At 50.8% G+C, this 57,671-nt stretch carries 52 protein-coding genes, 1 tRNA gene and 1 CRISPR repeat array (2 of these 54 only partly in view); of the genes, 32 read left to right on the top strand and 21 right to left on the bottom strand.

The window, feature by feature from the left end:
* Positions 1–6 carry the 5' portion of a DUF6760 family protein gene (locus VB712_RS15135; RefSeq protein WP_323256167.1) on the bottom strand. The gene continues 123 nt to the left of window position 1, outside the view, so 6 of the gene's 129 nt are visible here — the first part of the coding sequence; its start codon is at positions 4–6; its stop codon lies beyond the left edge, outside the window.
* A protein-coding gene (locus VB712_RS15130; protein ID WP_323256165.1) for a hypothetical protein crosses the window boundary here: on the bottom strand, positions 1–332 show its 5' portion. 19 nt of this gene lie to the left of the window's left edge; 332 of the gene's 351 nt are visible here — the first part of the coding sequence; its start codon is at positions 330–332; its stop codon lies beyond the left edge, outside the window. The genes VB712_RS15135 and VB712_RS15130 overlap by 25 nt, the downstream gene beginning before the upstream one ends.
* A gap of 5 nt (positions 333–337) precedes the next feature.
* A complete protein-coding gene (locus VB712_RS15125) occupies positions 338–637 on the bottom strand; it encodes a phage tail assembly protein (RefSeq protein ID WP_323256163.1) in 300 nt (99 codons plus the stop codon).
* A gap of 15 nt (positions 638–652) precedes the next feature.
* Positions 653–1,162: a phage tail protein gene (locus tag VB712_RS15120; protein WP_323256161.1), complete on the bottom strand. Its 510-nt coding sequence runs from the start codon at positions 1,160–1,162 to the stop codon at positions 653–655.
* 137 nt (positions 1,163–1,299) lie between these two features.
* Positions 1,300–1,773, bottom strand: coding sequence for a phage tail protein (locus VB712_RS15115; protein ID WP_323256159.1), 474 nt, complete (start codon positions 1,771–1,773; stop codon positions 1,300–1,302).
* Between the two features lie 215 nt (positions 1,774–1,988).
* Entirely contained in the window at positions 1,989–2,462 is a 474-nt protein-coding gene (locus VB712_RS15110) for a phage tail protein (protein WP_323256157.1), read from the bottom strand.
* A gap of 230 nt (positions 2,463–2,692) precedes the next feature.
* Complete coding sequence (locus VB712_RS15105) at positions 2,693–4,420, bottom strand: phage tail sheath family protein (protein WP_323256155.1); 1,728 nt, start codon at positions 4,418–4,420, stop codon at positions 2,693–2,695.
* A gap of 598 nt (positions 4,421–5,018) precedes the next feature.
* Between VB712_RS15105 and amt the strand changes: the two genes are divergently transcribed.
* From amt to VB712_RS15085, 4 genes are all read left to right on the top strand, one after another.
* On the top strand, positions 5,019–7,634 hold the full coding sequence (amt, locus tag VB712_RS15100; protein WP_323256153.1) for an ammonium transporter: 2,616 nt from the start codon (positions 5,019–5,021) through the stop codon (positions 7,632–7,634).
* Between the two features lie 113 nt (positions 7,635–7,747).
* The gene (gene ribE / locus VB712_RS15095; RefSeq protein WP_323256151.1) at positions 7,748–8,416 is read left to right on the top strand and encodes a riboflavin synthase; all 669 of its coding nucleotides are present in this window, start codon (positions 7,748–7,750) and stop codon (positions 8,414–8,416) included.
* 12 nt (positions 8,417–8,428) lie between these two features.
* Positions 8,429–8,767 carry a DUF565 domain-containing protein gene (locus VB712_RS15090; RefSeq protein ID WP_323256149.1) on the top strand — a complete coding sequence of 113 codons (339 nt, stop codon included), beginning with the start codon at positions 8,429–8,431 and terminating at the stop codon, positions 8,765–8,767.
* Positions 8,730–10,919: a recombinase family protein gene (locus tag VB712_RS15085; protein ID WP_323256148.1), complete on the top strand. Its 2,190-nt coding sequence runs from the start codon at positions 8,730–8,732 to the stop codon at positions 10,917–10,919. Before VB712_RS15090 ends, VB712_RS15085 begins: the two co-directional genes overlap by 38 nt.
* Positions 10,920–10,977: 58 nt before the next feature.
* On the opposite strand, the gene bchM is transcribed toward VB712_RS15085, so the two are convergent.
* A complete protein-coding gene (gene bchM / locus VB712_RS15080; RefSeq protein WP_323256146.1) occupies positions 10,978–11,664 on the bottom strand; it encodes a magnesium protoporphyrin IX methyltransferase in 687 nt (228 codons plus the stop codon).
* Positions 11,665–11,841: 177 nt separating this feature from the next.
* Here bchM and VB712_RS15075 point away from each other — a divergent pair, with 177 nt between their 5' ends.
* A complete protein-coding gene (locus VB712_RS15075) occupies positions 11,842–13,188 on the top strand; it encodes a sensor histidine kinase (RefSeq protein ID WP_323256144.1) in 1,347 nt (448 codons plus the stop codon).
* On the opposite strand, the gene cutA is transcribed toward VB712_RS15075, so the two are convergent.
* Positions 13,148–13,471, bottom strand: a complete 324-nt coding sequence (gene cutA / locus VB712_RS15070) for a divalent-cation tolerance protein CutA (RefSeq protein ID WP_323256142.1) — start codon at positions 13,469–13,471, stop codon at positions 13,148–13,150. The genes VB712_RS15075 and cutA overlap by 41 nt on opposite strands.
* 110 nt (positions 13,472–13,581) lie before the next feature.
* The gene (locus tag VB712_RS15065) at positions 13,582–14,985 is read right to left on the bottom strand and encodes a protein adenylyltransferase SelO (protein ID WP_323256140.1); all 1,404 of its coding nucleotides are present in this window, start codon (positions 14,983–14,985) and stop codon (positions 13,582–13,584) included.
* Positions 14,986–15,054: 69 nt separating this feature from the next.
* Between VB712_RS15065 and VB712_RS15060 the strand changes: the two genes are divergently transcribed.
* Positions 15,055–15,312: a chlororespiratory reduction protein 7 gene (locus tag VB712_RS15060; RefSeq protein WP_323256138.1), complete on the top strand. Its 258-nt coding sequence runs from the start codon at positions 15,055–15,057 to the stop codon at positions 15,310–15,312.
* A gap of 191 nt (positions 15,313–15,503) precedes the next feature.
* Here the strand turns inward: VB712_RS15060 and cobA are convergent, their stop codons facing one another.
* A complete protein-coding gene (gene cobA, locus VB712_RS15055) occupies positions 15,504–16,994 on the bottom strand; it encodes a uroporphyrinogen-III C-methyltransferase (RefSeq protein ID WP_323256137.1) in 1,491 nt (496 codons plus the stop codon).
* A 96-nt stretch (positions 16,995–17,090) separates the two neighbouring features.
* On the opposite strand from cobA, the gene VB712_RS15050 reads away from it, so the two are divergent.
* From VB712_RS15050 to folB, 5 genes are all read left to right on the top strand, one after another.
* Positions 17,091–17,164 (top strand) — tRNA-Val (locus VB712_RS15050).
* Positions 17,165–17,311: 147 nt separating this feature from the next.
* A complete protein-coding gene (locus VB712_RS15045) occupies positions 17,312–17,944 on the top strand; it encodes a Crp/Fnr family transcriptional regulator (RefSeq protein ID WP_323256135.1) in 633 nt (210 codons plus the stop codon).
* 5 nt (positions 17,945–17,949) lie between these two features.
* The gene (locus VB712_RS15040) at positions 17,950–18,585 is read left to right on the top strand and encodes a transaldolase family protein (protein WP_323256133.1); all 636 of its coding nucleotides are present in this window, start codon (positions 17,950–17,952) and stop codon (positions 18,583–18,585) included.
* A 92-nt stretch (positions 18,586–18,677) separates the two neighbouring features.
* Positions 18,678–19,982 (top strand): glutamate-5-semialdehyde dehydrogenase, encoded by a 1,305-nt coding sequence (locus VB712_RS15035; RefSeq protein ID WP_323256131.1) that lies wholly within the window; start codon positions 18,678–18,680, stop codon positions 19,980–19,982.
* A complete protein-coding gene (gene folB, locus VB712_RS15030; protein ID WP_323256129.1) occupies positions 19,982–20,356 on the top strand; it encodes a dihydroneopterin aldolase in 375 nt (124 codons plus the stop codon). Before VB712_RS15035 ends, folB begins: the two co-directional genes overlap by 1 nt.
* 53 nt (positions 20,357–20,409) lie before the next feature.
* Here the strand turns inward: folB and VB712_RS15025 are convergent, their stop codons facing one another.
* Positions 20,410–20,934, bottom strand: a complete 525-nt coding sequence (locus VB712_RS15025) for a universal stress protein (protein WP_323256127.1) — start codon at positions 20,932–20,934, stop codon at positions 20,410–20,412.
* Positions 20,935–21,641: 707 nt separating this feature from the next.
* On the opposite strand from VB712_RS15025, the gene VB712_RS15020 reads away from it, so the two are divergent.
* A complete protein-coding gene (locus tag VB712_RS15020) occupies positions 21,642–22,346 on the top strand; it encodes a phospholipase D family protein (RefSeq protein ID WP_323256125.1) in 705 nt (234 codons plus the stop codon).
* Between the two features lie 562 nt (positions 22,347–22,908).
* Here VB712_RS15020 and VB712_RS15015 read toward each other — a convergent pair.
* The 3 genes from VB712_RS15015 to fusA form a co-directional block, all read right to left on the bottom strand.
* A complete protein-coding gene (locus tag VB712_RS15015; RefSeq protein WP_323256124.1) occupies positions 22,909–24,891 on the bottom strand; it encodes an AAA family ATPase in 1,983 nt (660 codons plus the stop codon).
* Between the two features lie 141 nt (positions 24,892–25,032).
* Positions 25,033–27,639, bottom strand: coding sequence for a bifunctional aconitate hydratase 2/2-methylisocitrate dehydratase (gene acnB, locus VB712_RS15010; RefSeq protein ID WP_323256122.1), 2,607 nt, complete (start codon positions 27,637–27,639; stop codon positions 25,033–25,035).
* A 260-nt stretch (positions 27,640–27,899) separates the two neighbouring features.
* Positions 27,900–29,990 (bottom strand): elongation factor G, encoded by a 2,091-nt coding sequence (gene fusA / locus VB712_RS15005; RefSeq protein ID WP_323256120.1) that lies wholly within the window; start codon positions 29,988–29,990, stop codon positions 27,900–27,902.
* A gap of 1,345 nt (positions 29,991–31,335) precedes the next feature.
* Between fusA and VB712_RS15000 the strand changes: the two genes are divergently transcribed.
* The 7 genes from VB712_RS15000 to VB712_RS14970 all read left to right on the top strand — a co-directional run bounded on the left by VB712_RS15000 (position 31,336) and on the right by VB712_RS14970 (position 37,067).
* A complete protein-coding gene (locus VB712_RS15000; RefSeq protein WP_323256118.1) occupies positions 31,336–31,659 on the top strand; it encodes a hypothetical protein in 324 nt (107 codons plus the stop codon).
* Positions 31,660–31,697: 38 nt separating this feature from the next.
* Positions 31,698–31,835 (top strand): hypothetical protein, encoded by a 138-nt coding sequence (locus VB712_RS14995; protein WP_323256116.1) that lies wholly within the window; start codon positions 31,698–31,700, stop codon positions 31,833–31,835.
* Between the two features lie 268 nt (positions 31,836–32,103).
* Positions 32,104–32,535: a GNAT family N-acetyltransferase gene (locus tag VB712_RS14990; RefSeq protein ID WP_323256114.1), complete on the top strand. Its 432-nt coding sequence runs from the start codon at positions 32,104–32,106 to the stop codon at positions 32,533–32,535.
* A gap of 252 nt (positions 32,536–32,787) precedes the next feature.
* A CRISPR array of direct repeats spans positions 32,788–34,376; the repeat unit is 36 nt; unit sequence GTTTCCAATCAATTAGGGTCTCCAGCGAGTGGAGAC.
* A 225-nt stretch (positions 34,377–34,601) separates the two neighbouring features.
* Positions 34,602–34,796 (top strand): hypothetical protein, encoded by a 195-nt coding sequence (locus VB712_RS14985; RefSeq protein WP_323256112.1) that lies wholly within the window; start codon positions 34,602–34,604, stop codon positions 34,794–34,796.
* 320 nt (positions 34,797–35,116) lie between these two features.
* Positions 35,117–35,596: a hypothetical protein gene (locus VB712_RS14980; RefSeq protein WP_323256110.1), complete on the top strand. Its 480-nt coding sequence runs from the start codon at positions 35,117–35,119 to the stop codon at positions 35,594–35,596.
* 386 nt (positions 35,597–35,982) lie between these two features.
* Positions 35,983–36,543, top strand: coding sequence for a DUF488 domain-containing protein (locus tag VB712_RS14975; RefSeq protein WP_323256109.1), 561 nt, complete (start codon positions 35,983–35,985; stop codon positions 36,541–36,543).
* Between the two features lie 38 nt (positions 36,544–36,581).
* Complete coding sequence (locus VB712_RS14970) at positions 36,582–37,067, top strand: thioesterase family protein (protein WP_323256107.1); 486 nt, start codon at positions 36,582–36,584, stop codon at positions 37,065–37,067.
* Positions 37,068–37,232: 165 nt separating this feature from the next.
* On the opposite strand, the gene lysS is transcribed toward VB712_RS14970, so the two are convergent.
* On the bottom strand, positions 37,233–38,942 hold the full coding sequence (gene lysS, locus VB712_RS14965; protein WP_323256105.1) for a lysine--tRNA ligase: 1,710 nt from the start codon (positions 38,940–38,942) through the stop codon (positions 37,233–37,235).
* A gap of 305 nt (positions 38,943–39,247) precedes the next feature.
* On the opposite strand from lysS, the gene VB712_RS14960 reads away from it, so the two are divergent.
* Together VB712_RS14960 and menD are read left to right on the top strand one after the other, a co-directional pair.
* Positions 39,248–40,093 carry a tetratricopeptide repeat protein gene (locus tag VB712_RS14960; RefSeq protein ID WP_323256103.1) on the top strand — a complete coding sequence of 282 codons (846 nt, stop codon included), beginning with the start codon at positions 39,248–39,250 and terminating at the stop codon, positions 40,091–40,093.
* A gap of 3 nt (positions 40,094–40,096) precedes the next feature.
* Positions 40,097–41,896: a 2-succinyl-5-enolpyruvyl-6-hydroxy-3-cyclohexene-1-carboxylic-acid synthase gene (menD, locus tag VB712_RS14955; RefSeq protein WP_323256101.1), complete on the top strand. Its 1,800-nt coding sequence runs from the start codon at positions 40,097–40,099 to the stop codon at positions 41,894–41,896.
* Here the strand turns inward: menD and VB712_RS14950 are convergent.
* Together VB712_RS14950 and VB712_RS14945 are read right to left on the bottom strand one after the other, a co-directional pair.
* A complete protein-coding gene (locus VB712_RS14950; protein ID WP_323256099.1) occupies positions 41,829–42,299 on the bottom strand; it encodes a M67 family metallopeptidase in 471 nt (156 codons plus the stop codon). The genes menD and VB712_RS14950 overlap by 68 nt on opposite strands.
* A gap of 11 nt (positions 42,300–42,310) precedes the next feature.
* Positions 42,311–42,874 (bottom strand): PPC domain-containing protein, encoded by a 564-nt coding sequence (locus VB712_RS14945; protein ID WP_323256097.1) that lies wholly within the window; start codon positions 42,872–42,874, stop codon positions 42,311–42,313.
* 121 nt (positions 42,875–42,995) lie between these two features.
* Between VB712_RS14945 and VB712_RS14940 the strand changes: the two genes are divergently transcribed.
* The 10 genes from VB712_RS14940 to VB712_RS14895 all read left to right on the top strand — a co-directional run bounded on the left by VB712_RS14940 (position 42,996) and on the right by VB712_RS14895 (position 54,619).
* On the top strand, positions 42,996–43,784 hold the full coding sequence (locus VB712_RS14940; RefSeq protein WP_323256095.1) for a hypothetical protein: 789 nt from the start codon (positions 42,996–42,998) through the stop codon (positions 43,782–43,784).
* A gap of 121 nt (positions 43,785–43,905) precedes the next feature.
* Complete coding sequence (locus tag VB712_RS14935; RefSeq protein ID WP_323256093.1) at positions 43,906–44,841, top strand: NAD(+) kinase; 936 nt, start codon at positions 43,906–43,908, stop codon at positions 44,839–44,841.
* Positions 44,842–44,950: 109 nt separating this feature from the next.
* Positions 44,951–45,262, top strand: coding sequence for a helix-turn-helix domain-containing protein (locus tag VB712_RS14930; RefSeq protein WP_323256090.1), 312 nt, complete (start codon positions 44,951–44,953; stop codon positions 45,260–45,262).
* 6 nt (positions 45,263–45,268) lie between these two features.
* Entirely contained in the window at positions 45,269–46,081 is an 813-nt protein-coding gene (locus VB712_RS14925) for a HEAT repeat domain-containing protein (protein ID WP_323256088.1), read from the top strand.
* Between the two features lie 41 nt (positions 46,082–46,122).
* Positions 46,123–46,563 (top strand): SufE family protein, encoded by a 441-nt coding sequence (locus VB712_RS14920; RefSeq protein WP_323256086.1) that lies wholly within the window; start codon positions 46,123–46,125, stop codon positions 46,561–46,563.
* Positions 46,564–46,640: 77 nt separating this feature from the next.
* A complete protein-coding gene (locus VB712_RS14915; protein WP_323256084.1) occupies positions 46,641–47,093 on the top strand; it encodes a hypothetical protein in 453 nt (150 codons plus the stop codon).
* 56 nt (positions 47,094–47,149) lie between these two features.
* A complete protein-coding gene (locus tag VB712_RS14910; protein WP_323256082.1) occupies positions 47,150–47,650 on the top strand; it encodes a tetratricopeptide repeat protein in 501 nt (166 codons plus the stop codon).
* Complete coding sequence (locus tag VB712_RS14905; RefSeq protein ID WP_323256081.1) at positions 47,643–48,368, top strand: glycosyltransferase; 726 nt, start codon at positions 47,643–47,645, stop codon at positions 48,366–48,368. The genes VB712_RS14910 and VB712_RS14905 overlap by 8 nt, the downstream gene beginning before the upstream one ends.
* Before the next feature lie 39 nt (positions 48,369–48,407).
* On the top strand, positions 48,408–52,097 hold the full coding sequence (locus tag VB712_RS14900) for a CmcI family methyltransferase (RefSeq protein ID WP_323256079.1): 3,690 nt from the start codon (positions 48,408–48,410) through the stop codon (positions 52,095–52,097).
* Between the two features lie 41 nt (positions 52,098–52,138).
* A complete protein-coding gene (locus VB712_RS14895) occupies positions 52,139–54,619 on the top strand; it encodes a glycosyl transferase family 1 (protein ID WP_323256077.1) in 2,481 nt (826 codons plus the stop codon).
* Positions 54,620–54,687: 68 nt separating this feature from the next.
* On the opposite strand, the gene rdgB is transcribed toward VB712_RS14895, so the two are convergent.
* Together rdgB and VB712_RS14885 are read right to left on the bottom strand one after the other, a co-directional pair.
* Positions 54,688–55,257, bottom strand: a complete 570-nt coding sequence (gene rdgB, locus VB712_RS14890; protein ID WP_323256075.1) for an RdgB/HAM1 family non-canonical purine NTP pyrophosphatase — start codon at positions 55,255–55,257, stop codon at positions 54,688–54,690.
* A gap of 2 nt (positions 55,258–55,259) precedes the next feature.
* A complete protein-coding gene (locus VB712_RS14885) occupies positions 55,260–55,763 on the bottom strand; it encodes a phycobiliprotein lyase (RefSeq protein WP_323256073.1) in 504 nt (167 codons plus the stop codon).
* 129 nt (positions 55,764–55,892) lie between these two features.
* Here VB712_RS14885 and rnc point away from each other — a divergent pair, with 129 nt between their 5' ends.
* Positions 55,893–56,642 (top strand): ribonuclease III, encoded by a 750-nt coding sequence (rnc, locus tag VB712_RS14880; RefSeq protein WP_416236364.1) that lies wholly within the window; start codon positions 55,893–55,895, stop codon positions 56,640–56,642.
* 51 nt (positions 56,643–56,693) lie between these two features.
* Here rnc and VB712_RS14875 read toward each other — a convergent pair.
* A partial coding sequence (locus VB712_RS14875; RefSeq protein ID WP_323256069.1) for a CapA family protein occupies positions 56,694–57,671 on the bottom strand: 978 nt, incomplete at its 5' end.

Here is a 57,671-nt window from a genome sequence, read left to right as displayed (position 1 = left end):
CTCCAAAGGGTAGCCGATAATTCCCCCATGCTGGCCCTTGCTCCATCCTCTTGATTGATCAGGTGATAAACCCATTGCAAATAGAGCATATCCCGGAGAAATAAACTTTCTAAATCTGTGGGCGTGACTATTGTCCAATGTCCCAAGGTTGTAATCACCTGAGAGAGTAATACAAAGGGCAAATAGAGGGGATCTGCCACCACGCGGGGATCACTTTGGGCGATTAATTCATCTAAACCCGTGGTGGGGCGAATGGTTCCAGTTTGGAGTAATTCCCCCTCTGGGGTTAACCATCCTTTGGGGAGCGTAAAAGTGGATTCACGTAACAACATGATGCCTAACCCTCCTCTTCCAATTCATTAATTTGCCGGTAAAAGGTTTGGAGATAGTTTAAATCAGCGGCAAACAGTTCTTCAATCACCATCGGTGTAATTTCATCCAATGCGCCTAAGCGGATAATCACCCGGGAGAGAATAATCACCGTTGCATAGGCGGGGTTGCCCTTCACCCTCGGATCCCGCATGGGAACGATTTCATCCATGGCCCGGGCCAAACGCATCACCCCAGTCCGGTGGAGATTGCCATCGGGGTCTAGGTAGCCTTTGGGAAGGGTAAATTCAAACTCGGTTTCAATCATTTTTAAGAAGCAACCTTAAGAAGCAACGCGATAAAACTGAGCCACGGTGAGTTCTAACTCCTCAATATTGAGTTCATTCCCGTCGGCACTGAGGTCGCCAATGGTGTAGCCACTGGGCCAGGCTCCGCGAAACCGGAACCGGGCTTGCTCAATGTGGGCTTGGTCGTAGATGGTGATATCGCCGTCTCGGAATTGATCATTCCAGTTGCCGTTTTCAACGGCAATAAACCATTGCCAGAGGGTGTTGGAGTTAGTGAGGCCACGCTTGAGGGTAATTGTATCGCTCTTGGCATTGCCGGGGAGGACGGTGCGGCGGACGCGGCCATAGGTGGCGACTCCTTTTTTACCCCATTTTTGGGGGGTGACTTCGGCAATTTCGATGACTTCGAGCGATCGCTTCAACCCCTGGCATTCCTTGAAAAAAGCGTCAATCTCCTGCTGCCCGTAGAGAGACAATTCAATATAAAACTTACTATTGGTGAGGATTTCCGGTAATTTGCCCAGTTTAACGGTTTTTCTTGCCATGGTGGTTCATCCCTCCAGGTGAAAGATAAAAATAAGACAACAAGGGCAAAGATACCCTTGTTGTAGTTGACCTACTCCCCCATTTAAAAAACGGGGGCTTTACGCATCATGCATCGTAAAGGGGTTGAAGTTTTTATTTACTTAATCCGGTGCAAGCCTTCATAGGCAAACTCAATGGTTTCCACATAAAGTTCAGCACTATCTGGACTAAACTGCGTCCCAGAATACTTAACCGGAAAAACACCTGTCATCTGCCATTCTGCTGCTGGCTCACCCCCTTGGTTATAGAGGGTGACAGTTGCAGCCTTGCGTTCCCCTTTTTTCGCCGAACCGCCACCACTAATCTCCCGTGAGTGGGATTCATCCCACCAATCAAAGAGACGTTTATCATCGGCAGTTCCGACAAAAGATACAGTAATATTGGAGTTACTAACTCCAGTCACCGTCGCTTGGACAAAACTTTTACCATCTTTCGTAACACCATAGGAGCTATCTGAGCCGGCTACTTCTAATGTCGTAGTAATACCACTCACGCTCTTTACAATTAAGTCTTCAAACCCTTCAATGGTAATGTAGAATTTTGAATTTGCCAGTAGTTCGCCTTTTGCCATGATTCTGACTCCCAGTACAGTATGCCAATCTGAAAAAATTGCCCGCTCAAGATTTTTAAAAACCTTGGCTGAAAATATCGCCAGCTAATGTGATGATTGAAGTTGGGCCGGGTAGCTTAGTTATTTAGACAGGACACTTTGCTACAAAGATCATGAGCAAAGAGGATCGCTAGCTCTCTTCTACCTGCCTCAATTGCCACCCGTGAGCAAGAGTCCTATGAAGTTCTTTGAATATCCTCACAAACGATTTCAAAGGTTTCTTTGACAAACTCACTACCGTCGGCGGAAAGATCTGAAAGACTATAACTTTTAACCCAAGCGTTGGTAATCTTCCATTGCATGACAACTTCGTCCATGCTGTTGTAAACCGTCAGCGTGCCATCTTTACGGCTTTCTTTCCACTTCCCTTCACCCCCTTCACTCTTAGGCATGGTGGATTTCATCCAGTTATACCAATCCATATCACCTTCAGCGATATAGGTTTCCACTGAAAAATCGGGGTTATCGGTAAAACCGGCGGAAGTACTCTGCCAAAGGGTTTTGCCCCCTTTGGTAGAGGCTAGTGGTTTTTCATGACCGGTGGTTTTGCCTTCAAAGGAAAACTCTCCCACACTGGCAATCATTTTTTCTTCTAGACCATTAAATTCCAGATAGTATCGACTAGTGGGAATTGGATTTAAATCTGGCATCACAGCCTCCTTCTAAACACTGACTACAGCAAGATCCAACAAACACAAATAAGTGAAAACGTGGCAAAGTCACCGACAATTTGGGGGGGAGTTGCCAAGGAAGGGCGATCGCAACACATCAAAGCCATTCCAACCATTAAGGCTAGAGATTCCCCCTTCTCCCCAAATCATGGGGAAAAATAGGGGGGTATCAACTTAAACCATTGCGATTCACCCAGGGGAGATCAAGATCAGCCTCCCGGTGCCCATTGGCTAACGCGGAAGATCACAAATTCAGCCGGTCGCACCGGGCAGACTCCCACCTCAACATAGAGGCGACCCATCATCATCGTTTCATGGGTGTTTAATTCCCCATCGCACTTCACATAGAAGGATTCCGCAGGCGATCCCCCTTGTAAAGCACCGGCCCGCCAGAGGCCTTCCAGGAAGTTACTTACGGTACGAGTGACCCGCGACCACAGATCCGTATCATTGGGTTCAAAGACCACCCACTGCGTCCCGATTTCAATGGATTTCTCCACATAGCTCATCAAACGGCGCACACTGATATAACGCCATTGGATATTGGTGGGATCAACCAGGGTACGCGCACCCCAAATTAAGTAACCTCGGTTGTAGTTGGCGAAGTTACGAATGCAGTTAATACCTTTGGGGTTAAGCAGTTCCTGTTCACGCATATTGGTGTCATAGGCCAAGCCCAGCACACCCCGAGGGGCTTCATTCGCAGGGGCCTTGAAGATACCGCGAGAACCATCCACGCGACACCACACCCCCATCATGTGACCGGAAGGCGGCACATGGAGCGGCCGGCCGGCATTGGCCGGGTTAGCCACTTTAATCCAGGGGTAGTAAAGCGCACCAAACATCGAGCGACGGTTAAAGGCGGTGAGCCATGCGTCCACGTCCTGGGGTTTTTGCTCTTCGGGGGCAACAGGGCCGGGGCCTTTACCGGGTTTGACCGGCGGCGGATCCACCACAGCCATGCGGTAGGGCGGCCCAGGGAAAGAATTTTCACAGAGGCTGACCATCATTTCCATCACGCCATGGACTTGATCGAGATCCAAAATGCCGGTTTGGAACAAGAGCATCAAATCCGGGAAGGCGAGCATGGCGATTTCGTCCACCTCAAACATCCCCTGCATCCCTTTTTTGTCGTTGCGGCTGCCTGCGATGTCACGGGTGGCATTGCCTAAGGGAGAAATGTAGGGGGGAGGGGCGATTTCAAACAGGCCATTGGCGGGCCGGCGAGAAAGGGCTTGACCGCTGACGGAGATATCGGTGAGGGTGACATATTCCGATTCAGCAACGGCGGTGACGACGTAATCGGCAACGGCGGCATCGACTTCCGGATTCATGCTGAGGTTGTTATACTCTTCCAGCACGTTGTCCCCAAGGACAACTCTGAGATCGAAGAACTGCCCATCATCAATGGGGGGATCAGCTTCGGGGTCTTCAGGGGGTTTGGGGGTGCTTTCGGTGATCACCACCCGGAGACGGGGGCCATCGGCGGGAACAATTGCGCCTTCTTCACTTACGGCCAAGTTCAAGGCGAGGGAGGGTTTACCGCCAGCGGTCATCACTGGGGTGGCGGTTTCTTCCGGAGGAGGTGGGGGAGAGCCGGGCAGTTTTGTGCCAATGCTCGTGACCCAACAGCGACCGCCACCATTGAGGAACCAACCCTGAACCGCAAAGGGTAAATAGGGGTAGTGGGTGGTTTCGGTGCCGTCTTCGCCAACGTGCTTAAATTCGGTAAACCCGTCTGAGCCAGGCTTGCCAAAATACTCTAGGTATTGGTCGAAGTTGGTGATCATAATCGGCTTGAAGAGTTCGGCATCGCCGCGCACTTCTTCGGTAAACCCGATAAATCCAGCGACACTGAGGCTGACTCCCTCAATGGGGCGACTACCACGGTCAACTTCTTCGACGTAGACACCAGGTGCAAAATAATCCAAGGCCATGGGTGGCTATCCTCCGTCTGGAATTAGCAATCATTTCAGTGCTCTTTAGGGTTGCTAAAGAATCTGCTGAGGTGGAATGGGGTGTTGCGTCTTGAGGCCCGCATGGGGCTGTATTCCACCCCGCTACGCTACGGTTGAGTAAGTTTAAGGGTTGGAATGAAAAGACTTATTCGGGTTTAGCGTAATCCACGAAGGGGGTAGAGGGTTATTAGACTTTGGTCTAAATGTTGGGAAAACCGAACCTGGGATGGGTGGGTTGAGGGGGAGGGCGCGATCGCCCCCATCGCCCCCATCGCCCCCAAGAGTCTTGCCTCCCCTGTGGGGGAAATTCCGGATCCTGCGGACGACGCAGAGAAGAACGAAGCCAAGCTGAAAAAATGGCCCCAAGGCTTGATCATTTTCCTCCTGAGAACAAGGAGGAAATATTTTGTTGTTAAAAAAAAGGGGGAGGCGATCGCCTCCTGAATCGCCCCCGGTATTTTTCGAGATCCTGTTAAGATTTGCGGCCAAAACCAAAAGTAATGTATAAAAAATCACAATTCTTTCTAAACACAAGCGACACAATGGGAAAAAATCCGTGAGCACCTTTGCAAAACCAGTGACCGATATTCTGTGGATCATTGTTTCAGCCGGGTTAGTCTTCCTGATGCAACCCGGCTTCATGTGTCTTGAATGTGGGCTAACCCGTTCCAAAAATAACATCAACGTTGCGGTTAAAAACCTGGCAGACTTTGGGATTTCAGTCGCCCTCTTTTGGGGATTTGGCTATGCTTTGATGTTTGGCATCAGCCGCTTAGGTCTGTGGGGCAACTCTGGATTTTTGCTCGACTTTAACGGCAATGATCACAACGCCACATTTTTTCTCTTCCAGATGATGTTTTGCAGCACTGCCACCACCATCGTTTCTGGGGCAGTGGCAGAGCGCCTCAAATTTCAAGCCTATCTCGTCATTTCTGCCATTTCCTCCGGTCTGATTTACCCCATCTATGGCCATTGGGTGTGGAACGGAGCCGATCAAGGGCAAGTCTTGGGCTGGTTAGGACAACTGGGATTTACAGATTTTGCAGGCTCTAGCGTCGTTCATAGCGTCGGCGGTTGGATTAGCCTCGCCACCTTGCTCGTCGTTGGCCCCCGCCTCGGCCGCTTCCCCAAGGACAAATCCTCCCAAACCATCCAAGGCTCTAATCTACCCATGTCCGTCCTGGGGGCAATGCTGCTGTGGTTTGGTTGGTTAGGGTTTAATGGCGGCAGCACCTTCGCCCTCAATGCCCAAGTCCCAGTCATCATTGTCAACACCGTCATTGGTGGAGCAGGGGGGATGATTACCGCAGCGGTAATCGGCTGGCAACGACGAAAACTGCCCAAAGTGGAACTCTTGATCAATGGTTCCATTGCCGGATTGGTGGCGGTTACAGCCGCCTGTAATATCCTCAGCACACCCCTGGCCTTCATTACGGGCAGTATTGGGGCAGCGGTGATGATCTTCACCATGTATCTCCTCAATCGTTGGCAAATTGATGATGCGGTCGATGCCATACCTGTTCATGCTGGGGCAGGGCTGTGGGGAACCTTAGCGGTGGGGGTGTTTGGTAATTTAGATTTAATCGGCAACGGGTTAAGTCGCTGGCAACAAATTGGCATACAGCTATTGGGGATTGGCACAGGATTTCTGTGGGCGTTTGGGTTGACATTTATCATTCTCTGGCAAATCAATCGGCTCTTTCCGCTGCGGGTTTCCAGTGTTGATGAGGAGCGGGGGCTGAATGTATCTGAGCATGATGCCAAAACTGAGCTTTATGATTTGTTTGAGGTGATGGAATACCAAGCCCGCACCAAGGATCTGACGGCGCGAGTTCCGGTAACGCTCTTTACAGAAGTGGGCCATATTGCGACCCGTTATAACCAAGTGATGACCGCGATGGAAGAGGCGGTCACGCGCACGCGGGCGATTATCACCACCGCCACCGATGCGATTATCACGTTTAATACCACAACGTTAGAAATTATTTCTGCTAATCCCAGTGCCGAGCGGGTGTTTCAATATCCTAATCACCAGTTACCTGGCCTTTCAATTATGAAACTGATCGGCTGGTCTACGGAAACCCTGAGCGATCGCTCCACCCTGATTAAACGCCTTCTCGATAATGGCCCCCAGGAAGTGATCGGCCATCGGGCCGATGGTTCGATTTTTCCCGTTGAAGTGACGCTCACCAAAGCCAACTTGGGCCCCCGGTCTTTTTTTACGGGTACGTTTCGCGACATTACCGAGCGCAAGCAGGCCGAAGAGGCCCTGCGCCACAAACAACACAGCGAAAAACTGCAACGCACCCTCAACGAACTCCAACAGGCCCAAACCCACTTGATCCAAAGTGAAAAAATGTCCAGTGTGGGGCAGATGGTGGCGGGGGTGGCCCACGAAATTAACAACCCGGTGAATTTTATTTCTGGCAATTTGGTCTATGCTAAAAATTACACAAAAGATCTATTGCGGTTGATCGAAGCCTATCAAGCAGAATTTCCCGATATTTCTGAAGATTTGGAAAATCTGATTGAGGATGTGGAATTAGACTTTCTTAAGGAAGATTTACCTAAGCTTCAGGATTCTTTGGTATTGGGGGCAGAGCGGATTCAGGAAATTGTTCAATCGCTGCGTACCTTTTCCCGTCTTGATGAAGCGGAAGTGAAGCAGGTGGATCTCCATGAGGGGATTGAAAGCACGTTGATGATTTTGCATAATCGCCTCAAGTCGGCTATTCCAAAGTTAGAATATCCCATCGCCGTGGTGAAGGACTATGCCAACTTGCCTCCGGTGGAATGCTATGCAGGGCAGCTTAATCAGGTGTTTATGAATTTGCTCAGTAATGCCATTGATGCTTTAGAGGAATCTTGGCAGCGGGGGAAGTTTGTCAAGGATGAGCATCCGACGATTTGGATTTATACGCAGATTATTCACGGGGAATGGGTGCGAATTCGGGTGTTAGATAATGGCATTGGCATTAAGCCGGATTCGGCCTCGAAGTTGTTTGATCCCTTTTTCACGACAAAGGATGTGGGCAAGGGGACAGGGTTAGGGTTATCGATTAGCTATCAGGTGGTGGTGGAGCGTCATAAAGGCAAGATGTATTGCAATTCTGAGGTGGGCCAGGGGGCGGAGTTTGTGGTGGAGATTCCGATTGTGCAATGCCCAACAAGGGCGATCGCCTCCTCTGATTGATAATAACGACTAAAGTCGTTACTATGAACAATATTTGAAGTTTGTAGTGAGGACTTTAGTCCTCATCCTAGCCAAAATCCGTTAATCTGAGGAGCAGTCCCCTCTAAAACCCTATGTTTACCGGATTAGTACAGGCCCTCGGCCAGGTGGAAACTGCTGGCCCGACGCAATTAAAGATTCAGATCTGTGAGCCGGATGGGGGCTTACTTGAGGGTTTGGCCCTGGGGGATAGTGTGGCGGTGGATGGGGTGTGTTTGACGGTGGAAAGCCAGGGAAATCAAGGGTTTATCGCCACGGTTTCCCCGGAAACCGTCGATCGCACCTGTTTGGGGCAACGGAGTAAAACCAGAACGCCGGTCAATTTAGAACCCTCGCTGCGGGTGGGGGGGAAGATGGGCGGTCATTTTGTGACGGGCCATGTGGATGGGGTGGGAGAGTTGCAATCGGTGTTGATGATGGCTGGGGCTTGGGAAATGACCTTTGGCCCAGTGGCGGATTTTTGGGAACAATGGGAAGGGGCGATCGCCCCCTACCTCGTCAACAAAGGCAGCATTGCCGTCAATGGCATCAGCCTCACCATTGCCCGATGCGATCGCCACAGTTTCACCGTCGCCGTCATTCCCCACACCTATGCCCATACCAATTTAGCCCACCTTACCCCCGGCAATTGGGTCAACCTCGAAGGGGATATCCTCGGAAAATATGTGGAAAAATTCCTCACCGGCCACCGAGGAGAAGCCCCGTTAAGCCTCGATTTTCTCACTGAACATGGTTATCGCTAATCAGGTAGGATCATGCAAGAAACACGCTTAAACCAACTGTTAAACAATGCGGGCGATCGCGCTACCCAATGGGCCAACAACCCTTGGCGGCGGCTGTCTTTGGTGCTGTTGGCCTTACTTTTTGGGTTTTTCTTGGCCAATGGCATTGCCACCACCGCCGGCCAATTGGCCTATTGGGATGTTTCCCTCTCTGCGCTCTGCGTTGTTTTAATTGAAATCGTCAACCGCCTCGCCTATGGCCTCTCCCGCCAACGCACCCGGCCGGGGGTGTTGTGGGGGGATATTCTCAACGCCCTCAAATTGGGGTTTATTTATGGATTTATCCTCGAAGCCTTCAAATTGGGATCTTGAGCGATCGCCTTTACGCTGCCCCTCCCGATGGATTACCGGCCCCAGTCGCAGCGGCAAAACCCGTCGGTTGATTCAGGTGTTCGAGCAGGGGTTAAGCCCTGGCCATCCCCAAGGGGGCGGGGTTCGTGCCGTTGTGCCGATTACACCAGCGGTGTTAATCCTCACCGCCAATACGACGAATCAGCGGGATTTGAGCGATCGCCTTTTCCTCGAAGTGGGTTGTCGCGATCCCTTGGTGTTTAAAACCCCCAGTGGCTTCATCATTGATGAGGTGTTTTTATTCTGGCCGCTGATTTTCCAAGCCCTCCAGCTTAAGGCACAATTTCCCCTCCGCCTCCGCCCGGAAACGGAGCAGGAGCTAGCCACAACCCTTTGGCAGCGGGAACTGGATGATCTGGGTTTGGATACTGCGGGGGTGATGGAATATCGGTTTGTGCGGGATACATTAGATCTGTTGCAATTGGCCGGGGCGGGTGGCTTTGCCCCAGCAGAGATTGCCCCCCGGTTAAGCCAGGGATTAGCGGGGGATACTTGGGAAACGAAACCGGAAATGAGCGAAAAACGGGGGGATCTCCTCCACCATTGGCAACAGTGGTGTTTAGAAAGGGGCTTGCTCAGTTATGGCTTAATTTATGATCTCTATGGTCGTTATTTATTGGGCGATCGCCATTATCAGCGCCAACTTTTGCGCCGCTACCGGGGCATCTTTGCCGATGATGTGGATGATTATCCGGCCCTGATGGCGGATTTCTTGCAAACTGCCCTCACGGCTGAAATCCCCTGTGTGGTGACGTTCAACCCCAACGGCCAAAATCGTTTGGGGCTGAATGCTGATCCCTATGCCCTCGCCCAAATTCAAAGCACCTTTGCCCATTGTGAAACCCTGGCCACCGCTGGCGGTTTGGGGGAAACCCTCACGCCGATCATGATGAAGGTGATTCAATCGCCCTCGGAACTCATACCCCTGCCGCCCATGGTGGAATTGTTACAGATCTGCCGAGGGGAAGAGGAACCGGAATTTTTACCCATTTCCCGCGCTGCCCTACTGCGGGCTACAGCAGAGCGGCTGATCAAAGCAGTGAAACAGGAGGGCATTGCCCCCGGTGACATTGCTGTGATTGGGCCGGGGTTAGATGCGATCGCCCGTTATACGCTGATGGAAATCCTCAAAAAACAGGATATTGCCGTTGAACCCCTCAATGAACAGCGGCCCCTGATTACCTCCCCGTTGGTGCGGGCATTGTTAACGCTGTTAACCCTGGTGTATCCCGGTTTAGGGGCATTGATTGATCGCGATCGCCTCGCGGAAATGCTCGTCGTCTTGAGCGATCGCCAACCGGGCCAAATTCCCCCCACCGCCATTGATCCCGTCCGGGCGGGCCTCCTCTCCGATCACTGCTACCACTTCGATCCCCAACACCCCCGCCTCCTCCCCGTCACCGACTATCCCCGCTGGGATCGCTTTGGCCATCAAGTGGTGACGGCCTACAATCGGATCCGGGATTGGCTTGAAAGTCAAACCCAACAGATTCAAGAGAGCGCCCCCCATCCCCCCATCCCCCCCGTCGTTTTAAACGCAGCCATTGAGCAGTTTTTTAACAAAACCCGCACCCTTTCCTATGGAGAATTGGCAGTATTGCGGGGTTTAATGGAAACCGCCCAACATTTTTGGGAGGTGGATACGCGCCTACGGCAAAACGAAGGAGTGCAGCGATCGCCCCTGGAAACCCTCAGCCAATTTATTCAACTCCTCCGGCGCGGCACAATCACCGCCAACGCCTACCCCGCCCACCGGGAAACCGGCGAAAACGCCGTCCTCTTAGCCACCATTTATCAATACCGGAATTTGAGGCGATCGCACCGCTGGCATTTTTGGCTGGATGTTGGCTCCAACCTCTGGCAATCCGGGGGAGCCACCGACCTCTTCGCCCACCACTGCTTTTTGCGGGAAAATCCCGGCCGGCCCTGGACAGCAGAGGAACAAACGGAACGGCAAACCGCCAAACTAACCCGCGTCCTTGCCGATCTCACCGCCCGCATTGAAGAACGCTTAATCCTTTGCCACAGCGAATTAGCCGTGAATGGCATGGAGCAGCGGGGGCCGCTTTCGCCATTGATCGATGCGGCCCAAATCCAGGGCGTTTTGAATTAAGGAGGGGAGGGCGAAAGATTTTTGTGCCTCCGGCAGGCTTACGCCAACGCCCCTAGGGTTAATGGCGTACCGCTTCAATCAGTTGGGAAAAATAAAAACTGGTGCTCGTTAGGCTCGATCGCTCAATGTGGAAACCATGATCAATCAAGATCGTGATCACATCTACCGCCCGATGAAGATAGGCCCGCGTCGTCTTGCTGGGGCCGGGGAAAAATTCCCCCACCTTTTTGAGTAACGTCAGGCCAAAGGTTTTCGGGGCAAAACTGAGGATCAGCCGAGATGTTGCTAAATCTGCCAAATGACCAATCATCTGCTCAATATCTTCCTGGGGATAGTGGATTAAAACATCCAAACAGATCACCGTATGATAGTTGCCCTGAATCGCCTCAAGATCCCGTACTTCAAGGGTCAAATTCTCAGGATGCTTCAGCGTTGCCGCTGCTCTTTCCTGGGCTTCTTCCACCATTTTGCTGGAAATATCACTGGCATAAACCTTGGCCCCTGCGGCGGCGAGGGGTAAACTCAAACTGCCCACCCCACAACCTGCATCACAGATTGTCAAGTTTGCTACATTGCCATCGCTATTTAACCACCCTAAAACCTTATCAATGGTCTGTTGATGGCCGCTCCGGATATCCAACTGTACCCGGTTCACCTCCCCATCCCCATAGATCCGCCGCCAGCGGTCAAATCCTTGGGTATTAAAATAGTCTTTAACAATGGTTTTATCATCAAGAGCAGTCATAGAAACTTTAGTCCACAGGTCAGGGTCACGGATAATTAATTTATCAGGTCTGTGGTGAGGCTGCGTAAATTCGTGAAAATGCTCCGGATTTCTCAGCCGCCAAGCCGAACTGAGTCAATGATGTTGACCTGATTGCTGTGCTCTTGATCGCCTTATTCACCTCTGCACCTTTGCCGCATGTCTAAGCCTGTCATTCTTTGCATTGCCTCTGCCCATGAAACGCGCCAACAGTTCCAGGCGCATCTCCAGGATGATTATGGTGATGATTATCATTTAGCCACTGTGGGGGATTATGACAGTGCCTTGGTGCAGTTGAAAAGGCTCCGGGCCGGCGGTAGCGAAATTATTGCCCTGCTCTGTGAATACCAGCAACCAACAGCGGCGACTGCCCTCAAAACCCTCGATCAACAGTTTCCCGCTGTGGTGAAAATCCTCCTCGTCACCCCAGAGGCAGACCTCCACGCCGACCCCTGGCTGATTAGCCATCATTCCACCCGCTACCTCTATCACCCTTGGCAACCCCAGGATCTCCGCCTCACGCTCAAAGCCACCATCGAGCATTATCACCAACGGCAACAGATTCAACAACAGCAACAGATGTTGGATGCCCTCCAGTTGCAAAATGCCCAATTATTAAACACATTACAGGAATCTAAACAAACGATTTTGAAATCCCAAGCCCAACTGTTAGAGCAGGATAAAATGGCGGTTTTGGGGCAAATGGTGGCGGGGATTACCCATGAAATTAATAATCCAGTGAGCTTTATTGCCGGTAGCTTAAAATATGGCCGGGAATATTTAGATGATATTATTAGTGTCCTCCGCCTCTATCAAGAATATTATCCAGAACCTCATAATAATATTGTTGAAAAGATCCAGGAAGTGGACTTTAACTATTTATTAGAAGATTTTGCAAATTTGTTCGATGCGATGCAAGAGGGGACGGATCTGCTGCGGCAGATTAGCACCTCGGCGCGGGTGTTTTCTCGCTCTGACCGGGAGCAGAAGATTGAATTTGATCTCCATAAAATTATCAATAGTGCCTTGATGCTGCTGAAGCACCGCCTCAAGGCGAATATGAGCCGGCCCGCCATTGAAGTGGTGCGGCAATATGCAGAATTGCCGATGGTGCGCTGTTATCCGGGGCAATTAAGTCAGGTATTTTTAAATATTTTAGCCAATGCCATTGATGCCTTTGAGGAGCATAATAAGGATCGATCCTATGATGAGCTAGAACTCCATCCCAATCAAATTACAATTATTTCCGAATGTCCGCCGGATGCTGATTTTGTCCGGATTGTGATTCGGGATAATGCGGGGGGGATTGAAGATGCGGTGCATGCGCGAATTTTTGACACGTTGTTTACGACGAAAACGGTGGGGAAAGGGACGGGGTTAGGCTTGCCGATTTGTCAGCAAATTATTGAATCCCAGCATCGGGGCCAGTTGCGATCGCTCAATTGCTGGCATGAGGGAATGCAGTTTACGATTGAGCTACCCCTAGAGGGGAAATTTCTCGGTTGAGCCAGTCTAAAAAGCCAGGATTAACCCCTGTCGGTTCGAGTTCAACAATACAGTTTGTGTAGTCAATATGGGCGCGGATCACGGCTTCGAGGCGATCGCGATAACCGGCTTGGGTTTTGATGATCAGCACGGTTTCCGGCTCAGTGCGAATTTCCCCCTCCCAACGGTAAGCACAATGGATCGGAAACCAGTTAGTACAGAGGGCGAGGTTGGCCCTGAGCAGGGCGCGGCTAATTGCTTCGGCTTCGGCGGCGGTGTTGAGGGTGACGTAGTAGAGGCGCATGGGCAGAAGGGGAGAATGGGGGCGATCGCACATCGCCTTTGATTATTAACTAAAATTAGCCAAAAAGTCACAATGCCATTTTTGCAAAGAGTATGGATCTCAGGATAGGACTATTGCTGAAGTTGGGCAACTAAATCCTGAAAGGGTTGCCAATTATCCTCTTGGGCGATCGCCTCCCAAACCGATTCAATCACTGGCCTTAATAGCACTGTTTGCGGATTCGCTGCCGTTAATTGGGCGGCAACAGTGGCCATCGTTTCCGGGGCAAGTTCATTCAGGGCTTGATGATAGAGCATCGCCCAATCCTGCCAAGGTTCTCCCAAAGCCATCGCCTCACGAATTAACCCCCCATCTCCCCGCCAAGCTGGATCAAAACAGTGGGCCAATGTGGCGAAAAATTCCCCATAACCGGCTTGGGTTTGGATCAAAGTTCCGAGGGTGACTTTCAATAAATCGGTGGTTAAGTCCCCCATGAGCGTTGTAAAACCGAGACGTTTGAGGATCAAGCCCTCATAGGTTCTGTAGTAATGCTGATCAAAGGTGGCTAATCCCGCTTCTAGATCCGCCTTCGCCATGATCAACGCCAAGGGAACTTGTAATAACTCCAAATTGAGCCGACAGATCCCCGGTTGATTGCCATAGGCATAGCGGCCGCTGTAGTCGAAATAGGCAGCGGTAAAGGTGCGATCGTAGGTGGGAATAAAGGCATAGGGGCCATAATCGAAACTTTCCCCCGTGAGCGACATATTATCGGTGTTTAACACACCATGACAGAATCCCGCCGCCATCCATTGTGCCGCCAATTGTGCCGTCCGCTCCACCAGTTGAGCATAAAATTGGGGGAGGCGATCGCTCCCCTGGGGATCAATTTCTGGATAATAAACAGCAATGAGATGATCCAATACAGGACTGATTAAATCCGGCCGTTGCAAATAATGGAGGCGCTCCAACGTGCCAAATCGCAAATGAGAACGACTCATGCGGATCATCACCGAGGCGCGGGTGGGGGAAGGCTCATCGCCTCGCCAAAGTTGTTCCCCCGTTTCAATCAAACTCAAACAGCGGGAAGTGGTCACACCCAATTGATGCAGGGCTTCAGCGGCAAGAACTTCCCGCACGCCCCCCTTGAGGGTGAGCCGACCATCAGCAGTACGGGAATAGGGAGTCCGCCCCGATCCCTTTGTCCCAAAATAATAGAGGCCCCCATCCACCCCCCGCACCTGACCATAAAGAAAGCCCCGCCCATCCCCCAGTTGCGGGTTATACTGCCCAAACTGATAGCCGTGATACCGCAGAGCAAGGAAGGGGCGCACCCCCTGAAAATGGCCAAAGGCTTCAATAAAATCATCATCGCCCACCTTTTGGGGGTCAAGTCCTAGGCGTGGTAGGAGCCGGTCATTGCGAAACCGTAGGGTGTGTTGGGGGAAGGTGGCCGCCGCTACAACATCATAATAATCATCCCCTAAATTTTCTAAAAGGGTTTCGTAGGGGAGGGTGAGCAAGGGGTTAGCCATGAAGGGAAGAGTCTGCGCTATGGTTGATCTTTAACTATTCTAAAGAGCTAGGGTTGAGCGGGGGGAATGATGGCGGATGGGATTATGTATCAAGAGGATGCCTATGTGGTGTTGGCTTCGGATCAGCCGGAGGAGGTGATTCTGATGGCGGCGGAGTTACAGGCAAAACTGGAGGGGGTTTTGGCGGATCTTGATCCGTTGCCCCGTGAGCTTGAAAAGTTTAGATCACGGGCCGAGCAAGCCCGCCATTTAATGGAAACGGGTTGTGAGTTGGATTTGGGGCCGGGGGCTTATTTGCAGTGGTATGTGGTGCGGTTGGAGAAGTAGGGGCGTTGGCGTAAGCCTGCCGGAGGCACAAAAATCTTTCGCCCCAAATCTTTCGCTCCAAATCTTTCGCTCCAAATCTTTCGCTCCAAATCTTTCACTCCAAATCTTTCACCCCCAAACCTTGGCCTCCCAAATCTTTGCTCCTTGGTTTTTTCGTCTTGTTTAGTCGGTGGGCGTTGCCCACCCTACATCTAGAGAATTGCCGTTGCGATCGCCTCCCCTAAGCCCTCCAATGTGTAGGATTTCGCCTCAATATCGACGCGACCGAAGCAGTCTAGACAGGCTTGGGAGGTTTGGGGGCCGATGGAGGCGATTTTGATGGGGGCTAACAGGGTTTGCCAGTGGGGGATGGTTTGGAGGAGGTGATGGGCGTTAACGACGGTTTTGGAACTGGCGAAGGTGATCACGTCAATTTCGCCCTGCTCTAAGGCCGCACGGGCGGCGGGGGCTAAGGTAGCGGGGCAACCGGATTCGTAGGCGGGAACTTCCCACACCGTCGCCCCCTGTTCCCGAAAGGCTTTCACCAAGACATCGCGGCCGCCGGTTTCGACGCGGGGAAAAAGCAGGGTTTTGTGGGCGATCGCCTCCGGAAAATGTTCAATCATCGCATCAGCAATATAATCCGGGGGGATGAAATCTGGCTGAAGGTGGTAACGGGCCAAGGTTTGGGCGGTTTTACGGCCAACGACAGCAATTTGACAACCCCCTAAGGCGCGACTGTCTAAACCTTGATGTTTGAGGCGTTGAAAGAAGCCGTCAACACCATTGGCAGAGGTGAGCAGCAGCCAATGGACTTGATCGAGGTGGGCGATCGCCTCATCCAAGGCCGCCCAAGAGCGGGGGGGCTGAATTTCCAAGGCGGGCATTTCCACCACCTGCGCCCCCAAATTCACCAAAAGATCCCGGAATAGGCTCGCTTGATCCGCTGCCCGCGTCACTAAAATCCGTTGTCCTGCCAACGGGCCGCCATTGGTTTGCTGTAACTCCACCACATCCCCCACGACAATCACACAGGGCGAAAGGGAAACCCCCGCCACCTGTTCTAGAATATCAGCGGTTGTTCCCCGCCAAACCCGTTGAGTTGGGGAGCCTGCGGCCTGGATGATGGCGATCGCCCTTGCTGGAGGAACCCCTGCCCCCCGTAACCGCGCTAAAATTCCCCCTAAATTCCGCCCCCCCATTAAAAACACCAAGGTTTCTAACTGGGCTAAGGCGGGCCAGGGGAGGCGGTCTAAATCATGGGCGGTCATGACGGCAAAACCGGAACTATAGATCTGATCCGTGAGGGGAATTCCCGCCAAGAGGGGAGCGGCTAAAGCGGTGGATACCCCCGGAACCCATTCCCAGGCACAGCCTGCGGCCTGGAGGGCGGTAATCTCCGGGAGCGATCGCCCAAACACCCCCGGATCCCCCCCCTTGAGCCGCACCACCCGTTTACCTACCCGGCAATAGTTCACTAATAACTGATTAATCTCACTTTGAGGCGTACTCACGCCGCCCCCCCGTTTGCCGACGGCGATCGCCTCACAATCAGCGCGGGCCGTTGCCAGCAAAGCCGCATCCAGGAGGGCATCGTAGAGAATCACATCAGCGGCTTGGATCAGGGCTAAACCCCGTTGGGTGAGGGTGGCGGCATTGAGGCCCGCCCCAACGAGATAAACTTTGCCCAGGGAAAGGGTCATAGTAGTTTAAATGTACGGATTCAGCAAAATTGGCAATTTTTTTGACTCTAAATGTAGCCCAGAGCCAAAAGATATGTTATCTTAGTTAATCGCTAAGGACGCATAGCTCAGTTGGTTAGAGTACGTCGTTGACATCGACGGGGTCACTGGTTCGAACCCAGTTGCGTCCATTTAATGGATGGTCAAAATCTCAATATTCCAGAGGGGCGAAAAATTTTTTCGCCCCGACAGCCTTTCGTTAACCTTGCCTTTACCCAGCCCTCAAAAACCCATGGTATTAATGGCCACAGTTAGCCCTTTCGCTCCCTGATTTAGCCATGGGTATCCCCCTTTTAAGCCCGCCTCACCTCACCCATCCCCGCACAGATTTTCCCTACGAAGAGCGCCGCCTCCATCCTTTCCGCCGTTATGATTTGATTCCCCTCAATGCTGCGGGGGTGTGGTTGTTGCGTTGTGGTTTTATCCAGTTGACCACAAGCCAATTGAGTGGTGATGAGGTGATTTTGGGGTGGGTGCGGCCCTATGAATTTGTTAGCCCTTGGTTTACGCGCCTGACGGTTTATGATGCGATCGCCCTAGGGGATGTCTATCTCCAATGGTTTAGCCTTGAAGAGATTGAGGATTCTGCGGTGTTGATGCGGTCGGTTTTGCATAGTACGCGGCGACGGTTGCAGCAGACCGAGGCGATTTTAGCCATTGCCGGTCAGCGGCGGGTGGAAGATCGTTTAATTCAACTGTTGATCCTCTTGCGGGAGGAATTGGGGGAAAGCCAGCCGGGGCAACCTTGGATCAAACTGCCGATCCGGTTTACGCATCAAACCCTCGCTAGCACGATCGGCACAACCCGCGTCACGATTACGCGCCTATTGGGTAAGTTTCAACGGGAAGGATTGCTTGCTTTAGATGGCGATCGCCATTTTATGATTAACAATACTCTGGTTAATGTTTAACACCTATGGCCCTTTATCTTGATTCCGCCTCCATTGATGATGCAAAAACAGTGATGTCCTGGGGGTGGGTGAAGGGGATCACCACCAATCCGAAGCTCTTGGCCCAGAGCGATCGCCCCCCAGCGGAAACCTTAGATGCATTGGGCGGAATCTGTTCGGGGGAATTGTATTATCAACTAACGGCAACGACATTGGCGGGGATGCTCTCGGAGGCCTATCAAGCCGCTGGCATCATCGGGCCGCAAACGGTGCTGAAAATTCCCGCCACACCCCTAGGTTTTCAGGCCCTTACCCAGTTATCCCCCCGCATTGATTGTTCCGTTACCGGCATTTATCATCCGGCTCAGGCGGCGGTGGCGGCGGAAGGGGGGGCGAAATATGCGATCGCCTATGTGAATCGCGCCACGCAGCATTTAGGGGATGGCATTGCGTTGGTGGCAGCGATGGCGGCGATCCTCAAGGGTTCTCCCACGAAAATTTTAGCTGCGAGTATCAAATCCCCCGACGAAGCAGCGGCAGCTTTAACAGCGGGAGCCACTCACCTGACACTCCCCAAGGATCAATTGCTAGCTTTGACTACCCATCCTCTATCAGAGGCAACGGTGGCAGAATTCGCGGCCCAAGGGTGCGGTTTAATTTGATGCGGTGGAGGATTGGGGCGCAACCTGCGCCCTGTGGGTTCCGGCGATCGCCAAAATTGTTTAAGATCAAGAACTGATCTGAATCTTGAGCCATGACTGCCCTCGATACCTCCCCCCTTTTAACTGACCTTGGCCGCCAAACCCGTAGGGCGGCGCGGCATTTGGCAACGTTGAGCCATGATGATCGCCATGGGGCTTTAGAGGCGATCGCCACCGCCCTCGAAGCCGCCACCCCGGAGATCCTCGCCGCCAATGCTGCCGATTGTGAAGCCGCCATCCGGGCAGATCTGCCCAAAGCCCTCTATGCCCGTCTCCAACTCAGCCCCAGTAAGTTAAAAAGTGCGATCGCTGGCGTGGGGGATGTGGCGAAATTGCCCGATCCCTTGGGCCATGTTCAGATTCACCGGGAATTAGATCAGGGGTTGATCCTCAAGCGGATCACCTGTCCCCTAGGGGTGTTGGGGATTATTTTTGAAGCCCGCCCCGATGCCCTGATTCAGATCACCAGCTTGGCGATTAAGTCCGGCAATGGCGTGATCCTGAAAGGCGGTAGCGAGGCGTTGCAATCTTGCCAAACCCTCACCCGGATCATTCAGCAGGCCATCACCCCTACCGCCGTTCCTGCCGATGGGGTGCAACTCCTCACCACCCGCGCCGAAATCCGCGCTCTGCTGACGTTGGAGGATTATGTAGACCTGATTATCCCCAGAGGATCGAACGAGTTTGTCCGCTATATCCAAGACAATACCCGGATTCCGGTGTTGGGCCATGCCGATGGGATTTGTCATCTTTATATTGATCAATTTGCTGATCTAGAAATGGCGATCGCCCTCACCCTCGATGCGAAAACCCAATATCCTGCGGCCTGCAATGCCATTGAAACGTTATTAATCCATGAGGCGATCGCCCCCCAACTCCTACCGCCCTTGGTGGCTGCCTTAGAAGCGCAAGGGGTGGAATTGCGCGGCGATGCCGCAACCCAGGCGATTACCCCCATGGCCACGGCTACCGATGGGGATTGGGGGACGGAATATAGTGATCTGATCCTGGCGATTAAAATTGTCCCCGATCTAGCCGCCGCCCTTGATCACATCAACACCTACGGATCCAAGCATACGGAGGCGATCGTCACAGAAGATGGGGCGATCGCCCAAGAATTTCAGCAAAACGTTGATGCCGCCGGAGTCTTTCACAACTGCTCTACCCGCTTCGCCGATGGGTTCCGCTACGGTTTCGGGGCCGAGGTGGGGATCAGCACTGCCCAAATTCCCCCCCGTGGCCCTGTGGGTTTGGAAGGGTTAATTACCTATAAATACCAACTCACCGGCAGCGGCCACATCGCCGCCACCTACAGCGGTGATCAAGCCAAACCCTTCACCCACCGGGATTTAGCCTAATGGCCGATAGCACACACCGAGATCAAATCAAACTCACAGGGATTCGCGCCTATGGCTATACCGGCGCATTGCCCGAAGAGCAGGTTTTAGGGCAATGGTTCACGGTGGATTTAACGCTATGGGTAGATTTAGCCGCCGCAGGGGAGAGCGATCGCCTTGAAGATACCCTCGATTATCGAGATTGTATTGCGATCGCCCAAACCACCATCGCCACCCAACGGTTTGCCCTGATCGAACGTCTCGCCACCGTCATTGCCGCGCAAATCCTCACCTTGCCTCTGGTGGAACAGGTGCGGGTACAACTGACCAAGTTAGCCGCGCCGATTCCCAATTTTAGCGGGGGGATTTGTGTGGATATTGTGCGGGGGAAGTAGGGGCGAAAAATTTTTGTGCCTCCGGTAGGCTTACGCCAACGCCCCTACAGCAACTACTGCACGACCAAAACCGCACAGGGGGCATGGTGAACGACATGATTACTGACGCTACCCATGAGCATTTCAGATAGGCCACTGCGGCCCCGACGGCCAACAACGACGAGATCCGCCTGCCAATCCTGGGCTAGTTTGCAAATATAAAACCCCGGATCTCCTTCGCCATGGTGAAAGGTGGCATTTACGCCTTGGGCTTGGGCATGGTGAATAAATTGCTGGAGCCAGAGATTAATCCGTTGCCGCTCCTCTTGGATTAGGGATTGAGATTGCTCAAATAGTTCTGGGGAAAATGAGCCGCCATACATCCCCAAACTTCCCCCTGCAAAGGCATTGGATGCCGGTGGCAAGAGATCATGGATGCAGTGGCAAATGTGCAATTCACTCCCATGGAGTTGGGCTAAATGGACAGCTTGGGCAAACACTTGGGGATTGGTGTTGTGTGGATCAACGGCGACGAGAATTTTGGCGATCGCCTTTGGTTCCGCAAAGAGAATTGCCTGCTCTTGGGTTTTGGGTTCCATGCCAGCCTCCAGGGAGTATGAAGATTGTTCTATTTCTAGAATTGCACGGGGGTTGGAAACTAAACCGCTTTTGAGAGAAAAATTCATCAAACCCCAGAGTAAAGCCCAGAGTAAAGCCCACAGTCTCGCGGGGAAGGGATTGATGTTTGGGCGATCGCCCCTACTCAATCAAAAGTTGAGGAGTAGGGTGGGCAATGCCAACTCTACTTTGTGGTGGCTGAAAATTTGCTAACCTGATGCGGGGTGATGTAGGGGCGAAAAATTTTTCGCCCTCACACCAATCAATTTTACAACCGGATTTTAAAATCGTAGGATGCGTCAGAGTGATTAATCTCTGATGCCAAAGAGCAGCGTCACGGCTGACGCACCATTTATTGAGCAATCTGCGGAATGTCGGGTTTACAGTTCAGTCAGTATTACGGCAAAACTCAGGGGTTGCTTTTCCATCGCTAGCCCCTCACTCAATGTCTTCTATCCTCTTCACTCCCATGGATGGCTGTCAACTTTTGAATTTATGATTGCTGATATGATCTAACAATTTTTGACACCTCGACATTTATGTGCTATAGTTTCGGCCAGGATTTAGATGTGAAAGAACTTCGGCTTTTCAGCGTCTTAAAAGCCGCTAGGCTGCTCTAATCATCGTCTAATTAATAGTTAGCCTTCTTAAAAAAGTTAGATAGTATTAATTTTAATTTGAAGAAAAAATGGCAAAATTTTTAAATACAAGTGCTACAAATTATTTTCTTGAAGAACTAATTAAAACAGCAAAAGATCGTCTCATTCTAATCAGCCCATTCCTTAAGCTGAATGATAGAATAAAAGAACTTCTTGAAGACAAAAATAGGCTCAAAATTGATGTTAGGATAGTCTATGGAAAAAATGAACTTCAAGATGAAGAAATAAACTGGCTCAAGGAACTTAACTATATCCGAACAAGCTTTTGCAAGAATCTTCATGCCAAATGCTACATAAATGAAGAATTATGTATTGTAACAAGTCTCAATCTTTATGAATTTAGCCAGATTAATAATAACGAGATGGGAATCCTCATCTATAGAGGTGAGGACGCTGTGTTATACAAGGACGCTTATGAAGAAGCTCAACGAATTATCAGAATCAGTGATGAAATAAAAGTTTCATTTGAGAAAGTGAAGAAAGTATCAAACAAAATAGATCCGAAATCGGAAACTGAAAATGGCACTCATAAAAAAATTACTACATCAAAATTGGCACAGAAACTTGGTATAAAAACAAACATCTTTCTTGATCAGCTTATTAGTTCTCATTACATCGAGATTAAAGAAGGAAAGAACTACCTCACGGCTAAAGGAAAAGAAGCAGGGGGTGAATTCAAAATGAGTCAAAAATATGGGCCATATTTTATTTGGCCTGCTGATTTTTCAATATAGTTAATGAAAATAGAGGGCTAATTAATAGCTTTTGTAACGCATTGAACGGGGTAAAATCGTTCAAAATGAGGTGTAGGGTGGGCATTGCCAACCTTTCTTTGTGGTTCATTACTGAAAATTTGTCAACCTGATGTAGGGGCGAAAAATTTTTTGCCCCTACGCAGATCAAGCCTACAACTCGATTTTGAACTATCAAGAAAGAATCGTAGGGTGCGTCAGAATGATTAATCTCTGATGCCAAAGAGCCATGGCACGAGATGAACTCTCACCTAATCTAGAATCTGCTTCATCAGATCCTATAATGTAGGGGCGAAAAATCTTTCGCCCCCAAGCCAATTAATTTCTCGTTACTTGGCTCTGCTAAGTAATGCCCTCCTGGAGGCTCCGCTTCCCTCCCCCACCAGGCGGCAGAGCCGCCTAACACCCATGCCATGGCTCTGCCATGGCACGAGATGAAATATTGGGTAAACGGTTGTTGTCCATAAACAATAAAACTTCTGGGTGAATGGTGCGTCAGGTAAAATTGAATCACTATGTCATGATTGAACTCAACTGACACACCCTATGCCTCCAGAGCTTTGCAAATCTTTTCGTATAATTCTTTTAAGCTATCACTAGCATCTTGATTATACAGAGGATAATCATAACGATGTTCCAGTAAATGATAAGCTATAGCTCGTTTTTTTTCACTTAATGGCTTTATTCCTTGAATTTTACACCAATCATCAAGCTTTCTATATCTGTTCGGTAGTTCAACATCACTCGAAGTAATTTGCTTACTTGTGCCATGAGATCGTTGGAGTTCAATGTTAACAGCATGAACATAACTATCTATATCAATGTAGTCTTCCAAAATACTATTTTGCTGATTAACTTGAGGAAGAATAATGATCTTCTCATCTGGCACACCACTACTGCGAAGTTGGCTAGCTATTTTTGTTCCTGCCTCATCACCATCTACAAGATAGGCAGTTTTTTTACCTTGAGAACCTAGCAAACGAATTTGATTGTCAGAAGCCTCAGATAAGCCGGGAACAACTTGAAAACCAAGAACTTCTTGTCTTAAGTATTCTTTTAGTAAGGCAGGAAGCAACAGCATATCTGTAGGCCCTTCTGTGATTAATGCACATCGCACTGGAATAAAAGCTAATGTTTTCGCTCCCATTCCGAAGAGTAGTGGAGTAAATCCAACATCTTCTTGTTCTTGCCAAAAGTAATTCTCAATTTTGCTATGGTTTCCATCCGACTTTATCAGACGAACTCCATTGCCTAAGTCTTCTGGTAGGCAACCAATTGAATGAGTTGTGTAAATTACCTTAGATGCTAACTCTTGTCGGGCTAACATTTGAACTACATCAGCTTGTGCATCATAGTGTAACCGTGACTCAATTTCATCAATTAGGATGATCGGCTTGACTTTTAGATCTTTCTTCTGTGATAGAAAGAGCATCAATGTGAAGAAGCTTTTTAGTCCATCACTACGTTCAGCTAGTATTGTATGACCACCTTTGTCAGATTTTAGTAGTATTTGGATCTCTGTTTTATTAAAGATGAGTTTTGCAGTAAGGGATGATTGTGACCAAGATTCATTAAGCAAGTTCTTAAGATTCAAGTTTGCATGCTCTAGTAAATCCTCGATTTTAGCTTGATTATTTTTTTGAGCAGCTTCAAACAAACCTTTTAGAGACAAATTCAATGCACTTTCCAGATTCTTAAGACTTCTCGGAATAGCTGGATTGTTTTCTTTTGAAAAGTAAGTTGAAATATCATATTTATATTGTAGATCGCGATCTTGTTCAGTAAAGAAAAGAAACTCTGGTATTCTATCCTCTAATAGCTTCTTTTGTTTTTCAAGATGTGGATAGTTCCCTCTGCGTATAGCAAGAATGGCTTCTGTTGCATTGATCAATGATTCCAGAAACTTAATTCGACTATTGCCCTTTGGATCTTGATCATTTAGAAGAAAATTATTATGGATAATTAGTGCTGACTCCTGCAAATTCTCTATTAAATCTTTTAATTCTTTATTGTCCTTGTCTTCTTTTTTTTCAAACAATTTGAGTTGATCAATAAAAGAGGAAATATCTTTTTTAATGTTGTATGTGCCAAGAGATTGTTTTGTCTCAAGAGATTTTAATGTACATTCAGTAAAGCTATAAATCCAAGAAAATGCATATTTTTCTATATCTTTCTCAAAGAAAAATTTTGTTTCTTTTTCGCCTTGCTTTTTTTTTGCCAATTCAATCCATTTTAGTTTTTCAATAAACAAAATATCCCGTGCATAATCCTTGTCTTCTTGTTCAATCCAAAATGTTGCTTTTAAAACATCATGTTGCTCCTCAAAATCATAATCACGAGTGATATCTTGTATGACATCACCCTGGGTGAATCGCGAATTGTAGTTCATGCTTTGCATGGCTTTAAGGATAGAAGTTTTTCCTACTTCATTCTCTCCAACAAGAGCAACCAACTTACCATCAACGTTAAGTTTTACAGATTCCTTAAACCTTTTGTATCCGTGAAGTTCAAACCAGACTAATTTCATACAAGGAGATGATGATAACTGTTAACAAATAAACCCTTTTCCCATTGAAGATAGCTTTTTATGCAAAAACTCTATGAAAAAAGAAAAGAGTGAGCCAATTTTGACCCACCCTCATTATAAGATCAGAGCGTGAATTTTGTGCTACTTCACAGCGGCGGGCATACCGAGGATGTCCTCGATCTTCGGCATTTCCTCCAACGGAATCACCCGACCCTCATCCTCAAACCCCGCAATTTGGTCGAAATTGAGATAACGGTAGAGATCCGCCGCAAAAGGATCAATCTTTTGAGTGACGATCGCCATATACTCCGCCACCGTCGGAATCTTACCCAACAGCGCACAAACCGCCGCCAACTCCGCCGAACCCAGATACACCTGCGCCCCCTTGCCCATGCGGTTATTGAAATTGCGCGTCGAAGTCGAAAACACCGTCACCCCATCCTCAACCCGCGCCTGATTCCCCATACAAAGAGAACAACCCGGCATCTCCGTCCGCGCCCCCGCAGCGGCGAAAATGCCATAGATCCCCTCTTCCCGCAACTGCTTTTCATCCATCCGCGTTGGGGGACAAATCCAGAGCCGACCCTTCACCGGGCCAGCCCCCTCCAGAATTTTCGCCGCCGCCCGGTAATGGCCAATATTCGTCATACAAGACCCAATAAACACCTCATGGATCGTATCCCCCGCACATTCAGACATTAACTTGACATTATCGGGATCATTGGGAGCCGCCACAATTGGCTCCTTAATTTCATTCAAATTCACCTCCAAAATATCCACATATTCCGCATCAGCATCCGCAGACATTAACTCCGGATTCGCGAGCCATTGCTCCATTTTCGCCACCCGACGCATCAGCGTTTTTGCATCTTGATAGCCCCGCGCCACCATATTCGTTAACAGCGCCACATTAGAGCGTAAATATTCCGCCACCGTTGCCTCACTGAGCTTGATTGTTGACCCCGCACAGGAGCGTTCCGCCGTCGCATCAGTGAGTTCAAAAGCCTGCTCAACCTTCAGATCCGGCAACCCTTCCATTTCCATGATCCGGCCATTAAAAACGTTGATTTTATCGCCCTTGCCCGCCGTCAGTTTGCCCTGCTGCATCGCCACCCAAGGAATCGCGTTGACAATATCCCGCAATGTTACCCCCGGTTGCAACTCCCCGGTAAACTGCACCTTCACCGATTCCGGCATATCCAAAGGCATCGCCCCCAACGCCGCCGCAAAGGCCACCAACCCCGAACCCGCCGGGAACGAAATCCCCAACGGGAAACGGGTATGGGAATCGCCCCCCGTGCCGACGGTATCCGGTAACAGCATCCGGTTTAACCAGGAATGGATGATGCCATCGCCGGGCCGGAGGGCCACACCGCCCCGCGTCGAGAAGAAGTCCGGGAGGTCTTTTTGGGTTTTAATATCGACGGGTTTGGGATAGGCGGCAGTATGACAGAAGGTTTGCAGCGTTAGATCGGCGGAGAAGCCGAGACAGGCCAGTTCCTTCAATTCATCCCGCGTCATCGGCCCCGTCGTGTCCTGGGAGCCAACGGTGGTCATCAGCGGTTCGCAGGCCGTGCCGGGCCGCACACCGGGGAGGCCGCAGGCTTTACCCACCATTTTTTGAGCGAGGGTGAAACCTTTGCCGGTGTCGGTGGGGGTGGTGGGGCGGGTGAACAGTTCACTAGGGGATAAACCCAAAGCCTCGCGGGTTTTGTCCGTCAGGCTCCGACCGATCAACAGGGGAATACGACCGCCAGCCCGCACCTCATCCATGATCGTTTCCGGCTTGAGGCTGAACGTCGTCAGCGTTTCCCCCGCTGCGTTGGTGATTTTCCCGGCGTAGGGATGAATCGTGATCACATCCCCCGTATTGAGGGCGTTGACATCGCATTCAATGGGGAGTGCGCCGGAATCTTCACAGGTGTTGAAGAAAATCGGGGCAATTTTACCGCCAAGGACAACGCCGCCCGATCGCTTGTTGGGAATAAACGGAATATCACTGCCAATATGCCACAGCATCGAGTTGGCGGCGGATTTCCGCGAAGAACCAGTCCCCACCACATCACCAACATAGGCGACGGGGTGGCCCTTTTCCTTGAGTTGGGCAATGGTGGCTAACCCTTCCGGCATCCGCGTTTCCAGCATCACGAGGGCATGGAGGGGAATATCGGGGCGGGTGGTGGCGTGGGGGGCGGGGGAAAGGTCGTCGGTGTTGGTTTCGCCGGGAACTTTGAAAACCGTGACGGTGAGGGTTTCGGGAAGTTTGGGCTTGCTAATAAACCAGGTGGCGTTCGCCCATGCGTCGATCACCTGTTTGGCGTGGGGGTTGACTTCCGAGAGTTTTAAAACATCGTTGAAGGCATCAAAAACAAGGGTGGTTTGACAGAGGGCGATCGCCGCCGTCCGGGCCACTTCCTGATCCCGCGCTTTGAGCAAACTCACCAGGGACTGCACATTATAGCCCCCTACCATCGTTCCCAGCAGATCCACCGCCCCCTGTTTGGAAATCAGGGGACAGTGAATTTCCCCCTTGGCAATGGCGGTTAAAAACCCCGCTTTCACATAGGCCGCTTCATCCACACCGGGGGGAATGCGATCGCGCAACAGCATCAACAATTCTTCTTTCTCTGCTGCGGGCGGATTCTTGAGCAGTTCGCAAAGTTCAGCGGTTTGTTCAGCATTGAGGGGCAGGGGCGGAATACCCAAGGCGGCCCGCTCGGCCCCATGGTTGCGATAGGCTTCTAGCATTTGGTTCTCCGTAAACGCGCAAAAAGTAAGGAATCGTGTTGTAGATCACTGTAATCCTTCTTCTCACCCTAGGGGAGATAATGGCGATCGCACAACGCTCCCGCTCAATCCCCGTTAATAGCCCAAAGCCTTACCCCATCAACTTCTCCCCCCCTTTCCCCGCCCCATCTTCCTCAATGTTTCCTCAATGTTTCCTGACGGAAACCGACAAAAAAAGGGGACGTGGCTCACGTCCCCTTGCTCAAATTTAACTGTACGACCTACACCGCCGCCGCTTGCCGTTCTTTGGTTTCCTTAATCACTTCTTCCGCCACATTGTTGGGACAAGGGGCGTAATGGGCAAAGATCATCGAGAACTGACCCCGCCCAGAAGTCATCGTCCGCAGATCGCCAATGTAGCCAAACATTTCACTCAAAGGCACATCGGCTTTAATCCGTACCCCCGTCGGGCCCGGCTCTTGGGATTTAATCATCCCCCGACGACGGTTGAGATCGCCAATCACATCCCCCATATAGTCATCAGGGGTAAACACATCCACCGCCATGATCGGCTCCAGCAATTGAGGGCCAGCCTTGGGTAAGGATTGACGGTAGGCAGCACGGGCAGCGATTTCAAAGGCGATCGCCGAAGAATCCACCGGGTGGAAGCCCCCATCAATCAGCGTCACCTTCAGATCCACACAGGGGAACCCCGCCAGCGGCCCCTTCTCAATACTCTGCTCAAACCCTTTTTGCACCGCCGGCCAAAATTCACGGGGAACTGTCCCCCCCGTCACCTTCGTTTCAAACTGGAAGCCCGTACTCACTTCACCCGGCTCTAGAATGTAATCGATCTTGGCGTATTGACCGGAACCCCCAGACTGTTTCTTGTGAACATAGGTATCTTCGATCCGCTTCGTGATCGATTCCCGGTAAGCCACCTGGGGTTTACCCACTTCCACCTCTACGCCATGGGTACGTTTGAGAATATCCACCTTGATATCAAGGTGCAATTCCCCCATCCCCTTGAGGATCGTTTCACCGCTCTCTTGATCGGTTTCCACATGGAAGGAAGGATCTTCCTGAACCATCTTGCTCAAGGCCATCCCCATTTTTTCATCACCGCCCTTCTTCTTGGGCTTAACGGCAATGGAAATCACCGGATCCGGGAAGACCATCGGCTCTAAGGTTGCTGGATGTTTGGGATCGCAAAGGGTGTGACCCGTTTGGACATTCTTCATCCCGACAATGGCCACAATATCCCCCGCATGGGCCGATTCAATTTCCTCACGGGAATCGGCGTGCATTTCCACCAAACGGCTAATCCGTTCCGTTTTACCCGTGGCGGTGTTGAGGATCGTATCGCCTTTGGCAAGCATCCCGGAATAGATCCGCGTAAACGTCAAAGCCCCAAAGCGATCGTCCATGATTTTGAACGCCAAGGCCCGCAGCGGTTTATCAATTTCAGCGGTGGCATATTGGCCCGTTTCATTGCCTTCGAGATCTACCTCAGGCTGAGGATTCACTTCTAAGGGGTTGGGGAGATAATCGACAACGGCATCCAGCACCAATTGCACCCCTTTATTTTTAAAGGAGGAACCGCAATAGGTGGGGAAAAAAGCGAGCTTGCGGGTTCCGGTACGAATACAGGTTTTAATGGTTTCGAGATCCGGCTCCTCGCCTTCGAGGTATTGCTCCATGGCCGCATCGTCATGCTCCACCGCCAACTCGATTAACTCTTCCCGGTAGGCTTCTACATCATCCACCATGTCAGCGGGGACTTCTTGAACCGTGAAGTTTAAGGGATCACCCGATTCATCCCAGATCCAGGCTTTGCGGGTGAGGAGATCCACCACACCCGTAAACTCGTTTTCAACCCCAATGGGCAGCGTCATCACCAAGGGCTGCGCCCCTAGGACATCCTTCACCTGTTTAACAACCCGGTAAAAATCGGCTCCGGTGCGATCGAGCTTGTTGACGTAGATAATCCGCGCCACTTTGGAATCGTTGGCGTAGCGCCAGTTGGTTTCCGATTGCGGCTCTACGCCACCGGAACCGCAAAACACACCCACACCGCCATCGAGTACCTTCAGAGAGCGGTACACCTCAATGGTGAAATCAACGTGGCCCGGGGTGTCGATGATGTTGAGTTGGTGTTCTTTCCAAAAACAGGAGGTCGCCGCCGATTGAATCGTAATGCCGCGCTCTTGCTCCTGCTCCATGAAGTCCGTGGTTGCCGCCCCATCATGGACTTCCCCGATTTTGTGGATTTTACCCGTGAGCTTCAAAATCCGTTCGGTGGTGGTGGTTTTGCCTGCGTCAACGTGGGCAAAAATTCCGATGTTGCGATAGCGCGTGATGTCTTTCTTCATATTGGCGTTTTCTAGCGTAATGGCGACAAGCGTTAGTGACTACCTTAAAGGGATGCTTTAGAGGAAATCGCAGCCACCCTTTTACCCTTGGGTCAAGTCCCCATGGGGATACCTTGGGCGATGGACATTTAACCCAAGGAGGCGGATGGCGGTTTTTATAATAATTTTGACACTCCCCGGCCTAAAGGTGCGGGGATTCTTGGCTCACCGAGTCCACTTACCCAGGATTCCTTGCGAAGTCCTAAATAGAGGTGGTTCTCTCCCCAAGCGTTACTTTCGGTGTGCCCCACCGTAGTTGGATTGCTCCAAAATTTGTTTGCATTGGCAGCAATATTTGCCAAAAACTGACTCGTCTAGTCCCTGTGAATCTTTTACCTACTTGCAGGGAGGTCTAGAACAATGAAGTAGAACCCCATAGATTCAATTGCCAAGGTTCAGTGGCTACGGGTTAGGTAGCATCGGGTTTTTAGAGCGGTTGATTACCCTACCCGCTAGAGCATGATTATACACCATCAAAAGCCGCCCTGGATGGTGACTGAGCTTGTCGAAGTCAGGACGGGGCTTTAGACCCAGATTTTTGGTAAAAAGCAGGGAAACCCCTGGGGCTAACCAATTGGGCGGAGACACCAAAACTAATGGGTCTGAAGCCCCGCCCTTTTAGGGCGGCTTTTCTCGCCCAATTTATTTTATTGATCCAGTTTTCTCTTTCTATGGTATCGTGGAGGCATTGAAACTTAATGTTTTGGCGGCTGGGCAAGCCGACCTGAATGGACAGGCGTTAAGCAGTGTTAGACCCCGATCTGGGGCAGTTGCTTGTCTGTCTACCCGTCAGGAGTCTACTTAATGTAGGCAGACTGGGAATCCCCGTTCCTTTAGGTCGGGGAGGATGTCAACAGCGTTAACCGTTGGGAGAACGGGAAGGCCACGCCCTCCCCCCTAGCGATGAAGGCGCTGGAGCAGTTGGCGAAAGACCAGGGCATTATGTTGTAAGAAAAAATTCCACGGGACTGTATGCCAAAACCATCCAACAAGAAGCCCAAGTCAGCCCAGAACTATAACCACAGCGAGGAACACCCCCAACGCCCCGACATTGGCACAGAGAAGCATTTCAAGAAGCGCAAACCCCCACGACCTAGTCAATCAAGCGTTCTTCCCCCGCACCAATGCCTGGGATAGCATCAGAAAATCCCTCAAAGGCACTTACAACGATGAGGTGTGGGAGCACCTAGCCGGGACAACCAGCGCCCCGTTTGAGCCGGGAGGGTATCACGAGATTGCGGTGAAAGTCATTGATGATCGCGGCAATGAGTTGTTGGTAACTAAAAGTTTGTAGTGGTGAAAACATATGAATGAAGAAACGAAAGATGCCATTTTAAATAAAATTAGGGAAAAATTTCTAGATCAGCAATCTTACTATCTAGAAGTTCACTTAAATTATAGATCAGAGACAGAAGAAGGATGGTTCAGTGAATTTGTAAATGAAGAAAACTCTCTCACCATACGTTCACGCAGCGGTACTGTTGAATTTTCTAATCCGTCTCAAGAAATGCTTTCCATAGTATTAGATTACTTAATTCAGGATGGATTGACGATTTTCCATTTTCAGGAAGATCACAAAAACGAATCAAATAGTCACTATGAATACTTTCTTCAAAGAAGAATTCGTTAAAGAAGAATTTTTCCTTTTGATCCTAGTCGCAAGCCACAATGACCTACGAAGTCAACAAACCCATTCTCAACAACCCCTTTGATGAACCCCAGCACTACTGGTTTATCCAAGATGGGTATGAGCCGGAATTACGATCAGGCCGCCGCCCTGCGAGGGCAAGACGGAATGGGACTTAGGCACAGTGATCAAGCCTGCTGGATCACCCCGCCCCCCACCACCCCCAATATTTTTTTCTTACGAAACCATACCCAGTTCCAACGAGAGCGATCGCACCCCCACCATTTTTTTCTTACGACAACCACCGGAGAATTCAACAATGACCCAACTGATCTACGCACTCACCTTCTCTTTGCGGTTGTGATGGCCATTTTTGCACCCGTGTATCCACGATGAAGAACTGGTTATCAACTATAATGTTAAATATCGCATGGGTTTAAGAAATAAGTGCAAATAGTAAAATACAAAAATAAGTACTGGCAGGAAGTGATCAAAATTCTTCAAGAGAATATTCTTCCTGAAGATTTTGACAGAGAAGTTGCAGGAATAGCAGATTCTGTCAAAAAAAATAGAGCATGGATCGGACTAAATTTCGATGGAAAAGTCATTGGTTTTATTGTTGTACAAGAATTTGATGATAAAACAAAAATTGATAGATTAGATGTTAGGCAAGATGAACACAGAAAAGGGCGTGGATCAAAATTAATTAACCATATCAAGAGAATTTGTATATCTCCTATTTACTTAGTTACCGCTATTCATAATGAACAAACACAGAGCTTTTATCAGAAAAATGGTTTTATAGAAATTGAACCTTATATTGCTCCAGAAAACTCAAAAACATATAGACAAATGGTGTGGAACAATCCCAAAAAATAAACAATAGCTTACTGCACCATTTTCAGTAGATCGCGATCGCACCCCCACCGCCCCACCACCACATTTTTTTCTTACGAAACCACCAGGCTCAATCACGCTTTTCCCGTTGCTGAACACACTTGGGTTTCCAGCGGGGGAGATTTAAAGGCAGAAGGCAGAAATCAGAAGGCAGAAAGGGGAGGTTAATTTCCCAATTCATCCTGCTACGCACGGGCAAAGCCCTACATCCTTCTGCCTTCATCCTTTAGAAGTGTTTCCAATCAATTAGGGTCTCCAGCGAGTGGAGACAAGCGCATACGTTAGAACTGAAAGAGCCTTCAGAACTTAAGTTTCCAATCAATTAGGGTCTCCAGCGAGTGGAGACTGAATGGGGATCAAATCGTTCACGCTTGGGCGTGTACGTTTCCAATCAATTAGGGTCTCCAGCGAGTGGAGACCTTAAATCCCTACTACGTCGCTCCCAAATTCGTGGGGTTTCCAATCAATTAGGGTCTCCAGCGAGTGGAGACAGGTAGTACGAGCTTACGGTCAAATAGATCGTTACTTTGCTTAGGTTTCCAATCAATTAGGGTCTCCAGCGAGTGGAGACATATGCTCAAGAAACCACTTGCACGTTATCAAAAAGCAATTGAGTTTCCAATCAATTAGGGTCTCCAGCGAGTGGAGACTAGGGATTAATGCTTCCGAATATTATGGTAATAGGGTGTTTCCAATCAATTAGGGTCTCCAGCGAGTGGAGACAGCGTCTGGGGATTCCCCCAAACCATACCCAGCCGTGTTTCCAATCAATTAGGGTCTCCAGCGAGTGGAGACCAGCCCCAAGGCATCGTAAGCCCCAATGGTGGCGTTAAGTTTCCAATCAATTAGGGTCTCCAGCGAGTGGAGACAAATGGTTGCATCAGATGTGGGTGACTACATCTTGGGTTTCCAATCAATTAGGGTCTCCAGCGAGTGGAGACTTTGGTGATAAATTGACCTTTACCGGCTCCACTTGTTACTCGAGTTTCCAATCAATTAGGGTCTCCAGCGAGTGGAGACATCCCTTCCTATGGGGGTTCATCTTAACAAATCAAAAGTTTCCAATCAATTAGGGTCTCCAGCGAGTGGAGACCTTGAAGCGTACAATGTCCCAAAAAAGGAACTAACGTTTCCAATCAATTAGGGTCTCCAGCGAGTGGAGACATCTCCCGATTTAGATTGGGGAATTAAGCTGCATGTTTCCAATCAATTAGGGTCTCCAGCGAGTGGAGACGGGTGACGGATCTCAATCCAATACCGTCAAGTGTGAGTGTTTCCAATCAATTAGGGTCTCCAGCGAGTGGAGACGTGAAATGTGGATACTGTGGTGTTGAGTACCCTCACGTTTCCAATCAATTAGGGTCTCCAGCGAGTGGAGACGGGGATACTCACGCTGATCCTAACCTGGTTTACTTGGCTGGTTTCCAATCAATTAGGGTCTCCAGCGAGTGGAGACACTATATACCCGACCTTTATAAGTAAAAGAACCGACAGGGTTTCCAATCAATTAGGGTCTCCAGCGAGTGGAGACTTACATCTATTACGATAACAGTGATCTTGACTATAGTTTCCAATCAATTAGGGTCTCCAGCGAGTGGAGACTTGGATGCCGCCGCACCGCCTGGCCCTGGCTTGGATGTTGGTTTCCAATCAATTAGGGTCTCCAGCGAGTGGAGACGGAAATTCACACCTTGGAAATAAGGCTTAAAACGCGTTTCCAATCAATTAGGGTCTCCAGCGAGTGGAGACACCCAAGGGACTATTCCTCGTTGGCGTACCCGGAACTGGTTTCCAATCAATTAGGGTCTCCAGCGAGTGGAGACCCCTCCATTTTAAGCCCAAGCGGGGCAAGGGTTGCAAGGGGGAAGATCGACGGACAACAAAAATTGACCCGATCCCAGCCCTAACAGCACCCTTGAACAGGGTTGAAACCCTTGCCCCGTCAGGCATCGAACCATTTAACGAAATAATCACCATTTCAGCCATTTCGGTTCTCCGTCGCGAAAAGGGTCAGTTCACAATCTTTCCCATCCCCCAGTTCTTCCCCCTTGCCCCGACCCTTACCCCAGCCAGAGCTACGACCGGCTGAGTTTTTGGTGAATGACCAACGCTTAAACCTGCAATTGGTAGCGGCAGAGTTGGCCATGGCGAATGTTGGGGATTCTGAGTTTTGCAGTCAGGACTACGTTGAGGCGCAGAAGGTGGCCTATGAGCAGCGGTTGGGGATTTGGGGGCGAGAGTAGAGGAGGGGAGGGGGCGAGATCGCCCCCCACCCCCACATGGGGGCGTTGGCACAGCCTCTCCATTGGAGAATCGCCCCCTAGCCCTGCTCGTTTGGGGCTGAATCTTAAAGTTTTGTGAGGGAATCTCTGTATTTTTACGAAGGCCACCCCGCCCCTTCAAATCAAGACGTTACAGTAGAAGTAGGCCAATACAACGGTGTTATCCGAAACCCGTCGTCTTGCCCTTGAGGGTAAGAAAAGGGAACTGGGAAAAACCTGAGGGTTTTCTCGGTAGATCGTGGTGGTTGCTGGTTGGATTTAATCAGAGGAGTGCAGAGAATATGTTAGGTTTTACCGCAAAACAAACAAAATGGCAAGCTTTTTTTGCAGTGGCGATCGCCCTTTTGGGGAATATCGCCCTGGCAACGGCGGCCCAGAGTCAACCCCAGCAATTGCAGGAATTACAGGAGGCGATCGCCCTCCCCAATGGCACCTATTTGTACGGCGAAGCCCCCCAGCGGGATCAATTCAATCAGGAATATTTAGTCTTCACCGTTGATCAAGGCCGAGTCCAGGGCGCATCCTATTACATTCAATCGGAATATGCTTGCTTTACCGGCACAGTCGCCCCCGATGCCCTGCAACTGGCGATTACCGACCCCTACACCGAGGAAGTCAGTGATTATGCGATCGCCCTCCAAGGGGAAACGGTGATCGTGGCCGGCGAAGCCCAACGGCAAACCAGCCTCAAGGGCTACCATGCCCTCGGTGAACTGGGGGAACTGGAGCAAACCCTCCTCACCGCCTGCACTAGGCAATAAGATCGACCCTCCTCCCAACCCAAAACCTCCCCATCTGGGGAGGTTTTGCCATCGGTTCCCACAAAAATTAATGATAATTTAATGGGTAAACTCTATTGATGAATGGTAAAACAGAGACTTAAGTACTACGAGAGCAAACCCTGACTGGGAAATTTCTGAACTGTATCGCAAGTGTAGAGATAGTTCTAATGGTAAAACCTTAGCAGAGAAAGAAAAGGATGCGACTAGCAAGGTTAAACAAAAGCTAGAGCAGTTGGCCAAAACCGATCTATATTTTATTGTGGGTAATCTTCAAGCTCGTCCCCAAACATTTATGACGATTGGACTTTTTTATCCACCCCTACAAACCGCAAATCAACTAAATTTATTTTAAGGATTTTAAAATTATGGCAGTCATTGAAAAAGAATTTACTCATTCACAACAGAAAATCTTTTTGCAGTATCTTTTGGTTAAACTTGAAATTCAGTTGAAATTTTTGGCAATTCAAAAAAAACTGAATAATTGTGTTAATGGGAATAATGACGGCCCTGTAATACAATCTCAATCCGTTGGCACAATTGTCACCTTTGGGTATGGCAATCGCAAAGACTATGATTCTTTTTTACATTATCTACAGCTTTTTGAAGTAAAATCGGTGGTGGATGTACGATTGAATCCCCGTGCTTGGTCGCGAAAATGGTATGGAGATTCTATTGCAAAATTTTGTGAACTACATAATATTGAATATTCATCACAATTAGCTCTTGGTAATACATCAGGATCTAAACATTGGATTCCTCCAGAAGATCAAGATGTTAAAAATAGTTTATTAGATGTGGCAGAAATGCTTAAAAAAGGTAGTGTTTTATTGTTATGTGCTGAAATGGATTCAGAACGATGTCATCGTACAGAAGTTGCTGAAAAACTGCAAAGTTTAACCCAATCTCCCATTGAACATCTTAGATAAGTCTTTTTTGATTGCGAACATTCATTTTTAATCTAGTTATGACGGAATCCCAAGCCCAACTTCCTCCTACTACTGCCCTCGTTGAAGACCAAGCCCTCCATGCCACGACAGATAAATGGTTTGAATATGTGGTGAAAGCCCATCCCCACCATACGGATTATGGGGGTATTGTTTGGCATGGGGCCTATGTGACTTGGATGGAGGAGGCGCGGGTGGAATGTTTACAATCCATTGGCATTAATTTTACGGAGTTGGTGCGGTTGGGTTGCGATTTGCCGGTGGTGGAATTGTCGCTGCGTTACCATCGTTCCCTCAAAATGGGTGAGGGGGCGGTGGTGAAAACGCGGATGATGGAAATGAAGGGGGTGCGCATTGATTGGGCCTATCAAATTCAAAATTTGGAAACTCAAGAATTGTGTGTTTCTGCCCTGGTTACGTTGGTGGCTATTGACCGCGATAATGGCAAAATTATGCGCCGTTTGCCTCCCGCAGTACAGGAGGCTTTGGTGAAATTATCTCGTTAGGGGAGCAAGGGAGGGGCGAAAAATTTTTAATTTTTGTGCCTCCGGCAGGCTTACGCCAACGCCCCTACACAAAACAATGCTTCTCTTTTCTTGAAAGTCCCTCTCCCCTTGTGGAAGAGGGATTGGGGGTGAGGGGGCAAAATTGCCTAAACGATGCGATCCGCACTAGCGTACCTTATCGCACCCGTATTGTTCCCGGATTTCTTGATTAAAGAATTGCCCCACAGAAACGCTTTTTCTTAAATCTTCGTAAATTTGGGGGGGGACATCATGGTAATCGTAAATATTGCCATTTTGGAACGTGATCCGTAAAACTTGGGTGGCGGGATCATAATCATGGGCTTGAATCGCTGTGCTGTGATCCTTGAGTAACGGAAAAGCAATCACATCGCGAATACTGGCGGCATCGGTTAACACCATCACGAGGCGATCGATGCCAATCCCTAAACCTCCTGTGGGGGGCATTCCGTATTCTAAAGCGGTGATAAAATCCTCATCCACATCCTGGGCTTCCACATCCCCCGCTGCCTTTTTCGCCGCCTGCAATTCCAACCGTTGCCGCTGATCAATGGGGTCGGTGAGTTCTGAGAAACTGTTAGCGGTTTCCCGCCCGACAATAAATAATTCAAACCGCTCCACTAACCCCGGTTTGCTGCGGTGGGGTTTGGTGAGGGGGGAAATTTCAATGGGGTAATCGAGGATAAATGTGGGTTGAATCAGCGTGGTTTCTACCCGCTGCTCAAAGGCTTCATTGAGTAATTCCCCAATAGAACCACAGCCCTCAGGAACAGTGATGCCCACGGATTGAGCGGCGGCAATGGCTGCCTCTAAATCCCCAAACCGGGCAAAATCTAAACTCGTTGCCGCCTGCACTGCCTCATGCATTGTCACCCTGCGCCAAGGGGGTGTAAGATCGATTTCTTCCCCTTGATAATTGAGTTTTGATGTGCCTAATACGGCTTGGGCAGCGGTGACAATTAACTGCTCTGTTAACGCCATCATGTCGTGATAATCGGCATAGGCTTGATAAATTTCAATGGAAGTAAATTCAGGGTTATGGCGGGTGGAAACGCCTTCATTGCGGAAAATGCGCCCCAACTCAAAAACTTTCTCAAATCCTCCCACAATTAACCGCTTTAAATGTAATTCTGTGGCAATGCGCAGATAAAGATCCATCTGCAATGTATTGTGATAGGTGATAAAGGGGCGAGCTTCTGCGCCCCCGGCTTCACTTTGCAAGACGGGGGTTTCAATTTCAATAAAGCCCTGCTCATCTAAATAGCGCCGAATGGCTGCCGTAATTTGCGCCCGTCGTCGGAACGTTTCCCGCACTGAGGGATTCACAATTAAATCCACATAACGTTGCCGATAGCGCTTTTCGGTATCGGTTAAACCGTGCCATTTATCCGGCAAGGGTAAGAGGGATTTCGTCAGCATTTCGTAATGGTGAACATTAACGGAAAGTTCCCCCTTTTGGGTGCGGCGAATTGTACCCCGTACCCCCAAAATATCCCCAACATCGGTTAATTTTTTCAGCAAATTAAACGCCCCCGGCAGATCTGCCATCCCAGCATCCACCTGCTTTTTATCGAAATAAAGCTGAATCGTGCCGCTGTCATCCTGAAGGCTAAAAAATGCCAATTTGCCAAACACGCGCCGCGCCATAATCCGACCGGCGATCGCCACTTCATCCTCCACCTCCGCCTCCGGAGCTAGATCTACATATTTAGCCTGAAGTTCGGCGGCATGGTGGGTGGAAGTCCAGGTGTAGGCGTAGGGGTTGAGGCCGGCGGCTTGGAGTTCTTCGACCTTTTCGAGGCGAGTGGCCCGAATTTCGTTGAGGGTAGATTTCGGTTGTTGGGGTGCGTCGGCCATGGTAAGGGGGAAAGCATTGCATTCCTTACGATAGCAAGGGATGGCTTTTCGGGGGAGATGGGGAATGGGGGAACGGGGGATGGGGGTTCTGAATCTGGAGGGGCGAAAAATTTTTGTGCCTCCGGCAGGCTTACGCCAACGCCCCTACGCCTTTTGGCTCCTACGTCCATCAATTTCGGGCCCAGGCGTTTCGGGCGCAAGCGTTGCGCCCCTACTCCGCACCCACTTCCCACTTCCTACTTCCTACTTCCCACTCCCCAATTGCGCTACCCTAGTTGATTAAAGTGTTGCCAAGGGAAAAAGTTGTGAAAAAAGAGGCAAACTCGCGCCGTCTTTGGATCTCGGTCGTTCTTGTTGCTGTGGTGATTCTCTTTGTGGGGGCTTCGGTGTTTCCCCTGGTGGGGGCGGCCCTGCGCAATGGCCAAGGATTGAATCGGCCGACGGTGGCGACTCCATCCCCCACTGCTGTGCCGGTGGTGGATAGTGATTTGGTGGCTCAGGCGCGGGGGTATGAGTTGGTGCTGGAGCGGGAACCGGATAACCTGACGGCGTTGCGGGGTTTGGTGGAGGTGCGGATTGAGCAGGGGGATTTGCAAGGGGCGATCGCCCCCCTTGAACGCCTTGCCCTCCTCGCTCCGGAACAGCCGGACTATCTCCTGCTTTTGGGGCAAACCCATCAATATTTTGGGGATTTAGATGCGGCCTTTGAGGCCTATGATCAGGCCCTGAAGGATCATCCCGGTTATATTAAAGCCTTGCAAAGTATGGTGGCGCTCCAACTTCAGCGCGATCGCCCGGAATGGGCGATTGGCCTGCTCCAAACCACGCTCCAAACCGCAGCCCAAGCCAATGCCGCTCAACCCAATAGCATTGATGTGGCTTCGGTGCAGATGCTCCTAGGGCGGGTCTATGAGCAGCAAAAACGGCTGACGGAAGCAATGGCAGTCTATGACCAGATGATCGCTAACAATGCCCAGGATTTTCGCCCGATTTGGGCAAAGGCGGATATTTTCCAAGAGCAGGGGCGAAAAATTGATGCTCGTACCCTCTACGATCTCGCCCTTTCCCTGGCTCCCCCCCAATACCGCGATCAAATCAAACAAAGTGCGGCGGCGCTGGCCAATGCTGAAGATGAGCCAACGGCTGATTAGGCCATGGCGGATTCTCTCCATTCCTCGACGTTTCCCCTGGATCATCGCAACATTAACCTACTCTGTGCTTCGCTGTTGATTCAGACTTGGGTACAGTTGGGGTTACGGGAGGCGGTGATTTGTCCCGGATCACGGTCTGGGCCGTTGGCGATCGCCGCTGCTGCCCACCCAGATTTATTGGCGATTCCCTGCCTGGATGAGCGATCGGCGGCGTTTTTTGCCCTGGGGATGGCGATGCGCTCCGCGATCGCACACTCATCGCACCGTCCCGTGATCTTAATTTGCACCTCCGGCACAGCGGGGGCGAATTTTTACCCCGCCGTGATCGAAGCCACAGCGCGGGGCATTCCCCTCTTGATCCTCACTGCCGATCGCCCCCCAGAATTACGCCATTGCCACGCCGGCCAAGCCATTGATCAACTCAAACTCTTTGGCACTTATCCCCGTTGGCAAACAGAATTGCCCATTCCCGAACCCGATCCGGGGGTGGTGCGCTATTGGCGACAGATGGCCCTCCATGGATGGGAGCGATCGCAATTTCCCGATCCCGGTGTGGTGCATTTTAATATTCCATTACGGGAACCCCTGGCCCCCTTACTACAGCCGGATTTGGCCCATCAGGCCCCCCATTGGCATCTCGATTTTTCCCTCACCGCCTACCGCCCACCACCAGCCCCCACCCTTACCTTGCCCGCCGATCTCCCCTCCCAAGGGGTGATCATTGCTGGCCTTGCCCAACCCGCCGATCCGGTGGCCTATAGTCGGGCCGTAGCGCGTTTAGCTCAAACCCTCGGCTATCCCATCCTGGCCGATGGCCTTTCCCCGTTGCGCCATCATCAGGACATCACCGGGCCGGTGATTAGCACCTATGATCTAATCCTGCGCGATCGCCCAACCGCCCGCCGCCTCACCCCCCAAGCTGTGATTCAATTGGGGCCATTACCGACGAGTAAAATCCTGCGCCAATGGTTGGATCAGACCCAACCCCACCGCTGGATTATCGATCCCCGCCCGGATAATTTCGACCCGATCCAAGGCCGCACGCTCCATTTGCGCACCACAGTGGAGGCGATCACGTTACCGGCTCAGTTTGCGGGGGATCTTGAATATGCTCAAACTTGGCATAACCTCGCCATTGCAGCCCAACGCCATTTAGATCAACACATTGCCCAAACTACACCATTAATCGCCGCCAAAGTCCCTTGGCTCCTCGCTCAATATCTCCCCCCCGAAACCCCAGTCGTGATTGCCAATAGTATGGCGGTGCGGGATGTGGAGGCCTTTTGGCCAGGGAGCGATCGCCGCTTCATTCCCTACTGCAATCGGGGGGCTAACGGCATTGACGGCACGGTCTCCACGGCTTTAGGCATTGCCCATCACCATCGCCCCACGGTGTTACTCACGGGGGATCTGGCCCTGCTCCATGATATTAACGGCCTCCTCCTCGCGCCCCAATTCCGGGGGCATTTAACGATTATTGTGATCAATAATCAGGGGGGCGGTATTTTTGAGCATTTGCCTATCGCTCAATTTGATCCCCCCTATACGGACTTTTTCGCCACACCCCAAGGGGTAGATTTAGGGCGACTTTGTGCAGCCTATGGCGTGGATTATCAACGCATTGAAGATTGGCCAATGCTGATCACCGCCATTGCACCCTTGCCGACTACGGGAATTCGCCTCTTAGAAATCCCCACCCACCGTCAACGGGATGCCCTGGAGCGCGATCGCTGGTTTAAGGATTGGCCAGATGGAGGGGGATCTGTTGAAATTCCCCCTGATCATCCAGTTGCCAATTTTTGAGCGTCACCCTTTCCCCTTGCTCAATGGCCAGGATCAAGTAATGGTATTCTGGCCAGGCGATCACCCGGTCAAATTCCGAAGGAACCGCCGGATGATCGGGGTGAGAGTGGTAGATGCCGATGATCTGCTGATGGCGATCGCGGGCAGTGCGTTGCATTGCTAAAAAAGCCTGGGGATCGAGGGCAAAATTACGGCGGCGATCTGTCCCATCGCGATCCTCAATCTTCGCCAAATCCCCCACATCTCCCCGACCCCAAACATTTTCCATCGCCACCACCTCCACCACAATCCCATCCCCCCCGATCCACTGCCCCAACAAAACCCCGCAGCACTCCTCCGGGTAGGTTTGCTGGCTATGGGTGCAAAGGGCTTGGGCCTGGGCTGAGGTTAAGCAGAGCGCCATGATTCAAGAAGCTAATTGGGCAAACTGGCCGGGGCAGGCATGGGACGATTGGGGGGGGCAGACATCGGGCGACTGGCAGGATTAGCGCCGGAAGCCTCCACTAACCGCGATACTCTGAGCGTAAACTCTCCCCCGCCGGTTTCCCCAAAGGCCCGTACCCGAATAATGTATGTGCCGGTTTCTTCAATGGGCATAAACAGGAGTGAATCAGTTCCCCCCGTGGGGCGATCGTCATTTTCCCCCATCAGCGTTCCATCGGGACGCAACAACGAAACAACAGTATCAAACTCGTTGGATTTCAAATCAATCAGCAGGTTATCCCCCCCTTGAGCCGCAATTTCATAGTCCCGAAAAAAGCCCCCATCCCCGCTGGGAATATCGCGGTCAGTGAGGACATCTGTGCGGTTTTGACCAGTGGTGAGGGTGGGCCGTGAGCATTGTTGCTTTTGGGTTTCCGTGGCAGCGGTCTCCGCTCCACAGCGGGGGGCTGCGGTGGCGGTCAATGTGCTGAACCCGACCAAGGCAAAACCCATCAAGCAAGCAGTGGGCCAATAACGAGTCAAGACAAATTTCATAGCGTAATTTGAAAGCCTGAACCCCTCGATTATCTCTCACTTATCACCCAGTCGCGCAGAATTGGACGGGCAGGGGATAATTGTCGCTAGAATCACAAAAAACCGTAGGTTAAGGAAAGTTATGGTGTTATTCCGTTGGCAGGGCCTTGTGATGGGGATGCTCCTGCTCGTTATGGTTGGTTGTAGCCCAGAGTCAGCGTCGGAAGAGACGGAAACTGAGGCGACGGCAACCGAGCAAGCGGTGGTGTTACCCGATGGGGATCAACCGATTTTGAGCGATCGCCCCTCCTCTCGCCCTACCCCCCTACCCCCTTTCCCCCTAACCGATGCCACCCCAGCCAGCGAGGGAACTGAACCCGCAGCATCAGCATCCTTGCCTGATCCTGAATGGATCACCATCCAGGGGAATGGCGTGGGCCTTTCCCTGCCGCCAGACTATACCGGCGGCAATCCGGGGACAGAATTTGCCCAACTGAAGGCCAAGCTCAATCAGATCAGCCCCAGTTATGCCCAACGATTTGCAGCTATTGAAGAGAATCCAGAGGCGATCGCCCTCCTCGCCTTCGATGGCAAAAATACTGCCGCCGGTTTTCTCACCAACGTCACTATTGCCGCCGAGCGCGTACTGGAGCCAGTTGTCCTTGAAGACTATGTACGGGCGGCCAGCAGCCATTTAAGCCAAGCCTACGAGATTGAAAGTCAAGGACTGCTACAAGTCGGCGCGTATCCAGCAGGACAAATTATCGGCGTAATTACCGCTGATAATGACGTGAAGGTTAAACAATTGTTTTATCTCATTCAAGCAGCAGATACCTTTTGGATCGTCACCTACGCTACCCCAGTCAGTGAATTTGAGCAACGGTTGCCGCAGTTTCAGCAAAGTATTCAAACGTTGAAGCTTTCTTTTTAAGTAGGAAGTGGGAAGTAGAGAGTGAGGAGTGAGGATCATTTCCCTACTCTCCCTCATTGCTCTTTCCTCTTTCCTCATTGCTCTTTTCTTCCTACTGCCTACTCCCTACTCCCCATTCCCTATGCAATTAAAACAAGTCATCATCATTTATAAAGCGGGCCATGCCTTGAGTAAAGAATGGGCAGAGATCTGTGCTCGGCAATTGGAACAGTTGGGCTGTTATGTGTTGGTTGGCCCTAGTGGGCCGAAGGATAATCCTTATCCGGTGTTTTTGGCTTCGATTAATGGGGGGATTGATCTGGGGATTGTGTTGGGGGGGGATGGGACGACGTTGGCGGCGGCTCGTCATTTGGCTCCGGTGGGTACGCCGATTTTAGCGGTGAATGTGGGGGGGCATTTGGGGTTTTTAACGGAGCCGTTTGAGATTTTTCAGGATTCGGAAGTGGTGTGGAAGCGGTTGCTCAATGATCGCTATGCAGTACAGCGGCGGATGATGTTACAGGCTTATTTGGTGGAGGGCGATCGCCTTAATCCTCAACGGGCTAGTGAGCATTTTCTCGCCCTTAATGAAATTTGTATTAAGCCCGCCAGTATTGATCGAATGCCCACGTCCATTTTAGAAATGGAAATTGATAGTGAGGTGGTGGATCAGTACCATGGGGATGGGTTGATTATTGCGACACCAACGGGATCAACTTGTTACAATGCTTCGGCTAATGGGCCAATTTTGCATTCGGGGATGGATGCGATCGCCATTACTCCTATTTGTCCCCTCAGTTTGTCCACGCGGCCCATTGTGGTTCCTCCCGGCTCAGTGATTAATGTCTGGCCCTTGGGGGATGTGGAGTTATACACAAAATTATGGAGTGATGGGGTGCTGGCCTCACAATTGTGGCCGGGGCAACGGATCAGTATCCGCATGGCGGAATGTCAAGCGAAGTTTATCATCCTCCGACCGAACCATTCCTTTTATAAAACGCTCCGGGAAAAACTCCATTGGGGCGGCATCCGCATCACGTCGGAAAATGGCAAACTCAACCGCATTCACCAAAACTAATGGGTCTGAGAGCTACGCCCCTTCGGCAGGCTCAGGGCAAGCCTTCTAGGGCGGCTTTTTTGCTGGAGTCTATCGCTCCAATCCTCTCTATCTTTGGTATCCTAGCACCATGAAAAGTCGATATCAGTACAGAATCTATCTCACCCTAGGTCAGCAAACCGAGTTAGCCAAGCTGTTCAAATGTTGTCCTGTGGTGTGGAACGATGCCCTGGCTCTGCTGAAAGCGATGTGTGAAGCCAAGGCAAACCTGATCCAAGACCGAGAGGTGAGGGTGATCAGCCAATGGGAACCCACCTCTCAGATCTGCTCCTGCTGTGGTTATCAGTGGGGCAAGTATGATAAAAGCTTGAAGATCTTGGTGAGGAGCGGGTTAAATTTTGAAGGTTTTCGCTTAGGATGTAGGGTGATCTTGCCCGGTTAAGTTGCTATGGAATTTATTGGTGGTTTAGTGTTTGGTGTTGCGGCGACAGCGGTTGTTTATACATGGCGGAATCGGACGGGGTTAGAGCGGCTAGAAAACCTCCATCGCCAGGAACTGAACAGCCTCCGGCAAACCATGGCCCAGGATTATGAATTGCAAATCAAAACCGCTGTGGAATCGGTGAAGGCGGGCCAGCAATCCCATCTTGCCAGTGAGTTAAACGCATTAAGCCAAGAACATCAAGGGGCGATCGCCCAACTCCAACGGGAACATCAAACCGCCTTAGCCGCCCTCGAAAGTCGCCACCAGAAGGCCCTCGACGCTTTTCAACCCGTGATCACTGCCCCCATTGATCAACAACCCACGCCCATGGCATCCCTCCCGGTGGAGGCGATCGCTCTGGCCTCTCCCCCCATTCAACCCACCCCCCTGCCCATCCAAACCCCATCCCCTGCGCCAGCAACCTTTGCCCCTGGGGATCTCAACGCTGCCCTCGCCCAACCGGATCCCCAAGAGCGGATCGCCGTCGCCACCTATTTAGGGGAACTAGCCGCCGCTGCTCCCCACCGGGCTGGCTCAGAACCTTGGCTCAATCACCTCGGTTGCCTGAGTCAAGATCCAGATTCCCAGGTGCGGCAAACGGCATTATTGGGCTTAAGCCAGGTGAAGAGCGATCGCGTCATTCCTTGGTTAACCCAAAGCCTCAAGGATCAAGATCCCGCCGTCGTCCAAACCGCCGCCGCCGCCCTCAATCAGTTCAAATTCTACACCCCGGTTAAAAACCGCCCCCTCCCGAAAAATGCCGCGCCCCAAGACTAGGGATTGCTAGAATCAGAACCGTTGACTCTCTTTGGTTGCCCATGGCTGCTTCCCTCCCCCCCGCTTTAGAAAAAATTGTCCAACGGTTCCAACGTCGCCCTGACCCGAAACAACGCTATCAACAGTTGCTTTGGTATGCCAATAAACTGGATGCCATGGATGAGGCTGCTAAAACCCCAGAAAACCGCGTCCATGGCTGTGTTTCCCAGGTCTATATCACCGCTGATTTTGATGGCGAAAAAGTCACCTATCAGGGTGATTCCGATGCCCAACTGGTGAAGGGGTTGGTGGCATTGCTCATTGAGGGGCTGAACGAACTCACCCCAGCGGAAATTCTCGCCGTTGAGCCAGATTTTATTGAAACCATGGGGTTGAATGTCAGCCTCACCCCTTCCCGGGCTAATGGTTTTTACAATATCTTCCAAACCATGAAAAAGAAAGCCATGGGGTTCCAACTGGCTGCCACAACTTCTGAAGGCTAAACTCCTGAGTGGGCATTGCCTACCCTCCTCAAAAATCCAGTTATTCCCTAGGGTGGGCATCGCCCACCTCATCAACAATGCGCCTGCCGATCCTTTCCCTGATTCTCCTGTGGTTGATCTACGCGGTGTTTGGCTGGAATTTTGCCAGCACCACATCGCGGTTGTTGTTTTGGGCTTTGGCGGCCTGCTGCATTATCTTGGTGGCCTTGGTGTTTACGGCTCCCAGTAGTATGGTGCGCCGGGTGATGGTGGGGGTGCTCCGTTCCGATTCGCGGGCATTTATCTCGGTGATTATCTTGGCCTTTGCAGTGGTGGTGGCGGGGACTTGGTTTGCTTACTTTACGCGGGTGTTGGTGCTGCTGGCGGCGGGGGCGTTAACGCGCATTGAGTTGCAGCGGTTGGATTATGGGGAATGGCCGGCTTTTGCGGTGATTGGGGTGGTGAGCCTCTGGGGTTTTGCCATGGGGTTGGGGTTGCATCACTATTTTATGGTGGTAGGCTCATCGACCGGGGTTGGGGCGATCGCTTAAGATAAAAACTGGGGTAACCTAACCCTAGGGTTGCCCGGTGTTTTTTCCCCAAACCTATGAGTCAAGATCGCAGCATTGTGCAACGAGTGTTAATTATCCTCTCTGGGGTGGCTTTCCTGGGGGGGACAGTGGTGATGGGTATTTCGGTGATGACCAGTCTCCCCTCGTCCTCTTCGGCTCCGGCGGAGGAAGCAGCCCCAGCGGAAGATGCCGAAAAGACTTATCTAGAGTCCCAAGAGGCGGGCTATGCGGCGGTGCTGGAGCGGGAGCCGGAAAATCCTGTTGCTTTGGAGGGGTTGGTGCAGACCCGGATCGAATTGGGCAAACTTAAGGAGGCCCTTGGGCCTCTGGAACAGTTGAGCGCTATGCAACCAGACAATCAGGAATATCTCAAAGGGATCGCCGCTATCTATATTCAAACGGAAGACTATGCAGGGGCGATCGCTCCCTTTGAACAGTTGATCGAACTCAACCCCAATGATCAGGAGTTAAAGGATCAACTCAATACCCTGAGGGCGGCTTTAGAAAACGGTACAGTGGAAACCCCTGATGAGTAGTGTCTCGCCGCGAATTCTCCTTGCCAGCCCTGACCCCGGTGTGGGGGGGGTGGCGCAATATAATCATGCGATTTTGGGGGGATTGCTCCAAGCCGGATTTTATGTCACCTATGGCCAGTATGGGGAGCCGTTGGATGGGGATTTGATCGGCGATCGCTATCCTGAAGTGGAAAGGGCGCTGCTCAATGATCAAGATGTGGAGGGGTTGCGGCAATGGTTAAGGATCAACAAACCCGATTTAATTCTCTGTAGCAATACCAACCCCTTTGCCAACTTCACATTGAAGGCGATCGCCCTTGAGCAAAACATTCCCTACCTAATCATTGAGGGGTTAGTAGAACCCCATTTGGCCGCCGCCAACGCCGCCTATCTCGATGCATTGGGCTACCACTACACCCACGCCCAAGGGGTGATCGCTGTTTCTCAGGATAATTTGCAACTATTGCGGCAATATTTTCGCCTTGCCCCTGGTCGCGGCCAGGTGATCCACTATGGCAGGCCGCCGCAATATTTTACGCCCATCAATACAGAGATGCGCCGTCATCTCCGGGCCGAGCAAAATATTCCTGAAAATGCCGTAGTTTGCTTCACCGCCGCCCGCATTGAAACCCGCAAAGGTTATCAATTCCAACTCGAAGCGATCCGTCAACTCTGTACCCATCCCCTTTGGGAAAACCTCTATTTTGTCTGGGCTGGGGGGAGCTTTTTTGAACCCTAATTAGAGCTAGATTTAAAAGCAGCTTTAGCAAAATTAGGGGTGAGCAATCGGGTTAAGTTTTTAGGGCAAATCCCGGCGGTAGAGAGAAATGAGGCAAGAGGAGCGAGAAAAGCGTTATCTCACTCCTCACTCCTCACTCCTCACTCCTCCTCAAGCGTGGCGGATTGGCTCAATGCCGCTGATATTTTTGTCTTTCCCTCGCAATTGGAAGGAATGCCCATTGGGGTGATGGAAGCGATGGCTAAGGGGTTGCCGGTGGTGGCAACGGCGGTGAGTGGTATTCCTGAACAATTGGGAGATACGGGAAAACTATTAGCCGATCCTAAACAAAATCCCGCCCAAACTGTTACCGATTTGGTGCAAACCTTAATCGCTTGGGCGGAAAACCTCACGCTTCGGGCTGAAATTGGCCAAGCCTGTCAAGCCCGTGCCGCCGCCCATTTCACCGAAGCCCGAATGTTACAGGAGACTCTCGCCGTGATTCACCAAACCCTCAAAACCCCCCACGATTACGTTTCACCAGGTTTAAACCCCGTCCATCCCGATGCCGCTTTTCCGAATATGATCATCGGTGATTCAAAAACCTGTAATTGGCCCTATTTACGGCGGGAAATTCCCCATCATTGGTATGTGGATGGCCGTCAGCCAACCATTGGTTTTTTGAGCCGGGATGAAGCCCATATTCTTTACAATTTAGCACTGCAATTTGCTGGGAAACGGGCCTTAGAAATTGGCTGTTGGATGGGGTGGTCGGCCTGTCATTTGGCCCTGGCGGGGGTGGAGTTGGATGTGATTGATCCGATTTTGGCCGAACCCGCTGGCATGGGTTCGGTGTCCCAATCCTTAGCGGCGGCAGGGGTTTTAGATCGGGTGAATTTAATCCCTGGTTTTAGCCCCCAAGCGGTGGAGGAACTGGCCCAACGGGAACAACGCCGTTGGTCGTTACTCTTCATCGATGGGGATCATGAAGCACCGGGGCCGCGCAAGGATGCGATCGCCTGTGAACCCTTTGCTGAACCCGATGCGCTGGTTGTCTTCCATGATCTCGCCTCCCCAGCGGTGGCAGAGGGGTTACATTATTTGCGCAATCGCGGTTGGCAAACGCTGATTTATCAAACCATGCAAATCATGGGCATTGCCTGGCGGGGCAATGTCCAACCCATAGAACATCAACCCGATCCCGCCATTGATTGGCTCCTGCCTGAACACCTCCAAGGCTACCGCGTCAGTGGGCAAACCAACCCCAAAATTGCCCCCACTACGGGAGCGATCTCAACGCAATTGAGCCAGATTATGGATCAGATTCGGGGCATCATGGCCACCCCCTCCCAAGATCTCACAGAGCAAAACAGCGTTGGCCAGGTGTTAGAGATGTTCCAACAGCTTGACGCTTGGGATGCCCAAGGCGTGAACCTGCCGGGGCTACACCTCTCCCGATCTGTCTGTCTCTGCCTCCTCGCCCGCCACCGGGAAGCCCTAGCCGCAGCACAAATCGAATTAGAACGTTACCCCCAAAGCACCGAGGCCCAACTTCAAGTGGCTAATTTACAGGGAATGCTGGGGGAAATGTTAGAATTTCGCCCCCTGCCAACGCGGCAACGGCCTTGGTATACCGCTCTCCCTTCCACGATCCTTCACTCCATTCAAACCGCCTCTCACAACTATGCCTATCGGGACATCCCGATGATCAAAAATCCCTTTGATTTTGCCCTTTATCCCCGTTTACTTTGGCAGATCAAACCACGCACAATCATTGAAATTGGCTCTAAGGATGGGGGGAGTGCAGTATGGTTTGGGGATTTGTTGGATAACTTTGGCATTGATGGGCATATCTATTCGGTGGATATCGTTAAGGTTACTCAATATCAGCACCCCAGAGTTACTTTTTTAGAAGGGAACGGCCGACAATTGGCAGCATCTTTTTCTCCTGAATTTTTTGCCAATTTACCCCGGCCACTTTTAGTGATTGAGGATGCAGATCATGTCTATGAAACCAGTTATGCGGTTTTGAATTTCTTTGATCAATACCTCGAACCAGAGGAATATATTGTCATTGAAGATGGGATTATTTCCGACCTCGTTGCCGATCCTAGCTACAACAGTGGCCCCCATCGTGCTTTGAAACAGTTTCTAAAAGAAAATGATCACTATGAAATTGATCACCATTTTTGTGATTTCTTTGGCTATAACCTAACCTGGTGCAGTAATGGCTTTTTAAAGAAAGTTGCCCCCTCCCCTCGCCAAACTGTTCCGCCCGTAGACTTTCAAGATCCTATTGTTGAACCGGAAGCTCCGTTTTTAGTGATAGATGGTATCTTTTTTCAATATTATCAGACGGGGATTGCGCGGGTGTGGCGATCGCTCCTCACTGCTTGGGTGAAAAGTGGCTTTGCTCAGTCGATTTTACTGTTAGATCGAGGGGGAACTGCTCCCCAAATAAGCGGCATTCAATCCCAACTAATCCCCCTCCATGATTATCAAAATTGGGAGCAAGACCGGGCCATGTTGCAGGAGATTTGCGATCAAGTCGGTGCATCTTTATTCATCTCCACTTACTACACCACCCCGATGCATACGCCTTCGGTGTTCATGGCCTATGACATGATCCCAGAAATGTTAGGGGCAGATTTTAATGAACCGATGTGGCAGGATAAACACCACGGCATTGCCCAAGCTCAGGCCTTTATCGGCATTTCTGAAAATACCTTAAATGATTTGGTGCAATGTTTCCCCGATACAGCCACAAAACCCCGGACTGTAGCCCATTGTGGCGTTGACCCGATTTTCTCCCCCGCTACGGCTCCGGAATTAGAGCAGTTTCGTCAAAAATACGGCATTCATCGCCCCTATTTCCTCCTCTGTGGGCCAGGGACGGGATATAAAAATGCCCAGTTATTTTTCCGGGCTTTTAGCCAATTACCCAGCCGGTTGGGGTTTGATTTAATTTGCACCGGGAATCAAGGGTTTTTAGAAGCGGGTTTAAGGTCGCTCGTTCCCGGCACAACAATCCACACCTTACAATTAAGTGATGAGGATTTACGCCTCGCCATGGGGGGGGCGATCGCCCTCGTTTATCCCTCCCGTTATGAAGGGTTTGGCCTGCCGGTTTTAGAAGCCCTAGCCTGTGGTTGTCCCGTAATTACCACCCCCAACGCATCGATTCCCGAAGTAGCAGGGGAAGCCGCTATTTATGTTCATCCTGATGATGAAGCGGCGATGGTTGCCGCGCTTTGTGAGGTGCAAAATCCGCGCTTGCGTCAATCCCTGCGCTTAATGGGACTCCAACAGGCTCAGAACTTTTCCTGGGAAAAAATGGCGGCAACGGTGCAAAAAGCATTAATCACTGCCAGCTTACCCGTAGGAGATTTGCAACCCATCACCTATATTTTAGTTCCAGATTGGGAGCAGGATGAGGCGGTTTTGAGTGAACGTTTAAGTGCAGTGCTGAGTGAGTTAGCCAGTCAAAATCAGCCGATGACATTACTATTTTATAGTGCGACTTTGAGCGCTGAAGATATTACGGCATTTTTGGCAGGAATTGCCCTTAATTTAATGATGGAAGGGGTGGATTTAGAGGAAAAAATTAATGTGGCGGTGATTCCGCCTTTACATCCCTTACAATGGCAAGTTTTGTTACCCCAAATGACTGGGCGGATTCTGTTAGCGGTGGAGGATGGAGAGGCGATCGCCGCTACCCCATTGCAGAGCTTAAAGGGGGTTGAATTATGAGGCCGCAGCGGATTTTTTGGTGGGCATCCTCCCTAACCCCGTTGGCAAAGGGAAACTTTGGATGGGAGTTGGTGGAGGGATTGCGGGATTTAGGGGTGGATTGTTATGGGATCGCGGCGGATGGTTGCGAATTACCGCCCGTGACGGCGGATGATTGCGATGGCGTGATTTGGCTGGGGGATAGTTTGGAGCCACGGCCAGCCCATTTGTTTTTTAGCGATCGCCCCTACCTCACCGTTTATCTCGGAACCAGTACAGCCCCATGGACAAGCCAGTTTGATCTAGTTTGGCGAGAGCCGGAGAATGCGGCGGGTTTAATCGCCGCCATGACCCAATTTCGAGAAAACCTCCCCCCCCTCACCCTGCCCCATGCCCCGCCGCCCTTTCTGCCTCTCCCTGCCGCGATTAACCTCCTCCTGGTTCCCGATTGGCAGGGCGATCCCGAAACCCTAGCAGCAGATCTGGCGGCGATTTGCCTGACCTTAGCCAGGGATCCCAAACGGGATCATGTGCATCTGTGGATTTTCACCCCCGATGCATGGATGCAAATCGCCATGATGTTACTCTCGACGGTTGTTGTCAATCTTGCCTTAGAGCAGGATGTGACGATTACCGATATCATTACCATTGAATTGGTGGATCAATTAACCGATAATCAATGGCAACAGATCCATGCATTGCTAGATTTTCCCCACACTGCCCCCTTCACGCCCCCTATCCCCTTAGCCCCCCTGACGATTGAGCAATTTGCGCCCTTAACCCCAGTCATGATCTGGCAAATTTTGGGCAATAAACATCACCAATTGGGAAATACCGTGGCGATGATTCAGCAATATCAATGGGTGATTGATCAAGAAATACCAGAAGTGGAAATTTATCAGCGCATGGTGCAGGGCTATTTCCAGTTAGGGCGGCCCCATTCCCGACGGTATTACTTGCAATTAGCAGTACAAGCTTATCCAGAAGACCCCCGATTTTGGTTTGATTTAGTCTTTGATGCTCTCCATGATCATCGATTTACTGAAGCTAAAAATTGGGCAGAGCAAGCGGCTCAAGTTTTGCCCCATGATTACACGTTTCGCATACTGAAACATCTCCTTGTTCCAATGCTTTATGACAATGAGGAAGAAATTACTCACCATCATCAACGGTATCAACAGGGTTTAAAACAACTGATTGCTGAGACGGTTTTAGCAACGGCGGAACAATGCCAAGAAGCGCTAGGGGGAATGAGTCGGGTCACGCCTTTTTATCTGGCCTATCAAGGGATAAATGGGCGAGAGCTTCAGACCCAATATGGAGATTTAGTGCATAGCATTGTGGCGGCCAATTTTCCTCAATGGGTGCAACCGTTGTATTCTCATGGGAGTACATCTCGGATCAAGGTTGGCTATGTTTCCGCCTATTTCTATGCCTACAGCGGCACACTCTGGCTTAAGGGTTGGCTTCAGCAACAGGATCATCGTCAGTTTGAAATTTATGGTTATGATCTAGGTCATGGTGAGGATGACATGGCGAAAACTTGCCAAGCTTGTTGTGATCATTGGCATATTTTTAACGGCAATTGGATCGATGCAGCAGCGCAAATTTATGCTGATCAATTAGATATTTTAGTTTTTCCAGAAATTGGCATGGATGGCCCCACATTGGTTTTAGGGGCGATGCGTTTAGCTCCGGTGCAAGCTGTGGCTTGGGGGCATCCAGTAACGACGGGTTTACCCACCATTGATTATTTTTTATCCAGTATATTGATGGAGGGGGAAAATGCTCAAGATCACTATCGGGAGCAGTTAATTCAGTTACCCAATATTGGCGTGGCTTATCCACGGCCGGTCATTCCAGATTTAGACCCTCACCCCCCAGCCCCCTCTCCCAGAAGGGGAGAGGGGGAGGAAGATCAAAGTCCCTCTCCCTCCTTGGGAGAGGGATTTAGGGTGAGGGTTATCCAATCAATGCCTTCTAATACCGTTTTATACCTCTGTGGCCAGGCTCCGTTTAAATATTTGCCCCAATATGATTGGATATTTCCCGCCATCGCCCGCGCTGTTCCCCAAGCCCAGTTTTTATTCTTGCGGGGGGAATTAATTCGGCAACGATTGATTAGGGCTTTTGCGCGGGAAGGTTTAGAAATTAGGCAATTTTGTCAGTTTCTGCGGGTGGGCGATCGCCTCGATTATTTAGCCCTTCATCAAGGTTGTGATGTTTATTTAGATACCTTTGATTGGTCGGGGGGCAATACGGGGTTAGAGGCGATCGCCTGTGGGATTCCCATCGTCACCTGTCCAGGGGAATTTATGCGCGGTCGTCACACCGATAGTTTTTTAAAAATGATTGATATGACCGCAACCATTGCCGCCAATCCTCAAGAATATGTGGACATTGCGATTCGTTTGGGCCATGATTCCCAATGGCGGCAGGCAATAAAGCAAGAGTTAAAGGCAAAACGTGGGAGCTTATATGATGATCCCGATTGTGTACGGGGGTTGGAGGTGTTTTATCGGGGTGTGGCGCGTGGGGAGTAGGGAGTAGGAGGAAATGCCTGTAGGGGCGTTGGCGTAAGCCTGCCGGAGGCACAAAAATTTTTCGCCCTCTATGTCGGTGGCCAATCTGTTAATAATTGGGCAAAGGCGCGGCCCCGATGGCTGATGGCATCTTTTTGGGCTGGGGCCATTTCGGCAAAGGTTAGCCCGATTTCCGGGACATAGAAAATGGGGTCATAGCCAAAACCTCCGGTTCCTTGGGGAGCCGTGAGGATTTCCCCCGGACAGTAACCTTCTGCGGTGCGGGCAATGGAGCCGTCGGGACGGGCGACCGCTAAGGCACAGATAAACGCTGCCTCCCGGTGGGGATTTTCTCCCAATTCCTGCAATAGGCGGGCGATGCGATCGCCATCATTGGCCCCATAGCGGGCGGAATAAATCCCCGGTGCGCCCCCCAAGGCTGCCACCGTTAACCCAGAATCATCAGCAATGGCCCAATCCTTGAGGGCGATCGCCACCTGGGCCGCCTTCAGTTCAGCATTTTCGAGAAATGTTGTGCCGGTTTCCTCAATCTCCAACTCCGGCGGCTTCAAAGCTAACTCAAGGGCCATCCCCTCGAAATACACCGCCATTTCGGGAATTTTCCCCGGATTCCCCGTTGCTACGACTAATCGCTCCATCGTTAATCTTGCATCCGTCGAATTTCAGAATAAAACGCCGTCTGGGCTACGGTTTCCCCTTGGGCCACGGTCAACGTCCGAAACCGTAGATTTTCACTGGCAAACCAAATCCGTTCCTCATAGGTAGTGTCCCCCTGGGTTACAGTAAGCACCAAAGACTCATCCGCTGCTAGGGTATAGGTTCCCACCCCTAAACCGGCTCGCAATAATTGACCTTGGGGCGCGTGGGGCGTTGGGGCGGCTAAGGCCAGCACCGTGCCGCCTTTTTGGGGTGTTTGTCCCCAATCCACATGATTATCCCAATGAATCGCCAAGCCGCCCCAAACCTGATCCGGAGCAATGTTCCCCTCCGCGCAAAGGGTTAGCACCGGAGCGGCATCGGGAGCCAACCCTTCAATTATCAATTCTGATTTATTACTTTCCGATTGATTGGCAATCAATTGATAGGTGGTGCGTTGGGCAAACCACTGACCTGCACATTGCGTTAAAAAGGTTTGAATATCCATGCCGGGGCGGAAAATGAGGAAGGAATGACAGCTTTCTCATCTTAAAGGGAAACGGGATTTCCATCTACCAATCCTGAAAAAGTTTGGTAGGATAGAGGATCAGCCTTCTTCCCCACTCTCCCTATGCCGATGCTGATCGACCCCCGCCGCGAAAAACAACTCCGCACACTGATGGAACGCTTTGGGCTAGCGGCGAATGCTCCGGTGGACTTGCAATTACTTAACCTCGCTCTGACTCATCCCAGCATTGACCGTCATGCCAACTATGAACAGTTGGAGTTTGTGGGCGATGCAGTAGTCCGTTTGATTGCATCAGATGTTTTGTTGGAAACTTACCCCGATGCGCCAGTAGGGGAGTTTGCGGCGGTGCGATCGGTGTTGGTGAGCGATCGCGTTTTAGCAGAATTAGGGGCAGAATACGGCCTTGAGCGCTACCTCCTCACCAGTAGTAACCGTTTCGCCTCCGGGCGCGGGGGGCAACAGATCCGCCTTGCGGATGTGTTTGAGGCCGTCCTCGGGGCATTTTACCGCAGCACAATGGATATGAGCCTGATTCGCTTTTGGTTTGACCCCATTTTACGGGAGCGATCGGTGGATGTTCGCGCTGATCCCGCCTTTTACAACTATAAAGATGCGCTCCAAGAATGGACTCAAGGAAAATACAAAAAACTGCCTCAATATCGTGTAGAGGAAACCCCCGCCCCGGCTCCTCGCCAAGAGCGATTTTATGCCGAAGTGTGGCTCAACGAAGATCGCTTAGGCGCAGGCAAGGGGCCTTCTAAAAAAGCAGCAGAGCAAGCCGCCGCCAAAGAAGCATTTTTTGCCGTCAGCGGCCATAACCAAGGGCAAGAGCAAGCTGTTGGTCTAGAGGTGGGTTAAAGCGGGAAGTGGGGGAATTATTTCTTCCTACTCCCTACTCTCTCTTCTCTCCTATTGCGGCCTTTGCAACCGGCCATCAAGCGTAATCACCAACGGCGTTTGGGGAAAATCGCTGGCGGTTAAACGGCGGATCAGGGCAATACTTTCACTGCGGGTAGAGCGTTGGGGAATGCCGCCCCGCGCAATCAAGACGGGGTAAATTTGGCCCCGCTGGAAATTACCCTGATCATCCAATTCTGCCTCTAATACCAGGGAATAGGCTAACGCGCCTTGGGTGGAAAGGGTACGATAGCCGACAAAGTTCCCTAAAGAATAGGCAATTAATCGGCCTTGATAGAGTTCCATGGCGCGGGGAATATGGGGGCCATGGCCCAGAACTAAATCCGCCCCCGCCGCTACCATTTGTCGGGAAAAGGCGACGAGATTACCTCGGTTTTCCCCAAAGAAATATTCGGTTTGGTTGCGGGTGTGGGCGGCTCCGGTTCCTTCTGCGCCACCGTGGAAGGAGACAACGACAATATCTGCATTGGCTTCCGCTTGCCGCACTAAAGAGGCCGCACTGCCGAGGGCAAGGATCGAGTTTTGGTTAGGGCTGGTGCTAAAGCCGATCCAACCAATGCGAACCCCTTTCACTTCTGTATAGGCTACCTTGTCTTTCACCCCCACTGCGGTCATTCCCGCTGCTTCAATATTGGCAACGGTATCGATAAAGCCTTGCTGACCAAAATCATAGGCGTGGTTATTAGCCACACTCAAAACATCAAACCCCATTTGGGCCAACAGTGGGGCATATTCGGGGGGATTCCGGAAGGCGAAAACATTGGGGCGACGAACATCTTTGGCAGCGGCATTACTGCGCGTCATGGTGCTTTCAAAGTTGCCAAATAAGATGTCTCCCCCTTCTAAAAAGGGTTGGACGGCGGCAAAAAGTTCTCTGGGGTTGGGGTGGAGGTGGTTGTTGGGGTAGTTGGTGCCGGGGACAATATCGCCCACGGCACGGATCCGGATCGTGACGGGTTCGGGGGCTGT

This window comes from Spirulina sp. CCNP1310, from assembly GCF_034932185.1.
Lineage (GTDB): Bacteria > Cyanobacteriota > Cyanobacteriia > Cyanobacteriales > Spirulinaceae > Spirulina.
The sequence above is the reverse complement of the archived record's forward strand: the minus strand, read 5'-3'. Positions and strand labels throughout refer to the sequence as shown.

What these genes read in the sequence shown, in the direction of transcription:
- fusA (WP_323256120.1), bottom strand. Translation starts at nt 29,990, where the DNA reads ATGAAGAAAGACATCACGCGCTATCGCAACATCGGAATTTTTGCCCAC.
- VB712_RS15110 (WP_323256157.1), bottom strand. Translation starts at nt 2,462, where the DNA reads ATGCCAGATTTAAATCCAATTCCCACTAGTCGATACTATCTGGAATTT.
- ribE (WP_323256151.1), top strand. Translation starts at nt 7,748, where the DNA reads ATGTTTACCGGATTAGTACAGGCCCTCGGCCAGGTGGAAACTGCTGGC.
- VB712_RS14940 (WP_323256095.1), top strand. Translation starts at nt 42,996, where the DNA reads ATGGTGTTATTCCGTTGGCAGGGCCTTGTGATGGGGATGCTCCTGCTC.
- rdgB (WP_323256075.1), bottom strand. Translation starts at nt 55,257, where the DNA reads ATGGAGCGATTAGTCGTAGCAACGGGGAATCCGGGGAAAATTCCCGAA.
- VB712_RS14950 (WP_323256099.1), bottom strand. Translation starts at nt 42,299, where the DNA reads ATGGCGCTCTGCTTAACCTCAGCCCAGGCCCAAGCCCTTTGCACCCAT.
- menD (WP_323256101.1), top strand. Translation starts at nt 40,097, where the DNA reads ATGGCGGATTCTCTCCATTCCTCGACGTTTCCCCTGGATCATCGCAAC.
- VB712_RS14970 (WP_323256107.1), top strand. Translation starts at nt 36,582, where the DNA reads ATGACGGAATCCCAAGCCCAACTTCCTCCTACTACTGCCCTCGTTGAA.
- VB712_RS15115 (WP_323256159.1), bottom strand. Translation starts at nt 1,773, where the DNA reads ATGGCAAAAGGCGAACTACTGGCAAATTCAAAATTCTACATTACCATT.
- VB712_RS14995 (WP_323256116.1), top strand. Translation starts at nt 31,698, where the DNA reads ATGACCTACGAAGTCAACAAACCCATTCTCAACAACCCCTTTGATGAA.
- VB712_RS14945 (WP_323256097.1), bottom strand. Translation starts at nt 42,874, where the DNA reads ATGAAATTTGTCTTGACTCGTTATTGGCCCACTGCTTGCTTGATGGGT.
- VB712_RS15015 (WP_323256124.1), bottom strand. Translation starts at nt 24,891, where the DNA reads ATGAAATTAGTCTGGTTTGAACTTCACGGATACAAAAGGTTTAAGGAA.
- rnc (WP_416236364.1), top strand. Translation starts at nt 55,893, where the DNA reads ATGCTGATCGACCCCCGCCGCGAAAAACAACTCCGCACACTGATGGAA.
- VB712_RS14905 (WP_323256081.1), top strand. Translation starts at nt 47,643, where the DNA reads ATGAGTAGTGTCTCGCCGCGAATTCTCCTTGCCAGCCCTGACCCCGGT.
- VB712_RS14885 (WP_323256073.1), bottom strand. Translation starts at nt 55,763, where the DNA reads ATGGATATTCAAACCTTTTTAACGCAATGTGCAGGTCAGTGGTTTGCC.
- VB712_RS14980 (WP_323256110.1), top strand. Translation starts at nt 35,117, where the DNA reads ATGTTAGGTTTTACCGCAAAACAAACAAAATGGCAAGCTTTTTTTGCA.
- VB712_RS15105 (WP_323256155.1), bottom strand. Translation starts at nt 4,420, where the DNA reads ATGGCCTTGGATTATTTTGCACCTGGTGTCTACGTCGAAGAAGTTGAC.
- VB712_RS15000 (WP_323256118.1), top strand. Translation starts at nt 31,336, where the DNA reads ATGAATGAAGAAACGAAAGATGCCATTTTAAATAAAATTAGGGAAAAA.
- VB712_RS15040 (WP_323256133.1), top strand. Translation starts at nt 17,950, where the DNA reads ATGGCCCTTTATCTTGATTCCGCCTCCATTGATGATGCAAAAACAGTG.
- VB712_RS15075 (WP_323256144.1), top strand. Translation starts at nt 11,842, where the DNA reads ATGTCTAAGCCTGTCATTCTTTGCATTGCCTCTGCCCATGAAACGCGC.
- VB712_RS15120 (WP_323256161.1), bottom strand. Translation starts at nt 1,162, where the DNA reads ATGGCAAGAAAAACCGTTAAACTGGGCAAATTACCGGAAATCCTCACC.
- VB712_RS14910 (WP_323256082.1), top strand. Translation starts at nt 47,150, where the DNA reads ATGAGTCAAGATCGCAGCATTGTGCAACGAGTGTTAATTATCCTCTCT.
- VB712_RS14930 (WP_323256090.1), top strand. Translation starts at nt 44,951, where the DNA reads ATGAAAAGTCGATATCAGTACAGAATCTATCTCACCCTAGGTCAGCAA.
- cutA (WP_323256142.1), bottom strand. Translation starts at nt 13,471, where the DNA reads ATGCGCCTCTACTACGTCACCCTCAACACCGCCGCCGAAGCCGAAGCA.
- VB712_RS14935 (WP_323256093.1), top strand. Translation starts at nt 43,906, where the DNA reads ATGCAATTAAAACAAGTCATCATCATTTATAAAGCGGGCCATGCCTTG.
- VB712_RS15035 (WP_323256131.1), top strand. Translation starts at nt 18,678, where the DNA reads ATGACTGCCCTCGATACCTCCCCCCTTTTAACTGACCTTGGCCGCCAA.
- VB712_RS15065 (WP_323256140.1), bottom strand. Translation starts at nt 14,985, where the DNA reads ATGGCTAACCCCTTGCTCACCCTCCCCTACGAAACCCTTTTAGAAAAT.
- VB712_RS14975 (WP_323256109.1), top strand. Translation starts at nt 35,983, where the DNA reads ATGGCAGTCATTGAAAAAGAATTTACTCATTCACAACAGAAAATCTTT.
- lysS (WP_323256105.1), bottom strand. Translation starts at nt 38,942, where the DNA reads ATGGCCGACGCACCCCAACAACCGAAATCTACCCTCAACGAAATTCGG.
- VB712_RS15045 (WP_323256135.1), top strand. Translation starts at nt 17,312, where the DNA reads ATGGGTATCCCCCTTTTAAGCCCGCCTCACCTCACCCATCCCCGCACA.
- cobA (WP_323256137.1), bottom strand. Translation starts at nt 16,994, where the DNA reads ATGACCCTTTCCCTGGGCAAAGTTTATCTCGTTGGGGCGGGCCTCAAT.
- VB712_RS15085 (WP_323256148.1), top strand. Translation starts at nt 8,730, where the DNA reads ATGGATTTATCCTCGAAGCCTTCAAATTGGGATCTTGAGCGATCGCCT.
- VB712_RS15025 (WP_323256127.1), bottom strand. Translation starts at nt 20,934, where the DNA reads ATGGAACCCAAAACCCAAGAGCAGGCAATTCTCTTTGCGGAACCAAAG.
- bchM (WP_323256146.1), bottom strand. Translation starts at nt 11,664, where the DNA reads ATGACTGCTCTTGATGATAAAACCATTGTTAAAGACTATTTTAATACC.
- VB712_RS15060 (WP_323256138.1), top strand. Translation starts at nt 15,055, where the DNA reads ATGGCGGATGGGATTATGTATCAAGAGGATGCCTATGTGGTGTTGGCT.
- VB712_RS15020 (WP_323256125.1), top strand. Translation starts at nt 21,642, where the DNA reads ATGGCAAAATTTTTAAATACAAGTGCTACAAATTATTTTCTTGAAGAA.
- VB712_RS14915 (WP_323256084.1), top strand. Translation starts at nt 46,641, where the DNA reads ATGCGCCTGCCGATCCTTTCCCTGATTCTCCTGTGGTTGATCTACGCG.
- VB712_RS15090 (WP_323256149.1), top strand. Translation starts at nt 8,429, where the DNA reads ATGCAAGAAACACGCTTAAACCAACTGTTAAACAATGCGGGCGATCGC.
- VB712_RS14920 (WP_323256086.1), top strand. Translation starts at nt 46,123, where the DNA reads ATGGCTGCTTCCCTCCCCCCCGCTTTAGAAAAAATTGTCCAACGGTTC.
- VB712_RS14925 (WP_323256088.1), top strand. Translation starts at nt 45,269, where the DNA reads ATGGAATTTATTGGTGGTTTAGTGTTTGGTGTTGCGGCGACAGCGGTT.
- folB (WP_323256129.1), top strand. Translation starts at nt 19,982, where the DNA reads ATGGCCGATAGCACACACCGAGATCAAATCAAACTCACAGGGATTCGC.
- VB712_RS15125 (WP_323256163.1), bottom strand. Translation starts at nt 637, where the DNA reads ATGATTGAAACCGAGTTTGAATTTACCCTTCCCAAAGGCTACCTAGAC.
- acnB (WP_323256122.1), bottom strand. Translation starts at nt 27,639, where the DNA reads ATGCTAGAAGCCTATCGCAACCATGGGGCCGAGCGGGCCGCCTTGGGT.